At 66.4% G+C, this 54,547-nt stretch carries 59 protein-coding genes (2 of these 59 cut by a window edge); 30 read left to right on the top strand and 29 right to left on the bottom strand.

The features are described 5' to 3' along the window. Positions 1-47, bottom strand: partial view of a glycosyltransferase gene (locus M2282_RS01070; protein WP_280806957.1) — the start only. 673 nt of this gene lie to the left of the window's left edge; only the first 47 of its 720 coding nucleotides appear in the window; its start codon is at positions 45-47; its stop codon lies beyond the left edge, outside the window. Positions 48-89: 42 nt separating this feature from the next. Next, entirely contained in the window at positions 90-569 is a 480-nt protein-coding gene (locus M2282_RS01065; protein ID WP_280806956.1) for a YhbY family RNA-binding protein, read from the bottom strand. A 32-nt stretch (positions 570-601) separates the two neighbouring features. Here M2282_RS01065 and M2282_RS01060 point away from each other — a divergent pair, with 32 nt between their 5' ends. From M2282_RS01060 to M2282_RS01040, 5 genes are all read left to right on the top strand, one after another. Continuing rightward, the gene (locus M2282_RS01060; RefSeq protein WP_280806955.1) at positions 602-1,270 is read left to right on the top strand and encodes an RlmE family RNA methyltransferase; all 669 of its coding nucleotides are present in this window, start codon (positions 602-604) and stop codon (positions 1,268-1,270) included. Positions 1,271-1,437: 167 nt separating this feature from the next. Continuing rightward, positions 1,438-3,354, top strand: coding sequence for an ATP-dependent zinc metalloprotease FtsH (ftsH, locus tag M2282_RS01055; RefSeq protein ID WP_093433067.1), 1,917 nt, complete (start codon positions 1,438-1,440; stop codon positions 3,352-3,354). A gap of 115 nt (positions 3,355-3,469) precedes the next feature. Continuing rightward, entirely contained in the window at positions 3,470-4,291 is an 822-nt protein-coding gene (gene folP / locus M2282_RS01050) for a dihydropteroate synthase (protein ID WP_280807699.1), read from the top strand. Continuing rightward, the gene (gene glmM / locus M2282_RS01045) at positions 4,288-5,625 is read left to right on the top strand and encodes a phosphoglucosamine mutase (protein ID WP_280806954.1); all 1,338 of its coding nucleotides are present in this window, start codon (positions 4,288-4,290) and stop codon (positions 5,623-5,625) included. The genes folP and glmM overlap by 4 nt, the downstream gene beginning before the upstream one ends. Next, complete coding sequence (locus M2282_RS01040) at positions 5,622-6,104, top strand: GNAT family N-acetyltransferase (protein WP_280806953.1); 483 nt, start codon at positions 5,622-5,624, stop codon at positions 6,102-6,104. The genes glmM and M2282_RS01040 overlap by 4 nt, the downstream gene beginning before the upstream one ends. Positions 6,105-6,185: 81 nt before the next feature. Here M2282_RS01040 and M2282_RS01035 read toward each other — a convergent pair whose 3' ends face one another. From M2282_RS01035 to lexA, 9 genes are all read right to left on the bottom strand, one after another. Next, entirely contained in the window at positions 6,186-7,457 is a 1,272-nt protein-coding gene (locus M2282_RS01035) for an acyl-CoA dehydrogenase family protein (protein ID WP_280806952.1), read from the bottom strand. Between the two features lie 34 nt (positions 7,458-7,491). Further along, positions 7,492-8,598 (bottom strand): phosphotransferase, encoded by a 1,107-nt coding sequence (locus M2282_RS01030; protein WP_280806951.1) that lies wholly within the window; start codon positions 8,596-8,598, stop codon positions 7,492-7,494. 1 nt (position 8,599) lies between these two features. Then, a complete protein-coding gene (locus tag M2282_RS01025) occupies positions 8,600-9,319 on the bottom strand; it encodes a Crp/Fnr family transcriptional regulator (RefSeq protein ID WP_013541710.1) in 720 nt (239 codons plus the stop codon). Positions 9,320-9,380: 61 nt separating this feature from the next. Further along, complete coding sequence (locus M2282_RS01020; RefSeq protein ID WP_280806950.1) at positions 9,381-10,160, bottom strand: oxepin-CoA hydrolase, alternative type; 780 nt, start codon at positions 10,158-10,160, stop codon at positions 9,381-9,383. A 29-nt stretch (positions 10,161-10,189) separates the two neighbouring features. Beyond that, positions 10,190-11,710 (bottom strand): 3-hydroxyacyl-CoA dehydrogenase, encoded by a 1,521-nt coding sequence (locus M2282_RS01015; protein WP_280806949.1) that lies wholly within the window; start codon positions 11,708-11,710, stop codon positions 10,190-10,192. 144 nt (positions 11,711-11,854) lie between these two features. Further along, positions 11,855-13,012 carry an MFS transporter gene (locus M2282_RS01010; RefSeq protein ID WP_280806948.1) on the bottom strand — a complete coding sequence of 386 codons (1,158 nt, stop codon included), beginning with the start codon at positions 13,010-13,012 and terminating at the stop codon, positions 11,855-11,857. A 60-nt stretch (positions 13,013-13,072) separates the two neighbouring features. After that, positions 13,073-14,080, bottom strand: coding sequence for a D-2-hydroxyacid dehydrogenase family protein (locus M2282_RS01005; RefSeq protein WP_280806947.1), 1,008 nt, complete (start codon positions 14,078-14,080; stop codon positions 13,073-13,075). A gap of 100 nt (positions 14,081-14,180) precedes the next feature. Then, positions 14,181-14,549: a hypothetical protein gene (locus M2282_RS01000; protein WP_280806946.1), complete on the bottom strand. Its 369-nt coding sequence runs from the start codon at positions 14,547-14,549 to the stop codon at positions 14,181-14,183. Between the two features lie 138 nt (positions 14,550-14,687). Further along, a complete protein-coding gene (lexA, locus tag M2282_RS00995) occupies positions 14,688-15,371 on the bottom strand; it encodes a transcriptional repressor LexA (protein ID WP_013541704.1) in 684 nt (227 codons plus the stop codon). A gap of 73 nt (positions 15,372-15,444) precedes the next feature. Here lexA and M2282_RS00990 point away from each other — a divergent pair, with 73 nt between their 5' ends. After that, positions 15,445-16,407, top strand: coding sequence for an asparaginase (locus M2282_RS00990; protein WP_280806945.1), 963 nt, complete (start codon positions 15,445-15,447; stop codon positions 16,405-16,407). Positions 16,408-16,432: 25 nt separating this feature from the next. On the opposite strand, the gene adk is transcribed toward M2282_RS00990, so the two are convergent. The 6 genes from adk to M2282_RS00960 all read right to left on the bottom strand — a co-directional run bounded on the left by adk (position 16,433) and on the right by M2282_RS00960 (position 20,250). Continuing rightward, positions 16,433-17,089: an adenylate kinase gene (adk, locus tag M2282_RS00985; RefSeq protein WP_280806944.1), complete on the bottom strand. Its 657-nt coding sequence runs from the start codon at positions 17,087-17,089 to the stop codon at positions 16,433-16,435. A 124-nt stretch (positions 17,090-17,213) separates the two neighbouring features. Next, entirely contained in the window at positions 17,214-17,987 is a 774-nt protein-coding gene (gene kdsB, locus M2282_RS00980; protein ID WP_280807698.1) for a 3-deoxy-manno-octulosonate cytidylyltransferase, read from the bottom strand. A gap of 8 nt (positions 17,988-17,995) precedes the next feature. Next, complete coding sequence (locus tag M2282_RS00975; RefSeq protein ID WP_280806943.1) at positions 17,996-18,178, bottom strand: Trm112 family protein; 183 nt, start codon at positions 18,176-18,178, stop codon at positions 17,996-17,998. After that, positions 18,159-19,181 carry a tetraacyldisaccharide 4'-kinase gene (lpxK, locus tag M2282_RS00970; protein WP_280806942.1) on the bottom strand — a complete coding sequence of 341 codons (1,023 nt, stop codon included), beginning with the start codon at positions 19,179-19,181 and terminating at the stop codon, positions 18,159-18,161. Before lpxK ends, M2282_RS00975 begins: the two co-directional genes overlap by 20 nt. Then, entirely contained in the window at positions 19,181-19,606 is a 426-nt protein-coding gene (locus tag M2282_RS00965) for an ExbD/TolR family protein (RefSeq protein WP_432422855.1), read from the bottom strand. Before M2282_RS00965 ends, lpxK begins: the two co-directional genes overlap by 1 nt. A gap of 11 nt (positions 19,607-19,617) precedes the next feature. Then, on the bottom strand, positions 19,618-20,250 hold the full coding sequence (locus tag M2282_RS00960) for a MotA/TolQ/ExbB proton channel family protein (RefSeq protein WP_280806940.1): 633 nt from the start codon (positions 20,248-20,250) through the stop codon (positions 19,618-19,620). Positions 20,251-20,563: 313 nt separating this feature from the next. On the opposite strand from M2282_RS00960, the gene xseA reads away from it, so the two are divergent. Both xseA and M2282_RS00950 read left to right on the top strand, forming a co-directional pair. Continuing rightward, a complete protein-coding gene (gene xseA / locus M2282_RS00955; RefSeq protein ID WP_280807697.1) occupies positions 20,564-21,877 on the top strand; it encodes an exodeoxyribonuclease VII large subunit in 1,314 nt (437 codons plus the stop codon). Between the two features lie 51 nt (positions 21,878-21,928). Continuing rightward, positions 21,929-22,510, top strand: coding sequence for a superoxide dismutase (locus tag M2282_RS00950; protein WP_280806939.1), 582 nt, complete (start codon positions 21,929-21,931; stop codon positions 22,508-22,510). Positions 22,511-22,579: 69 nt separating this feature from the next. Here M2282_RS00950 and M2282_RS00945 read toward each other — a convergent pair whose 3' ends face one another. From M2282_RS00945 to M2282_RS00935, 3 genes are all read right to left on the bottom strand, one after another. After that, positions 22,580-23,041 (bottom strand): DUF192 domain-containing protein, encoded by a 462-nt coding sequence (locus tag M2282_RS00945; protein WP_280806938.1) that lies wholly within the window; start codon positions 23,039-23,041, stop codon positions 22,580-22,582. A 92-nt stretch (positions 23,042-23,133) separates the two neighbouring features. Continuing rightward, positions 23,134-23,322: a hypothetical protein gene (locus M2282_RS00940; RefSeq protein WP_280806937.1), complete on the bottom strand. Its 189-nt coding sequence runs from the start codon at positions 23,320-23,322 to the stop codon at positions 23,134-23,136. 148 nt (positions 23,323-23,470) lie between these two features. Beyond that, entirely contained in the window at positions 23,471-23,794 is a 324-nt protein-coding gene (locus tag M2282_RS00935) for a cell envelope biogenesis protein TolA (RefSeq protein WP_280806936.1), read from the bottom strand. Positions 23,795-24,013: 219 nt separating this feature from the next. On the opposite strand from M2282_RS00935, the gene icd reads away from it, so the two are divergent. Together icd and M2282_RS00925 are read left to right on the top strand one after the other, a co-directional pair. After that, positions 24,014-25,273, top strand: coding sequence for an NADP-dependent isocitrate dehydrogenase (gene icd / locus M2282_RS00930; RefSeq protein WP_280806935.1), 1,260 nt, complete (start codon positions 24,014-24,016; stop codon positions 25,271-25,273). 166 nt (positions 25,274-25,439) lie between these two features. Then, positions 25,440-26,798, top strand: coding sequence for an NAD(P)/FAD-dependent oxidoreductase (locus M2282_RS00925; RefSeq protein WP_280806934.1), 1,359 nt, complete (start codon positions 25,440-25,442; stop codon positions 26,796-26,798). A gap of 8 nt (positions 26,799-26,806) precedes the next feature. Here M2282_RS00925 and M2282_RS00920 read toward each other — a convergent pair whose 3' ends face one another. From M2282_RS00920 to solA, 3 genes are all read right to left on the bottom strand, one after another. Further along, positions 26,807-27,517 (bottom strand): aspartate/glutamate racemase family protein, encoded by a 711-nt coding sequence (locus M2282_RS00920; RefSeq protein WP_280806933.1) that lies wholly within the window; start codon positions 27,515-27,517, stop codon positions 26,807-26,809. Between the two features lie 5 nt (positions 27,518-27,522). Next, entirely contained in the window at positions 27,523-28,455 is a 933-nt protein-coding gene (panE, locus tag M2282_RS00915; protein ID WP_280806932.1) for a 2-dehydropantoate 2-reductase, read from the bottom strand. Between the two features lie 64 nt (positions 28,456-28,519). Next, the gene (gene solA / locus M2282_RS00910; RefSeq protein ID WP_280806931.1) at positions 28,520-29,749 is read right to left on the bottom strand and encodes an N-methyl-L-tryptophan oxidase; all 1,230 of its coding nucleotides are present in this window, start codon (positions 29,747-29,749) and stop codon (positions 28,520-28,522) included. A gap of 132 nt (positions 29,750-29,881) precedes the next feature. Here solA and M2282_RS00905 point away from each other — a divergent pair, with 132 nt between their 5' ends. After that, positions 29,882-30,439: an NADPH-dependent FMN reductase gene (locus M2282_RS00905; RefSeq protein ID WP_280806930.1), complete on the top strand. Its 558-nt coding sequence runs from the start codon at positions 29,882-29,884 to the stop codon at positions 30,437-30,439. 72 nt (positions 30,440-30,511) lie between these two features. Here the strand turns inward: M2282_RS00905 and M2282_RS00900 are convergent, their stop codons facing one another. Then, entirely contained in the window at positions 30,512-31,159 is a 648-nt protein-coding gene (locus tag M2282_RS00900) for an FMN-dependent NADH-azoreductase (RefSeq protein ID WP_280806929.1), read from the bottom strand. A 133-nt stretch (positions 31,160-31,292) separates the two neighbouring features. Here M2282_RS00900 and M2282_RS00895 point away from each other — a divergent pair, with 133 nt between their 5' ends. From M2282_RS00895 to M2282_RS00845, 11 genes are all read left to right on the top strand, one after another. Continuing rightward, entirely contained in the window at positions 31,293-32,207 is a 915-nt protein-coding gene (locus tag M2282_RS00895; RefSeq protein WP_280806928.1) for a LysR family transcriptional regulator, read from the top strand. A 125-nt stretch (positions 32,208-32,332) separates the two neighbouring features. Next, positions 32,333-32,974, top strand: a complete 642-nt coding sequence (locus M2282_RS00890) for a peroxiredoxin (RefSeq protein WP_280806927.1) — start codon at positions 32,333-32,335, stop codon at positions 32,972-32,974. Positions 32,975-33,105: 131 nt separating this feature from the next. Next, entirely contained in the window at positions 33,106-33,681 is a 576-nt protein-coding gene (locus tag M2282_RS00885) for an RBBP9/YdeN family alpha/beta hydrolase (RefSeq protein WP_280806926.1), read from the top strand. Next, positions 33,678-34,694 (top strand): sulfate ABC transporter substrate-binding protein, encoded by a 1,017-nt coding sequence (locus tag M2282_RS00880; RefSeq protein WP_280806925.1) that lies wholly within the window; start codon positions 33,678-33,680, stop codon positions 34,692-34,694. Before M2282_RS00885 ends, M2282_RS00880 begins: the two co-directional genes overlap by 4 nt. After that, positions 34,695-35,582, top strand: coding sequence for a sulfate ABC transporter permease subunit CysT (gene cysT / locus M2282_RS00875; RefSeq protein WP_280806924.1), 888 nt, complete (start codon positions 34,695-34,697; stop codon positions 35,580-35,582). Position 35,583: 1 nt separating this feature from the next. Then, positions 35,584-36,486, top strand: a complete 903-nt coding sequence (gene cysW, locus M2282_RS00870; protein ID WP_280806923.1) for a sulfate ABC transporter permease subunit CysW — start codon at positions 35,584-35,586, stop codon at positions 36,484-36,486. Between the two features lie 15 nt (positions 36,487-36,501). Continuing rightward, positions 36,502-37,599, top strand: coding sequence for a sulfate/molybdate ABC transporter ATP-binding protein (locus M2282_RS00865; protein ID WP_280806922.1), 1,098 nt, complete (start codon positions 36,502-36,504; stop codon positions 37,597-37,599). Continuing rightward, positions 37,596-38,099: a disulfide bond formation protein B gene (locus M2282_RS00860; RefSeq protein ID WP_280806921.1), complete on the top strand. Its 504-nt coding sequence runs from the start codon at positions 37,596-37,598 to the stop codon at positions 38,097-38,099. Before M2282_RS00865 ends, M2282_RS00860 begins: the two co-directional genes overlap by 4 nt. Before the next feature lie 203 nt (positions 38,100-38,302). Then, the gene (gene macA / locus M2282_RS00855; protein WP_280806920.1) at positions 38,303-39,469 is read left to right on the top strand and encodes a macrolide transporter subunit MacA; all 1,167 of its coding nucleotides are present in this window, start codon (positions 38,303-38,305) and stop codon (positions 39,467-39,469) included. Continuing rightward, positions 39,466-41,448 carry a macrolide ABC transporter ATP-binding protein/permease MacB gene (macB, locus tag M2282_RS00850; RefSeq protein ID WP_280806919.1) on the top strand — a complete coding sequence of 661 codons (1,983 nt, stop codon included), beginning with the start codon at positions 39,466-39,468 and terminating at the stop codon, positions 41,446-41,448. Before macA ends, macB begins: the two co-directional genes overlap by 4 nt. Continuing rightward, positions 41,405-42,826, top strand: coding sequence for an efflux transporter outer membrane subunit (locus tag M2282_RS00845; protein ID WP_432422854.1), 1,422 nt, complete (start codon positions 41,405-41,407; stop codon positions 42,824-42,826). The genes macB and M2282_RS00845 overlap by 44 nt, the downstream gene beginning before the upstream one ends. Positions 42,827-43,126: 300 nt before the next feature. Here the strand turns inward: M2282_RS00845 and M2282_RS00840 are convergent, their stop codons facing one another. From M2282_RS00840 to M2282_RS00825, 4 genes are all read right to left on the bottom strand, one after another. Further along, positions 43,127-43,903: a glycosyltransferase family 2 protein gene (locus M2282_RS00840; protein WP_280806917.1), complete on the bottom strand. Its 777-nt coding sequence runs from the start codon at positions 43,901-43,903 to the stop codon at positions 43,127-43,129. Then, the gene (locus M2282_RS00835; RefSeq protein ID WP_280806916.1) at positions 43,870-44,670 is read right to left on the bottom strand and encodes a lysophospholipid acyltransferase family protein; all 801 of its coding nucleotides are present in this window, start codon (positions 44,668-44,670) and stop codon (positions 43,870-43,872) included. Before M2282_RS00835 ends, M2282_RS00840 begins: the two co-directional genes overlap by 34 nt. 48 nt (positions 44,671-44,718) lie before the next feature. Further along, positions 44,719-45,753, bottom strand: coding sequence for a hypothetical protein (locus M2282_RS00830; RefSeq protein WP_280807696.1), 1,035 nt, complete (start codon positions 45,751-45,753; stop codon positions 44,719-44,721). Positions 45,754-45,917: 164 nt separating this feature from the next. Further along, positions 45,918-46,706 (bottom strand): class I SAM-dependent methyltransferase, encoded by a 789-nt coding sequence (locus tag M2282_RS00825; RefSeq protein WP_280806915.1) that lies wholly within the window; start codon positions 46,704-46,706, stop codon positions 45,918-45,920. Positions 46,707-46,823: 117 nt separating this feature from the next. Here M2282_RS00825 and M2282_RS00820 point away from each other — a divergent pair, with 117 nt between their 5' ends. The 8 genes from M2282_RS00820 (at position 46,824) to rng (ending at position 53,844) form a co-directional block, all read left to right on the top strand. Then, complete coding sequence (locus M2282_RS00820) at positions 46,824-47,549, top strand: YebC/PmpR family DNA-binding transcriptional regulator (RefSeq protein ID WP_280806914.1); 726 nt, start codon at positions 46,824-46,826, stop codon at positions 47,547-47,549. 46 nt (positions 47,550-47,595) lie between these two features. Beyond that, positions 47,596-48,894 (top strand): phosphoribosylamine--glycine ligase, encoded by a 1,299-nt coding sequence (purD, locus tag M2282_RS00815; RefSeq protein ID WP_280806913.1) that lies wholly within the window; start codon positions 47,596-47,598, stop codon positions 48,892-48,894. Further along, positions 48,894-49,811, top strand: a complete 918-nt coding sequence (hemF, locus tag M2282_RS00810; protein WP_280806912.1) for an oxygen-dependent coproporphyrinogen oxidase — start codon at positions 48,894-48,896, stop codon at positions 49,809-49,811. Before purD ends, hemF begins: the two co-directional genes overlap by 1 nt. Continuing rightward, the gene (gene nadD, locus M2282_RS00805; protein ID WP_280806911.1) at positions 49,808-50,437 is read left to right on the top strand and encodes a nicotinate (nicotinamide) nucleotide adenylyltransferase; all 630 of its coding nucleotides are present in this window, start codon (positions 49,808-49,810) and stop codon (positions 50,435-50,437) included. The genes hemF and nadD overlap by 4 nt, the downstream gene beginning before the upstream one ends. Next, positions 50,437-51,126, top strand: a complete 690-nt coding sequence (rsfS, locus tag M2282_RS00800) for a ribosome silencing factor (protein WP_280806910.1) — start codon at positions 50,437-50,439, stop codon at positions 51,124-51,126. The genes nadD and rsfS overlap by 1 nt, the downstream gene beginning before the upstream one ends. Further along, positions 51,123-51,590, top strand: a complete 468-nt coding sequence (rlmH, locus tag M2282_RS00795; RefSeq protein WP_187110507.1) for a 23S rRNA (pseudouridine(1915)-N(3))-methyltransferase RlmH — start codon at positions 51,123-51,125, stop codon at positions 51,588-51,590. The genes rsfS and rlmH overlap by 4 nt, the downstream gene beginning before the upstream one ends. A 117-nt stretch (positions 51,591-51,707) precedes the next feature. Beyond that, positions 51,708-52,310 (top strand): Maf family protein, encoded by a 603-nt coding sequence (locus M2282_RS00790; RefSeq protein WP_280806909.1) that lies wholly within the window; start codon positions 51,708-51,710, stop codon positions 52,308-52,310. 7 nt (positions 52,311-52,317) lie between these two features. Beyond that, a complete protein-coding gene (gene rng / locus M2282_RS00785) occupies positions 52,318-53,844 on the top strand; it encodes a ribonuclease G (protein WP_280806908.1) in 1,527 nt (508 codons plus the stop codon). A gap of 9 nt (positions 53,845-53,853) precedes the next feature. Here rng and msbA read toward each other — a convergent pair whose 3' ends face one another. Next, on the bottom strand, positions 53,854-54,547 hold the end of the coding sequence (msbA, locus tag M2282_RS00780) for a lipid A export permease/ATP-binding protein MsbA (RefSeq protein WP_280806907.1). Its footprint extends 1,091 nt past the window's final position; the window shows 694 of its 1,785 coding nt (coding positions 1,092-1,785); its start codon lies off the right edge, out of view — the gene reads right to left on this strand; it ends in the stop codon at positions 53,854-53,856.

Below are 54,547 nucleotides of genomic sequence, written 5' to 3'. Positions count from 1 at the left end.
TAGAGCCGGTTGACGTATTCGGGGCCGTATTTCGTGCCCCATTTCATGCAGAGGATGTGGCGCTCGGCGCCCTGAACTGTCACCCCGGATCAGTCCGACTGGTTGCGCTTCTTGGCCGACAGCGGACGCTTGGCCTTGGCGCGCTTGATGGTGCCGCCGGGGGTGAGGCGCTGGTTGCCGAGCACGCGCAGGGTCTTGATCTCGGGGCGCTGGCCGCCGCGCTTGCTGTACTTGACGATCTTCACGTCGCGCGGGCCGGGCATGCGGTCTTCGTCGATCACACGCTCCTTTTCGGGCTTCGGGCGCCACAGCACCAGGAGCTTGCCGATGTGCTGGATCGGGGCGGCATCGAGCTCGTCGGCGAGCTCGCGCAGCATGGCGTCACGGGCGAGGCGGTCGTCGGAGAAGACGCGGACCTTGATCAGGCCATGGGCCTTGAGCGCCGCGTCGGCCTCTTTTTTCACGGCAGGGGTGAGCCCGTCTCCACCGACCATGACGATCGGATCCAGGTGGTGAGCTTCGGCGCGGTGAGCCTTGCGCTCGGCAGGGGTAAGTTGAATGGCGGGCATCCCCGTATTATCGAGGGTAGATAAGCACCCCAATGAGCACCAAAGCAAAAAGCAAAAAAGTCAACAAAGCCTGGCTTCACGATCACATCAATGATCCGTACGTGAAATTGGCCACGCGAGAGGGCTACCGCGCCCGCGCCGCCTACAAGCTCAAGGAGATCGATGAGTCGCTGGGACTGGTCAAACCGGGCCAGCTGGTGGTCGACCTGGGCTCCACGCCCGGAGCCTGGAGCCAGTACCTGCGACGGCGCATGTCGCCCGAAGGCGCCGCGGTCGGCACGCTGAACGGCACGATCATCGCGCTCGACATGCTGGCCATGGAGCCCATCGAGGGCGTCACTTTCCTCCAGGGCGACTTCCGCGAGGCGGAGTTGCTGGAGCAGGTGCTGGGCGTGCTGGCGGGCCGCAAGGCCGACCTGGTGGTCTCGGACATGGCGCCCAACCTGTCGGGCATCCATTCGGCCGACGGTGCCCGCATTGCGCACCTGATCGAGCTGGCAGTCGACTTCGCCCAGCACCACCTGAAGCCCGAAGGGGCGCTGGTAGCCAAGCTGTTCCATGGGAGCGGCTACGACGAATCGGTCAAGCTGTTCAAGGCCAGTTTCCGCACCGTCAAGCCGTTCAAGCCCAAGGCGTCGCGCGATAAATCGGCCGAAACCTTCCTCGTCGGAATGGGATTGAAGGCCCTGGATACGCCTTGATACCTTGCCGCCACAGGCCGTCAGGGCGCGCAAACCCTTGTCAGGCTATGGCTGCTTTAGGGAAATGCCCGCTTTTCGCAGCTTGAAAAGCCTAAAATGGGGCGCAATTGCGTACCCATAGCGCGTTTTTTCACATCCTCGTCACGCGCTTTCGACTGGAGCTTCGTTTGAACAATCAGTGGTTTTCCAAAGTTGCCGTATGGCTCGTCATTGCCATGGTGTTGTTCACTGTGTTCAAGCAGTTCGACACCCGCGGCGGCGTCGGCTCTGGCGCAGTCAGCTACTCCGAGTTTCTCGACCAGGTTCGCGGCAACCAGATCAAGAGCGCCGTCATCCCTGAAGGCGCCGGCGGCGGCGAGATCGTTGCCGTCACCAACGACGATCGCAAGATCCGCACGACCGCCACGGTCCTGGACCGCGGCCTCGTGGGCGACCTGATCGACCACAACGTCAAGTTCGACGTCAAGCCGCGCGAAGAGGGCTCGCTCCTCATGACGCTCCTGGTCAGCTGGGGCCCGATGCTCCTGCTGATCGGCGTCTGGATCTATTTCATGCGACAGATGCAGGGCGGCGGCAAGGGCGGGGCGTTCAGCTTCGGCAAGAGCAAGGCCCGCATGATGGACGAGAACAACAACACGGTCACCTTCGCCGACGTCGCAGGCTGCGACGAGGCCAAGGAGGAAGTCCGTGAAGTCGTCGACTTCCTCAAGGACCCGCAGCGTTTCCAGAAACTCGGCGGCCGAATCCCGCGCGGTCTGCTGCTGGTCGGCCCTCCCGGTACCGGCAAGACCCTGCTGGCCAAGTCGATCGCCGGCGAAGCCAAGGTTCCTTTCTTCTCGATCTCCGGCTCCGACTTCGTTGAAATGTTCGTCGGCGTGGGCGCTGCCCGTGTCCGCGACATGTTCGAGAACGCCAAGAAGAACGCACCCTGCATCATCTTCATCGACGAAATCGATGCGGTGGGTCGCCAGCGCGGCGCCGGCCTCGGCGGCGGCAACGACGAGCGCGAACAAACGCTCAACCAGATGCTCGTCGAGATGGACGGTTTCGAAACCAACCTCGGCGTGATCGTGGTGGCTGCCACCAACCGCCCGGACATCCTGGACGCCGCTCTGCTGCGCCCCGGCCGTTTCGACCGCCAGGTCTATGTCACGCTGCCCGACATCCGCGGCCGCGAACAGATCCTCGGCGTGCACATGCGCAAGGTCCCGTTGGGCCAGGACGTGAATCCGAGCGTCATCGCCCGCGGCACGCCCGGCATGTCCGGTGCCGACCTGGCCAACCTTTGCAACGAAGCCGCCCTGATGGCCGCACGCCGCAATGCGCGCGTCGTCGAGATGCAGGACTTCGAAAAGGCCAAGGACAAGATCTTCATGGGCCCCGAGCGCAAGAGCATGGTCATGCCCGAGGAAGAGCGTCGCAACACGGCCTACCACGAGTCCGGCCACGCCCTCATCGGCAAGCTGCTGCCCAAGTGCGACCCGGTCCACAAGGTCACCATCATTCCACGTGGCCGCGCCCTCGGCGTGACCATGAGCCTGCCGGCACAGGACCGCTACAGCTACGACCGCGAATACATGCTCAACCAGATCAGCATGCTGTTCGGTGGCCGCATTGCCGAGGAAGTGTTCATGCACCAGATGACCACCGGCGCCAGCAACGACTTCGAGCGTGCGACCTCCATCGCCCGCGACATGGTCACGCGCTACGGCATGACCGATGCGCTGGGCCCGATGGTCTACGCCGAGAACGAGGGCGAAGTGTTCCTCGGCCGCTCGGTCACCAAGACCACGAACATGAGCGAGCAGACCATGGAAAAGGTCGACGGCGAAGTGCGCCGCATCATCGACGAGCAATACGCCCTGGCGCGCAACCTCATCGAAGCGAACAGCGACAAGATGCACGCGATGGCCAAGGCGCTGCTCGAATGGGAAACCATCGATTCCGAGCAGCTCGACGACATCATGGCCGGCCGCGCTCCGCGTCCGCCCAAGGACTGGACACCGCGCACGCCTCCCTCGGGTAGCGGGGGCAGTGGCGGCACGCCGGCCGTCAACACCGACCCGGCGCCGACCGCCGCTTGAGGTGGGCTTGAAATCAAGCGACAACGGGGCCTCTGGCCCCGTTTTCCATGGTGCGTTGCACGGTGCGGTCTGGCAGACCTCGCGTTTTCGCATCGACCTCGCGCAGCCGCGCGTGATGGGCATCGTCAACGTCACGCCCGATTCCTTCTCCGACGGCGGCGCACATGCCTCCACCGAAACCGCGCTGCGTCATTGCGAGCAGTTGCTGAAGGAGGGCGCCGACATCCTCGACATCGGCGGCGAATCGACCCGCCCGGGCAGTCCGGCTGTGCCGCTCGATGCCGAACTGGCGCGCGTGCTGCCGGTGGTGCGCGAGGCCGTGAAGCTGAACGTGCCGCTCTCCATCGATACCTACAAGCCCGAGGTCATGCGCGCCGTGCTCGACCTGGGCGCGGACATCGTCAACGACATCTGGGCGCTGCGCCAGCCGGGCGCGCGCGAGCTTGTGGCGGCGCATCCGTCGTGCGGCATTTGCCTGATGCACATGCATCGCGATCCGCAGACCATGCAGGCCGTGCCCATGCAGGGCGACGTGATTCCCGAGGTGCTGTCGTTCTGGGCCGCGCAGCTGACGCAGCTTCACGCGCTGCAGATCGACCCGTCGCGCATCACGCTCGACCCCGGCGTTGGCTTTGGCAAGACCGTAGCTCAGAATTTCGCCCTGCTGGGCCGGCAGCGCGAGCTGCTCGGTGCAGGCTATCCGCTGCTGCTCGGCTGGTCGCGCAAGTCGTCGATCGGTGCGGTCACCGGCATCGAGGCGGCGGGCGGGCGCATGGTGCCCAGCGTCGCGGCCGCCGTGCTGGCCGTGGACCGCGGCGCCGCCGTGGTACGCGTGCACGATGTGCGCGACACGGTGGCCGCCCTCGCGGTGTGGCGCGCGATGAAAGCCACAGCACCACAAGCACAAACAGAACAAACAAAAGAGGAATCCGCATGACCCGCAAATACTTCGGCACCGACGGCATCCGCGGCACGGTCGGCCAATCGCCCATCACGCCCGACTTCGTGCTGCGCCTCGCGCATGCCGTGGGCCGCGTGCTCAAGAAAACAGAGTCCCGGCCCCGCGTGCTGATCGGCAAGGACACCCGCATTTCCGGGTACATGCTCGAATCGGCGCTCGAATCGGGCTTCAATTCGGCCGGCGTCGATGTCGTGCTGCTGGGCCCGCTGCCCACGCCCGGCGTGGCGTACCTCACGCGTGCCCAGCGCGCGAGCCTCGGGGTGGTGATCAGCGCCAGCCACAACGCTTTTCCCGACAACGGCATCAAGTTCTTCAGCGCGCAGGGCACCAAGCTCGACGATGCATGGGAGCTTGCCGTCGAAGCCGCGCTGGAAGAGGCGCCGGTCTGGGTGGACTCCGTCAATCTCGGCAAGGCTCGCCGCCTCGACGATGCGTCCGGCCGCTACATCGAGTTCTGCAAGAGCACCTTCGCCAACGACCTCACGCTGCGCGGGATGAAGCTCGTGGTCGATGCAGCGCACGGCGCGGCCTACCAGGTGGCGCCCAACGTGTTCCACGAACTCGGCGCGGAGGTCACCAGCATCGGCTGTGCACCGGACGGGCTCAACATCAACAAGGGCTTCGGCGCGACCCATCCCGAGGCGCTGGTGGCCGCGGTGACGGCGCAAAAGGCCGACTACGGCATCGCGCTCGACGGCGACGCCGACCGCCTGCAGCTGGTCGATGCCGGCGGCCGCCTGTTCAATGGCGACGAACTGCTCTACCTGATGGTGGCCGAGCGCATCGCGCGCGGCGAAAAGCCGCAGGGCGTGGTCGGCACGCTCATGACCAACAAGGCGGTGGAAGTCGCCTTGCGCGGGCAGGGCATCGAGTTCGTGCGCGCCAAGGTCGGCGACCGCTATGTGCTCGAAGAACTCGACAAGCGCGGCTGGATCCTGGGCGGCGAAGGCTCGGGCCACCTGCTGGCGCTCGACCGTCACACCACGGGCGACGGCATCGTGAGCGCGCTGCAGGTGCTGCAGGCCTGCGTTCGCAGCGGCAACACGGTGGCGCAGCTGCTCGAAGGCGTCACGCTGTTCCCGCAGACGTTGATCAATGTGCGCCTCGCGCCCGGCCAGAACTGGAAGGACAACAAGGCGCTGGCCAGCGAAACGCAGCGCATCGAGGCCGAGCTGGGCGATGGCGGCCGCGTGCTGATCCGCGCGAGCGGCACCGAGCCGCTGGTTCGCGTGATGGTCGAGGCGCGCGATGCAAAACAGTCCAGGTCGTGCGCGGAACGCCTCGCAGCGACGCTGGAGCCGGCGCAGTGAGCATTGAAACCCTGATCGTGGATTACCGCGACACCGCGCAGGCGGCGGCGCTGGTCGACCTGCTCGATAGCTATGCCCGCGATCCGGCCGGCGGCGGCACGCCGCTCGACGCCGCCGTGCGCGAGGGCTTGCCCGCAGCGCTGGCGGCCCGTCCGCAGGCCTTCAGCGTGCTCGCATTCGATGGCGACACGCCGGTCGGCTTGGTCAATTGCATCGAGGGCTTCTCGACCTTCGCCTGCAAGCCGCTGGTCAATGTGCACGACGTGGTCGTGCTGCCCAGCCATCGCGGCCAGCGCGTGGCGCAGCAGATGTTCGCGCTGGTGGAGCAGGAGGCGCGCAAGCGGGGTGCCTGCAAGCTCACGCTCGAAGTGCTTTCGGGCAACGCGCCGGCGTTGCGTGCCTATGAGCGCGAAGGCTTCATCGGCTATCGGCTAGATCCGGCTTTCGGGCACGCGGTCTTTCTTCAGAAAAAGCTCTGAAAAGAAAAAGGGCCGGGGCGAATGGATCGCCGTCGGCCCTCACCCCAGCCCTCTCCCCGAGGGGAGAGGGGGTAAGACAGATCAGAAGCGCGTGACGGGTGCGTCGGCTTCGGTCTTGCTGGGCGCGTACTTGCCCAGCTCCCACTTCGCGATCGCATTGCGGTGCACTTCGTCCGGGCCGTCCGCAAAGCGCAGCGTGCGCGCGCCGGCGTAGGCGTAGGCGAGCGGGAAGTCGTCGCACATGCCGCCGCCGCCGTGCACTTGCATCGCCCAGTCGATCACCTGGCAGGCCATGCTCGGCGCAACAACCTTGATCATCGCGATCTCGTTCTTGGCGACCTTGTTGCCGGCCACGTCCATCAGCCAGGCGGCCTTGAGCGTGAGCAGGCGCGCCATGTCGATCTTGCAGCGCGCTTCGGCGATGCGTTCCTGCGTCACGGTCTGCGAGGCGACGGTCTTGCCGAAGGCGACGCGCGAGGAGGCGCGCTTGCACATCAGTTCGAGTGCGCGCTCGGCCAGGCCGATCAGGCGCATGCAGTGGTGGATGCGTCCCGGGCCAAGGCGGCCCTGGGCGATTTCGAAGCCACGGCCTTCGCCGAGCAGGATGTTGTCGACAGGCACGCGCACGTTCTCGAAATACATCTCGACGTGGCCGTGCGGGGCGTCGTCGTAGCCCATCACGTTGAGCGGGCGCACGATGCGGATGCCCTTGGCGTCGGCCGGCACGATCACCATGCTCTGCTGCGAATGACGCGGTGCATCGGGGTCGCTCTTGCCCATCGTGATGAACACGGCGCAGCGCGGATCGGCTGCACCCGAAATCCACCACTTGTGGCCGTTGATCACGTACTCGTCGCCCTGGCGTTCGATGCGGGTGGAGATGTTGGTGGCATCGCTGGAGGCGACATCGGGCTCGGTCATCGCGAAGGCCGAGCGGATCTGGCCTTCGAGCAACGGCTTGAGCCAGCGCGCCTTGATCTCTTCGGAGCCGTAGCGGGCGATGGTTTCCATGTTGCCGGTGTCGGGCGCCGAGCAGTTGAAGGCTTCGCTCGCCCAGGGCACCGCACCCATGATTTCGGCCAGCGGCGCGTATTCCTGGTTCGTGAGGCCCGCACCTGCGTAGCCAGAGGCCGAGGCGCTGTCGACTGGCAGGAAGAGGTTCCAGAGGCCTTGGGCCTTGGCCTTTTCCTTGACCTTCTCGACCGTCTTCAGTGCGGTCCAGCGCTTGCCGGCCGCTGTGTTCGCCGCCAGTTCGGCGCTGTACTCGGCCTCTGCCGGGTAGATGTTTTCATCCATGAACGCCTTGACGCGCTTCTGCAGTTCCTTGGTCTTGGCCGAATATTCGAAATCCATGTCGTCTCCTGGTGGGTTTATGGGGGAGGGTTGGCTACGCCTTTTGGGCGAACTGCCAAGCCATCTCGGCCATCGGTCTCGCGCCGCGGGCGGATGCCACGGCTTGCTCGCTCGATGCGGTACCGGCCTCGACCCGCTTCGCGATGCCCTGCAGGATTGCAGCCATGCGGAACAGGTTGTAGGCCTGATAGAAGTTCCAGTCGGGCGCCAGTGCCTCGGGGGTGCTGATGCGCGTGCGCTCGCAATAACGGCGGATGTATTCGCTCTCGGTGGGAATGCCCAGCGCCGCCACATCCACGCCGCCGATGCCGCGGCCGGTGGTGGGCGGCATGTGCCACGACATGCAGTGGTAGCTGAAGTCCGCCAGCGGATGGCCCAGCGTGGACAGTTCCCAGTCGAGCACCGCGATGATCCGCGGCTCGGTGGCATGGAACATCACGTTGTCCAGGCGGTAGTCGCCATGGACGATCGAGACCTTGCTCTCGTCGCGCGCGCTTGCCGGCATGTGGGCGGGGAACCAGTCGATCAGCCGCTCCATGGCCTCGATCGGCTGCGACAGTTCGCCCGCGCCATCGGTCGAGGCCTTGTACTGCTTGCTCCAGCGGCCGATCTGGCGCTCGAAGTAATTGCCGGGCTTGCCGTAGTCGGCGAGGCCCCGGGCGGCGAAATCGACCGTGTGCAGCGCGGCGATGACGCGGTTCATCTCGTCGTAGTAGGCCGCGCGCTCGGCGTTGCTGAACCCGGGCAGCGACTGGTCCCAGAGCACGCGGCCCTGCATGAACTCCATCACGTAGAAGGCGCGGCCGATGACGGATTCGTCTTCGCAGAGGCAATGCATGCGCGGCACGGGCACATCGGTGCCCTGCAGGCCGCTCATGACCTTGAACTCGCGCTCCACCGCGTGGGCCGAGGGCAGCAGCTTGGCGACCGGGCCGGGCTTGGCGCGCATCACGTAGCTCTGCGTTGGCGTGATGAGCTTGTAGGTCGGGTTCGACTGGCCGCCCTTGAACATCTCCACCGTCAGTGGGCCCTTGAAACCATCGAGGTTCTTCTCGAGCCAGGCGGCGAGCACCTCGACATCGAAGGCGTGCTGCTGCGACACCGCACGGGTGCCGACGAAGTTGGAGAAGTCCTGGCTCATGTCAGATATCCGCTTCCGAGATGCGCCTCAATGCCGCGCGGTCGAGAACCACGAGGCCGCCCGGCTCGATCCGGATGCTGCCCTCGCGTTCCATGGTCTTGAGTTCCTGGTTGACCCGCTGGCGCGATGCGCCCAGCAACTGCGCCAGTTCTTCCTGCGCCAGTTGCAGGCCGATGCGCATCTGGCTGCCGTCGTCCAGGTTGGGCACGCCGTAGCTGCGCACCAGGTGAATCAGCTGCTTGGCCAGGCGTGCGCGCAAGGGCAGGGTGTTGAGGTCTTCCACCAGCCCGAACAGCGTGCGGATGCGGCGCGCCTGCAGGCGCATCAACGCTTCGTACAGCTCCACGTGCGCGGCCAGGATCTTCTGGAAGTCGGCCCGCGCCACGCAAAGAATGGTGCTGTCCCCATGCGCATAGGCGTCGTGCGTGCGCCGGTCCCCGTCGAACATCGCCACGTCGCCGAACCAGATGCCCGGCTCCACGTACGTCAGCGTCACCTGCTTGCCCGAGACGGCCGTCGAGCTCACCCGCACCGCGCCCCTGGCGCAGGCAATCCAGTGTTCGGGTGGGTCGCCGCGTGCGGCGATCAGGTCGCCGTCCTTGTAGCGTTTGACGAAAGCGCATCGGAGGATGTCGTGCCGTAGCGATGGAGATAGGGAAGAAAACCAGCGACCACTGTTGATCGCTTCACGTTCTTCGATGGTAAGAATGGGGTCGTCCATTGGTCTGTCCTCTCGGCGACTGAAAAGCTGGGGGGTGTCACGGGAGCGACGCCGCGAGGCGTTACTCGTACTGCGGCGGCTTCTTCTCGAGGAACGCGGCGATGCCGATGCCCGCGTTCGCATGGTGCAGGTTGCGAACGAAATGATCGCGCTCCTGCGAGAGCTGCGCGGCCAGCGTGGCGCTGCGCGCCTCGCTCAGCAGTTCCTTGATGCTGGCCAGCGAGTTGGGCGCCCGGGCATTGAGTTTCTTCGCCAGCGACAGGGCGCCCGCGAGCGCCTGGCCGCTCTCGGTGAGTTCGTTCACGAGCCCGGCCGCATGCAGGCGCGGTGCGCCGATGCGCTCGCCGTTCATGAGCCATTCGCTGGCTAACTGGCGTGGCAGCTGCTGTCCCAGGTGCCAGCTCAGGCCACCGTCGGGCGACAGCGCCACGTTGCTGTATGAGGCCGCGAACACCGCATCGCGCGCGGCCACCACGAAGTCGCAGGCCAGCGCGAGCGAGAAGCCCGCGCCGGCCGCAGCGCCTTCGACGGCCGCGATGATCGGCTTGGGGAAGGTGCGGATCGAATCGATCCAGTTGTGCAGCCCCTCGATGCTCTCGGCCTGCACAGAGCGGTCGAGCTCGCGGTTGGCCATCAGGCGCTGCAGGGAGCCGCCGGCGCAGAACCACGCGCCTTCGCCCACGATGACCACGCTGCGGATCTCGCTGCTGCTCTCGGCGCCGTTGAGCGCCTCGATGCCCGCGGCGTAGATCTCGGGGCCCAGGGCGTTGCGCTGGGTGGGGTTGGCGATCGTCAGCACCATGGTGCTGCCTTCGCTGGTGCTCTTGAGTTCGGCGGTCATCGCTGTGGCGTTTCCGGTTTGTTGGTTTCTTATTCTTCTTCGTGCAGCAGGCTCAGGCCCAGCGCGCCCCGGCGGCGCAGCCACGGGCTCGGGCGATAACGCGGATCGCCGTAGACGGTCTGCAGGTTGAACAGCACCTCGAGCATGTTGGTCGGGCCGTAGAGGTTGCCCATGGCCAAGGGGCCGCGCGGGTAGCCCAGGCCCAGCTGCACGGCCGTTTCCAGGTCGGCCGGCGAGCAGACGCGCTGCTGGCACATGTCGGTGGCGATGTTGACGATGGTGCCGATCACGCGCTGCGTGACGAAGCCGCCGCTGTCGCGGATCACGCTCACCGCCTTGCCGTCGCGCGCGAAGAGGGCGTGCGCGGCATCGCGGATGTCGCGGCGCGTGGCCGGGTTGGTGGCGAGCACGCGGCGCTTGGTGGCGGCGTCGTCGATCAGCATGTCGATGCCGACGGTGCGCGTGGCGTCCAGGCGCTCCACGGCTGCGACGGTGGTCACGTCGAAGCCCAGCGGGGCCACGAGGATCAGCGAATGCGGTGCGGCGGTGGCGCCGCTGTCGATCTGCGCGCCCAGCGTGTTGATCAGGCGCAGCAGCTCGGCACGGCGCGCGGCGCGGGGTGAGACCCAGACCGCAGGCGTACCTTCGATCACCGGTGCCGGGGCCTCGGGCGTTTGTTGCATCACGCCGTCGGTGTAGCGGTAGAAGCCTTCGCCCGTCTTGCGGCCCAGGGCGCCGGCAGCCAGGCGCTGCGCCGTGATCACGCTCGGGCGGAAACGCGGTTCTTCAAAGTACTGGTGGTAGATCGACTCCATCACCGGATGCGATACGTCGAGCGCCGTCAGGTCCAGCAGCTCGAAGGGGCCGAGGCGAAAGCCCGCCTGGTCCTTCAGGATGCGGTCGACGGTCGCGAAATCGGTCACGCCTTCGCCGACGATGCGCAGCGCCTCGGTGCCGTAGCCGCGGCCCGCGTGGTTGACGATGAAGCCGGGCGTGTCCTGTGCCTGCACCGCGCTGTGGCCCATCTGCACCGCGTAGCCGGCGAGCTGCTTGCAGACCTCGGGTGCGGTCTTGAAGCCCGCGACCACCTCGACCACCTTCATCAATGGCACGGGGTTGAAGAAGTGAAAGCCCGCGAAGCGCTCCGGATGCGCGAGCCCGGCCGCAATGGCCGTCACCGAAAGGGAAGAGGTGTTGGTGACGAGCGTGGCCGTCGCGGCCACCACGGTCTCGATCTCGCGGAACAGCTTGCGCTTGACCTCGAGGTCTTCGATCACGGCCTCGATGACGAGGTCGCAGCCGGCCAGCGCCTGGATCGAATCGACGGCGTGCACGCGTGCAATTTGCGCATCGCGCGCCGCGGCGTCGAGCTTGCCCTTTTCATGCAGCTTGTTCCACTGGGCGACGAGGGCTTCGCGGCCGCGTTCGGCGGCACCTGCAAAGCTGTCCAGAAGCAGCACTTCGCTGCCGGCCTGTGCGGCGATCTGCGCGATCCCGCGACCCATGGCGCCGGCGCCGATGAGCCCGATCCTTTTGTAGTTCACTGTCATTTGATGAAGATTTTCGCTGGTTGAGTGGTGTGAGGGCCTGACGCGCAGGTGCTGGCCGGAGAGGGGCTGCAGGGCGTCAGCAGGCTCCGATTTTGCAATCCCGCGTGGGCAATGCGTCCCGGGTCTTACGCGGGGCCGCGTTTTTCAGGCCGGACGACGGCTGCGCTCGATGGCCACGCTCAGGCCGATGGCCAGCAACAGCAGCGCAAGGCCGACCCGGCTCATCCAGGGCGCGGCGTCGTTCGCGAGCAGCCAGCCGCCGAGGCCCGCGCCGACAGCCTGGCCGATGTAGATGCCCGAACTGTTGAGCGCCACGGAGCCGGGCGCGAGCGCGGGCGCCAGGCCAACCAGCCGCGCTTGCTGGGCCGAGTTGGTGGCGAAGCAGCCGATGCCCCAGGGCACGATCACCACCGCGAGCCAGGCGAGCGTGCTCGCGAATGGCCACAACAGCAGGCTCAGCGCAATCAGCGAACTCGTCAGCAGCACCATGCGGCCGGCGCCCAGGCGATCGATGTAGCGGCTGACCACCATGTTGCCGATCAGGCCGAAGGCACCGAACAGCGCCCACATCAGGCTCAGCGTGTTGGCGTCTGCGCCGAAACTCTGCTTGAGGATGGGCCCGAAATAGCTGAACAGCACGAACTGCCCAGCGCCCTGCAGCGCCGTGACCGACACGATGCCCATCAGCACCGGGCTGCGCAGCACGCGCGACCATGCGGCGGCCGTGAGCGCGGCAGGGCGTATGCCGGTGGGCAGCGTGAGCCAGATCGAGGCGGCGCTCACGATGCTGAGCATCGCGATGGCCATGAAGGCCATGCGCCAGCCCAGGTGGCCGCCGATCAGCGCGCCGATGGGCAGGCCCAGCACCGAGGCCATCGACCAGCCGAGGAAGACAAAGGTGACGGCCCGCCCGCGGTGTTCCGGTGGCACCAGCATGCCGGCGCAGGCCGCGGCCTGGGGCGTGAAGATCGCCGGTGCGATCACCGTGAGCATGCGCACAGGCAGCAGGGCACCGAAGCTGGGCATCAGGGATGCGAGGGCGTGTCCGGCGGCGTACCAGAGGAGGGTGAGGGCGAGCAGCTGGCGGCGATCCCATCCTGCGACCACGGCGGCGAGCAGTGGGGCGCCGAGACACATCACGATGGCGGCGGCTGTGATCAGCTGGCCTGCTGTCGCGACAGTGACAGCGAGCGAGGTGCTGATCTCGTTGAGCGTGCCGGGCACCACCATCACGCCGGTGCCGATCACGAAATTGCCGGCCAGCAGTGCCCAGAGCGCGCCCCGGGGCGCAGGCCGGTTCATCGAATGACCTGCGCCTTCGGCTGCGGTATTCGCCTTGGGGCGGCCCGGCGGCTCATGAAATCACCGGCGAACCTGCAAGGCGCCGGGATTCACGATGTTGGTGGGATTGCCCTTGATGAAGCTCACGACGTTGTCGAAGGCCTGGCCGAAATAGCTCTCGTAGCTGTCCTGCTCCACGTAGCCGATGTGCGGCGTGCAGATGCAGTTTTCCAGGCGCAGCAGTGCATGGCCCTGTAGCGGCGGTTCGCTCTCGAACACATCGATGGCCGCGAGGCCCGGACGCCCGCGGTTGAGCGCGGCGAGCAGGGCATCGGCCTCGACCAGTTCGGCACGGGAGGTGTTCACGAAAAGCGCCGTGGGCTTCATGCGCGAAAGATCTTCGAGCGTGACGAGGCCGTTGGTCTCCTCGTTGAGCCGCAGGTGCACCGACAGCACGTCGGCCGCGGCAAAAAATTCGTGGCGGTTCTGCGCGACCTGGAAGCCGTCGGACCGCGCCTTGGCACAGCTTGCCTCGCGCCCCCAGATCACCACCTGCATGCCGAAGGCCTGTCCGTAGCGGGCCACCAGTTGGCCGATGCGGCCGTAGCCCCAGATGCAGAGCGTCTTGCCCTTGAGCACCGAGCCGAGGCCGAAATTGGGCGGCATCGAGGCCGACTTGAGCCCCGACTGCTGCCACGCACCGTGCTTGAGATTGCTGATGTACTGCGGCAGCCGGCGCATGGCCGCCATGATCAGCGCCCAAGTGAGTTCGGCCGGCGCCTGCGGCGAGCCCGTGCCCTCGGCCACCGCCACGCCGCGCTCGGTGCAGGCAGTGACGTCGATGTGGCCGCCGACGCGCCCGGTCTGCGAAATGAGCTTGAGCTTGGGCAGCTTTTCGATCAGCTGGCGCGAGATCTGGCTGCGCTCGCGAATCAGCACGATCACATCGGCGTCCTTCAGGCGAACCGACAGTTGCCCGATGCCCTTGACCGTGTTGGTGTAGACCTTGGCCGCGTACGCGTCCAGCTTGGCGGCGCAGCGCAGCTTGCGCACGGCGTCCTGGTAATCGTCGAGGATCACAATGTTCATGGCGTGCCATTGTGCCTCGCAGCATTGGGATGTCGCACCAGTGAACGTTTGGATACCCACCCCGGAGTGCGGGCGGAGCCCTTCTCCGGGGAGAAGTGCTTCAGTGCAGGTGTGCAGAGCGGGGGGGCGAGCCCACGGTTTCCGCCGCCTCGAGCGCAGCCAGCCGATCGAGTTCCGCGCAGACGTCGGCCATGCGGCCCGAGATCACCATGCGGCTGTTGCTGCGGTGCTGGCCTTTTCCATCGACGACGCGAACCACACGCAGCGGGCGTGCCGGCGCAACGGCGGCTGTTGGTGCAGGCGCGCCTGAGGCTCGCGCCGTGCAGGCGGGGCGCACGGCCACATAGCGCAGGCCGGCGGCGGTGTCTGCGCTGTCCCGGTGACGGGCGCGGCGCGCAGGCATCAGCCGGCTTGCAAGCGATTGCAGCGGCATCCAGAAATCAGCGATGGCGAGGAGGGCGATTCCCATGTGAACTCCAAAAAAGTCTGAGGTTGAACACAGGCAGGATTTCTTGAATCGGCCGCGACAGGGTGATGGCGACTTTGCGCCATACGCCCGCCACCTGTTGCGGCCGGATGGGGTGCTGCTGCAAGCAGGCCGCGAGGCCTACATCAGCATGGTGTTGCGGATGAGGCCGACCGCGAGGCCTTCGATCTCGAAAGGCTCGCCGGGCTGGACGATGATGGTCGGATAGTCGGGGTTCTCAGCGTGCAGCTCGATCACCTGCTTGTTCCGCTTCAGGCGCTTGACGGTGACCTCGTCACCCAGGCGCGCGACCACGATCTGGCCGTTGCGCGCTTCCTTGGTGGCCTGTACAGCGAGCAGGTCGCCGTCCATGATGCCGGCGTCGCGCATCGACATGCCGCGCACCTTGAGCAGGTAGTCGGGCTGGCGCTGGAAGAGCGTGTTCTCGACGTAGTAGGTCTGGTCGACATGCTCCTGCGCCAGGATGGGCGAGCCCGCCGCGACACGACCGATGAGCGGCAGCGCCAACTGCGCCATGCCGGGCAGCGAAAGCGAGAACTGCCCGCCTTCGCGATGCCGCGTTTCATTGAGCGAACGCAGCGCATCGCCCTTGAGGCGAATGCCGCGCGAGGTGCCGCTGACGAGTTCGATCACGCCCTTGCGTGCCAGCGCCTGCAGGTGCTCTTCGGCGGCGTTGGCCGACTTGAACCCCAGTTCGTTGGCGATTTCGGCGCGCGTTGGCGGCGCTCCAGTGCGCGCGATGGCGCTCTGGATCAAGTCGAGGATCTGCTGCTGGCGGGCGGTAAGCTTCACGGCGAACTGCATAAGTGGTTCCTTGCGGCACTGGCTAGATATCCAGTACCTGTATTTTTAACCAGTTTTTGGAAGTTGACAAGTCATGGCCAATTCCCCGTTGCCTGAAATGCGTCGCGTGGTGGTTCTGGGCACCGGCGGGACCATCGCCGGAAAGGCCTCCAGCAGCGGAGACAACATCGGCTACACCGCCGGGCAGGTGGGCGTGGCGGACTTGCTGGGCAGCATCGAGGCGCCCAAGGGCATCGCGTTGCTGGCAGAGCAGGTGGCGCAGGTCGACAGCAAGGATATGGCCTTCGACATCTGGCAGAAGCTCGCCCAGCGCTGCATGCATTGGCTCGCGCAGCCCGATGTGGCCGGCGTGGTGATCACCCATGGCACCGACACGCTCGAGGAGACCGCGTTCTTCCTTCACTCTGTCCTGGCGCCGGCAAAACCGGTGGTGCTGACCTGCGCGATGCGCCCGGCGACGGCGCTTTCGCCGGACGGTCCACAGAACGTGCGGGACGCCATCGCGGTCGCCGCAACGGCAGGCGCGCAGGGCGTGACGGCGGTATGTGCGGGCACGGTCCACAGCGGCGTGGACGTGCAGAAAGTGCATACCTATCGGCTCGACGCCTTTGCATCGGGCGATGCGGGGCCGCTCGGCTATGTGGAAGAGGGCGAGGTGCGGCGCGTGAGGGAATGGCCGGCTGCGCTGCCTTCCGGGAACGCGAAGGCGCTGAATGCCTCTGGACCCTGGCCCAGGGTCGAGATCGTCATGAGCCACGCCGGGGCGAGCGGTGCAATCATCGATGCGCTCCTTCGCGAGGGCGCGCCGGAGCCTGTTCGCGGGCTGGTTCTTGCCGCCACCGGCAATGGCACCGTGCACCATGAACTGGAAGCCGCGGCGCTCAAGGCGCAGAACGCCGGCGTTGCGGTATTGCGCGCCACCCGTTGCGCCAATGGCCGCATCCTGCCGAAGGCCGACGATCAACTGCGGGATGCGGGCGCGCTCACGCCTGTGAAGGCGCGCATCGCGCTGATGCTGGAATTGCTGGGGAAATAGCCGCCCTGCGGAAGGGCGGCGGGAATCAGCTGCTCAGTGCCGCCAAGGCACGTTGCGTGATTTCGTCGACCGTGCCGACGCCCTTGATGGCGCGGTACTTTGGCGCGGCGGCCGGATCGGTCCTGGCCCAGGCCGAGTAGTAATCGACCAGCGGACGCGTCTGCTGGCTGTACACGTCGAGACGCTTGCCGACGGTTTCTTCCTTGTCGTCTTCGCGCTGGATCAGGTCTTCACCGGTCACGTCGTCCTTGCCTTCGACCTTGGGCGGATTGAACTTGACGTGGTAGGTGCGGCCCGATGCCGGATGCGAGCGGCGGCCGCTCATGCGTTCGATGATGTCGCTGAAGGGCACGTCGATCTCGAGCACGTAGTCGAGCTTGACGCCCGCGGCCTTCATGGCGTCGGCCTGCGGAATGGTGCGCGGGAAACCGTCGAACAGAAAACCTTCGGCGCAATCGGGCTGGGCGATGCGCTCTTTCACGAGGTTGATGATCAGGTCGTCGCTCACCAGGGCGCCCGCATCCATGACGGCCTTGGCCTGCAGTCCGAGAGGCGTGCCGGCCTTGACGGCGGCGCGCAGCATGTCGCCGGTCGAGATTTGGGGGATGCCGTATTTCTGGCAGATGAAGGCCGCTTGCGTGCCTTTGCCCGCCCCGGGCGCGCCCAGCAAAATTAGTCTCATGGTGTCCTCGGACGGTTCTTAGATTTTGTGTCACGCCAGGCATCGGCCCGTGGGCTGGGCAAGGCGGATTTCACGTCGAGGATAGCATGCGCCCCCGTAGGGAATTCCCTCCGTGGCGCACGTCTTAAGGGGCCGGCCGGGCAGCGAAGACCGCGCGCACGCGCGCCAGATCCTCGGGGGTGTCGATGCCCGGCCCGGGTGCGACGTGGCTCACGTGCACCGCGATGCGATGCCCATGCCACAGCGCGCGCAATTGCTCGAGTGCCTCAGTGGCTTCGACCGGCGCCGGCGGCAGGGACGGAAATTTCCGCACGAAGCCCGCGCGGTAGCCGTAGATGCCGATGTGTCGCAGCGGCGCAGGCGTCGGCAGCACGGTCGGCGCCGCGCCGTTGGCCGAGCCGTCGCGCCACCAGGGGATCGGCGCGCGGCTGAAGTAGAGCGCGTTGCCCTGGGCGTCGAGCACCGCCTTTACCACGTTCGGGTTCATGAAATCGGCCAGCGAGTCGATCTCGTGAGCCGCGGTGCTCATCGCTGCCTCGGGATGAAGGGCCAGCGCCGCAGCCACGGCGTCGATCAGTTCGGGATCGATGAGCGGCTCGTCGCCTTGCACATTGACGACGATCTCGTCGCCGTCGAGGCCCAGTTGCTCGCAGGCTTCGGCCAGGCGGTCAGTGCCGCTCGGATGGTCCTGGCGGGTCAGGATGGCCTCGACACCGTGCGCCTTGCAGGCGGCAACGATGGAAGCATCGTCCCCGGCCACGACCACGCGCGCCGCCCCCGATTCGCTGGCACGTTGCGCCACGCGCACGACCATTGGAAGGCCCGCGATGTCGGCCAGGGGTTTGTCGGGCAGCCGGGTGGAGGCCAGGCGTGCCGGCACCAGCACGGTGAAGCGCACGACCCCGGTCACAGACCCAGCTCTTCGTCGGACAGCGTGCGCGCCTCGTTCTCGAGCAGCACGGGGATGCCGTCGCGCACCGGGTAGGCGAGGCGCGCGCTGCGGGAGCACAGCTCCTGCTTCTCGGGGTGCCAGGTGAGCGGGCCCTTGGTCACAGGGCAGACGAGCAGTTCAAGCAGCTTGGTATCCATCGGGCGATGATAGCTTTGCGTCGAGTGCGGCGAAGAATTCCGGGGCGGGTTCGAAATGCAGCGGCACGGCCAGTGCGTCGGGTGCCTTGCGCCACAGCTTGACTGCATCTTTTTCGGTGCAAAGCAGGGTGTACTCGCTGCCGGACGGGCGCTGCCATGCGTCGAAATCATGGTGGTCGGGCAGTGCGATGGTTTCCGCGAGCGCGAGGCCGCGCGCGCGCAGCATGTCGAAAAATCCTTCGGGTCGCGCGATGGCTGCCAGTGCGATCAGCGGCTTGCCCGCGAGCGTGTCGAGCGGCACGCGCCGTCCATCGCTCGTGACCGCATCCTGTGCAAGGCTGCGATTGGCGGTGTAGCCACCTGCAAAGGCGGGCCGCTCGCCGCTGTGGAGCACCAGGTCGCAACGACGCGGCCAGGGCTCGCGCAACAGGCCCGCGGGCAGCAGCCAGCCGTTGCCGACGCCGCGGTCGTCGAACACGCAGATCTCGATGTCGCGGGCCAGTGCCAGATGCTGCAGGCCATCATCGCTCACGATCATCTGTGTGGCCGGATGCCGTTCCAGCAGGGCGCGTGCGGCCTCGATGCGCCGCCGCGCGACGAAAACGGGCGCACCCGTGGCGTGGTGAATCAGCGCCGGCTCGTCACCGACATCATGAGGATCGCTGCCTTCGAGCACCTCGCGGCAATCGTCGGTGCGTCGGCCGTAGCCGCGCGACACCACGCCGACCTGGAGTCCCTGGGCCTGCAGATGCCGTACGACGGCCATCACGACCGGCGTCTTGCCCGCACCGCCCGCAATCACATTGCCGACCACGATCACGGGAACGGCCACGCGTTCGGTCCGGAGCCACCCGAGGCGATAGAGCCAGCCGCGCAGCGCGAAGAGCGCCCCGTAGAGCAGCGACAGCGGCCACAGCAGCCAGGCGAGCAGGCCGCGGTGCAGCCAGGCGTCCTGCAGCCGCGAGGCGGATGCGCCTGTGCTGCTGCGGCCCTGCAATGGCACTAGTGCCCGGCTTGCGCCGTCGACTGGGCGGCGAAGGTGATCTGCATCAGGCCGGCGCGGCGCGCGGCCTCCATCACCGTGACCACCGCCTGGTGCGGACTGCTCGCATCGGCGCTGATGATCACCACGCTGTCCTTGCCGCCGGTGGCCGCAGCGCCGAGTGCGGCGGCCACGGTGTTCACGTTGCGGTCTGCCACTGCCGCCTTGTTGACCGTGTAGCGGCCGTCGGCCGAGACCGTCACGACCACTTCCTTCGGATAGTCGCGCTGCGCGTCGACGTCCGCCGTGGGCAGCCGCAACTGCATTTCGGTGAACTTGCTGTAGGTGGTCGACAGCATCAGGAAGATCAGGATGACCAGCAGCACGTCGATGAACGGGATCAGGTTGATCTCCGGCTCGTCGCGCGCGCCGTGGCGAAACTGCATGCGGGCTCGGCTCATTTGCGCAGCGCGTTCAGGTGGCGGGCGAAGCGTTCACCTGAGAGTTCGAGGTTCAGCAAATACTCGTCGACGCGGCTGCGGAAATAGCGCCAGAAGATCAGCGTGGGAATCGCCACGATCAGCCCGAACGCCGTGTTGTAGAGCGCGATCGAGATGCCGTGCGCCAGCTGCGCCGGGTTGCCCGAGCCGACGGCACCGTTGACAGGCGACTGCGAGCCGAAGATCTCGATCATGCCTATCACCGTGCCCAGTAGGCCCAGGAGCGGCGCCGCCGAGGCGATGGTGGCCAGTGCCGGCAGGTAGCGCTCCAGCTTGTGCGCGATCGTGCGGCCCGAGGCTTCCATCGCGGCGCGAAGGTCGTCTTCGGTGCAGCGCGGGTTGGCGTTGAGCGCCCGCAGGCCCGCAGCCAGCACCTGGCCGAGCATCGAGTTGCGTTCGAGTTTGGTCACGATGTCAGGCCCGGGAATGGACCCGCGTGAGACGGTGATGGTTTCGTCGAGCAATTTCGGCGGCAATACCTTCACGGTCTTGAGACTCGTGAAACGTTCTATAACCAGCGCGAGCGCAATGACCGAACAAGCGAGCAACGGCCAAATAGGCCAACCCGCGGCAACAATGATGGAAAACAAGAAAATCCTCCGGCCCGTAGACTGCAAATGCGCGGCGATTATCCACCGAGCCCACCATCGGTATGTGGCTTGTTTGCGTGTCGGCAAGGACGCACAGATTCTGTGGATAACTTTGTGACTAACCTGCTGCGCAACTTGTCTGAACCCGCATGGCGTGGGCTTTTCGCTAGATCGACTGAATTTTGAGCAGTACTTTTTTGAATGAAATCAACCACTTGCACGAGAAACCGTGCGCCTTCCCCGTGTGGGGTGTCCGGGGCAGTGGCAGTCGTGGCTGTTGTGGAAGAGTGGTTTGCGGCCACTCTTGTATTTCGTGAACCCGCGTGAGCCGAATTCCGCGCCGGGGCCGCGGATCTGGCCCGTGGGCGCGTTGTGCCGGGCGGTGGCCGATGCGCTCGATGCGCGCTTCAATCCGGTCGCCGTGCGCGGCGAGATCTCTGGTTTTTCGCGCGCCTCGAGTGGACATTGTTACTTCTCGCTCAAGGACGAGTCGGGTCAGCTGCGCTGCGCCATGTTCCGGCGGGCCGCCGGGTTGCTCGATTTTTCGCCCCGCGACGGCGATCAGGTGGAGGTGCGCGGACGCCTCGCGGTGTACGAGCCGCGCGGCGATCTGCAGCTCGTTGTCGAGAGCTTGAAACGCGCGGGGCAGGGCGCGCTGTTCGAACAATTCCTGCAGCGCAAGGCGCGCCTCGAAGCCGAAGGGCTCTTCGAGCCGGGGCGAAAGCGCGCGCTGCCGACCATGCCGCGCGCAGTCGGTGTCGTCACTTCGCTGGGAGCGGCGGCGCTGCACGACGTCGTCACCGCGCTGCGCCGGCGCGTGCCGCACATTCCCGTGGTGCTGGCGCCGGCCGCGGTGCAGGGCGCGAACGCACCGGCCGAACTGGTGCGTGCATTGCAATCGCTCTACGCGTTGGAGCCTGCCGTCGACGTGATCCTGCTGGTGCGCGGCGGTGGCTCGATCGAAGACCTCTGGGCCTTCAACGACGAGACCCTGGCGCGGACCATCGTGCAGAGCCCCGTGCCTGTGGTGAGCGGTGTGGGCCATGAAACAGACTTCACCATTGCCGACTTCTGCGCCGACCTGCGCGCCCCGACGCCAACGGCGGCGACCGAACTCGTCAGCGCGCCGCGCGACCTGTGGCTTGGGGCGCTCGACCTGCTCGACGAGCGGCTCGGGGATGCATTGGGGGCTCGCCTCGACGCACTCGGGCAGCGGCTCGATCAGGCGGCAGGTCGCCTTGGCCGCCCCTCGAATCTGGTCGCCCGCCAGCAGCTTCGTCTTGCGCACCATGCGCAGCGCCTGCAATTCGCGGTGTTGTCGAGGCGGGAGCGCCTGGCACAGGTGCCGCGGTCGATTGCCGCAGACTTTCCGTTGAAGTTCGACCGGGCGTTGGTGCAGCGACGTGAACGTCTGGAACGCGTGGCACTGCGCCTGCGGCTGCTGGACCCGGCCCTCGTCCTGCAGCGAGGCTATGCCTGGCTGACCGATGCGGACGGCCGCGCCGTCGTGAGTGCGAAGCGCTTGCATGCAGGTGACGCGGTCGTCGCGCGGCTCGCGGACGGCGAGGTCGACCTGACCGTGACGCCCGGCCATGCAACGGGAATACGTCCGACGCCACCTCAATAATTACTTTCTAGAATCCTTCATTCCCCACAACCAACCCCACGAGAAAAAACCATGGAACATGTGCTCCCACCCCTGCCGTACGCCCTTGATGCGCTGGCACCCGAGTATTCGAAGGAAACCCTCGAGTACCACTACGGCAAGCACCACAACGCTTACGTGGTGAACCTGAACAACCTGCAGAAGGGCACCGAGTTCGAAGCCCTCATGCTGGAAGAAATCATCAAGAAGGCCAGCGGCGGCATCTACAACAACGCCGCGCAGATCTGGAACCACACCTTCTTCTGGAACTGCATGAAGCCCCAAGGCGGCGGCGCACCGACCGGCGCGCTGGCCAAGGCCATCGATGCCAAGTGGGGCAGCTACGACGCCTTCAAGGAAGCCTTCGTGAAGTCGGCCGTGGGCAACTTCGGTTCGGGCTGGACGTGGCTCGTGAAGAAGGCCGACGGTTCGGTGGACATCGTGAACACCGGCGCCGCCGGCACGCCGCTGACGACCGCAGACACCGCGCTGCTGACCGTGGACGTCTGGGAACACGCCTACTACATCGACTACCGCAACCTGCGCCCGAAGTTTGTCGAGACCTTCCTGGCCAAGCTGGTCAACTGGGACTTCGCCGCCAAGAACTTCGGCTGAAGCCTGAGTCGCCCATGCAAAAGGCCGACCCTCGGGTCGGCCTTTTTGTGGGCCATAGGCAGCAGAAGCTCAGCGCTTGGCGGCCGAGAACAACTCGCCGCCGAGCTTGGCGCCTTTCTTGATGTTCTTCTTGGCGAACCAGCCCTGGTTCATCTCGAGCACGTAGCGCACCGGCTCTTCAGAGCAATGCGAGTTTTCGGTCATCGGCTGCATGTCGACCAGGTTGACGATGCGGCCGTCGTCGGCCACGAAGGCCGCGGTCAGGGGCAGCAAGGTGTTGCGCATCCAGAAGCACTGGGTGGCCGGCTGCTCGAACACGAAGATCATGCCCTCGGCCTGCGGCATGTTCTTGCGGAACATCAGGCCGATTTCCCTCTGCTGGGGGGTCTGGGCGATCTGCACATCGATCTTGTACAGGCCGACCGACAACTGCGTGCGCGCAAGATCGGTCTGGGGTTGCTGCTGTTGGGCATGCGTCGGCATCACGAATGAGGCGGACAGCAGGAGCAGGGCGGCTAAACGCTGGAACATCGGACAACTCTTTCAAGGCAGGGCGCGGAGCCTCGGCCCGTAACCAATAAAAATGCCCGCTGATGCGGGCATTGCCGGGTGAGCTTGAAAGCTTACACCTTCTTGGCGGCAGCGGCGTGGGCCTTGGCCACGTGGCGAACCTTGTGCTTCTTGGCCGTGTGCTTGGCCTTAGCCTTGTGAGCGGCAGGTGCGGCCGGCGCAGCAGCTGCGGGTGCGGGCGTTTGAGCAAATGCACCGGCAGCGAAGAGACCGGCGACCAGGGCTGCGAGCAGCTTGTTCATGAGAAATCCTTTGAGATTGTTGATTTGGACCACCTCCGTGTGGAAGGTCCACATTCAACGGGGCCCCGTGCACGCGGTTGACAGCACTCTGGCGATGACGAACGAAAAAAAAGCGCTCCGGGGAGCGCTTTTTTCAGGGGACGCCGAATCAGTTGGGCGTGCCGCCTTGGGTCGACTTGCGCTTCACGCTGCCGTCCTTGTTGCGACGACGCTGGTCGCGCGTTTGAGCGCGCTTTTCGCCGGAAGCTGCAGCCTTGTCGGTACCGACGGCGCCGCCTTCGGGCGTCTTGGCGATGTCGCCAGCAGGAGCAGCCACTTGGCCGGCGGGCTTGGCAGCCTTCTTGGCTTCAGCGCGCGTTTGGGACTTGCTGCTGGTTGCGTTCCCTTGTTCGGGCGTGGTGCCGGCCGGGTTTTGGGCATAGGCGCCAGCTGCGAACAGACCAGCGATCATGACTGCGAGAATTTTGCTCATTGAAGATTCCTCTATCGAGAATTGGTTGGAAACGCCTCCCGGCGAGCAGAAGGTCAGCCACTAACGAGCCCAATGGCCCCATGGTTGACAAACGCCAGCTGATGGGCTGCGTCTAAAATGTACAGCGATTTGTTCACGGGCTGTACAGCGGATCTCCCTCGCTGTCTGAATTCGCTGACAGTCGTCGAAATTACGTCACTCCCGGAGCCATTCCCCCTCATGTCCAGCTACCAGCACATCAAAGTCCCGACCGAAGGCCAGAAGATCACGGTCAATGCAGACAACTCGCTGAATGTGCCCGATCAACCGATCATCCCCTTCATCGAAGGCGACGGTACGGGGCTGGACATCACGCCGGTGATGCTCAAGGTGGTGGATGCCGCCGTGGCCAAGGCCTACGGCGGCAAGAAAAAGATCCACTGGATGGAGGTCTACGCCGGCGAGAAATCGACCAAGGTGTACGGCCCTGATGTCTGGCTTCCCGAGGAAACCCTGCACGCGGTGCGCGACTATGTGGTCTCGATCAAGGGCCCGCTCACCACGCCCGTCGGCGGCGGCATCCGCTCTTTGAACGTCGCATTGCGCCAGGAGCTCGACCTGTACGTGTGCCTGCGCCCCATCCAGTATTTCAAAGGCGTGCCCAGCCCGGTGCGCGAGCCGCACAAGACCAACATGGTGATCTTTCGCGAGAACTCGGAGGACATCTACGCCGGTATCGAGTTCGAAGCCGAGAGCGACAAGGCCAGGAAGCTCATCAAGTTCCTGCAGGAGGAGCTCGGCGTCAAGAAGATCCGCTTCCCCAACACCTCCGGCATCGGTGTGAAGCCCGTGTCGATCGAAGGCACCGAGCGCCTGGTGCGCAAGGCCTTCCAGTACGCCATCGACAACGACAAGCCCAGCGTGACCATCGTGCACAAGGGCAACATCATGAAGTTCACCGAAGGTGGCTTCCGTGACTGGGCCTACGCCTTGGCCGCCAAGGAGTTCGGCGCCGAGCTGATCGACGGCGGCCCGTGGATGAAGTTCAAGAACCCGAAGTCTGGCAAGGACATCACCGTCAAGGACAGCATCGCCGATGCGTTCCTGCAGCAGATCCTGCTGCGCCCCGCCGAGTACAGCGTGATTGCCACGCTGAACCTCAACGGCGACTATGTGTCCGACGCGCTGGCTGCACAGGTCGGCGGCATCGGCATCGCCCCGGGCGCGAACCTGAGCGACACCGTCGCCATGTTCGAAGCCACGCACGGCACGGCACCCAAGTACGCCGGCAAGGACTACGTGAACCCCGGCTCCGAAATTCTCTCGGCCGAAATGATGCTGCGCCACATGGGCTGGACCGAGGCGGCTGACCTGATCATCAGCTCGATGGAGAAGTCGATTGCCAGCAAGAAGGTCACCTATGACTTCGCGCGGCTGATGGAAGGCGCAACGCAGGTGAGCTGCTCGGGCTTCGGTCAGGTGATGATCGACCACATGTAATTGCGCGATGTCCAGCAAAAGCCCCCGGCGCCCGGTTGGATGCCGGGGGCTTTTTCTTTGCACGCCCGCCGCGTACTGCACCAGGGCGACCGCGCGGCCCGTCCGAGCAGCGCCCGAAGAGGGCGTTATGCTGCGCGGCACTGTCATCAACTGTTGTATAGCCTGAATGCCTCCCTCGACTGAAGCCATTGAAGCCAATCCGGCCGCGGACCCATCCTGCGACGTGATCGTGATCGGCGGCGGTCCCGCCGGTTCGACCGTTGCGGCGCTGCTGGCGCAGCAGGGCCGTAGCGTGGTGTTGCTCGAGAAGGCGCACCACCCGCGCTTTCACATCGGCGAATCGCTGCTGCCGGCGAACGTCGAGCTGTTCGACAAACTCGGCGTGCGCGACCAGGTCGAGAAGATCGGCATGCCCAAGTTCGGCATCGAGTTCGTCTCGCCCGATCATGAGCACCGCAGCTATGTGGACTTCGCCGAGGGCTGGGACAAGTCGCTCGACTCCGCCTGGCAGGTGCGCCGCTCGGAGCTCGACGAACTGCTGTTCCGCAATGCCGCCACGCGCGGCGCACAGACGCTCGAAGGCTGCAAGGTGCGCGACGTGGCCTTCGACGCCGACGGCGCGACCGTGAAAGCCGAGATGGACGATGGCGCCAGGCGCAGCTGGCGCGCCCGCTTCGTCGTCGATGCCACCGGGCGCGACACGCTGCTGGCCAACAAATTCCGCTGCAAGGAAAAGAACCCCGACCACAACAGCACCGCCGTCTTCGGTCACTTCACCAGCGCCGAGCGGCTGGAGGGCAAGAAGGAAGGCAACATCAGCATCTGCTGGTTCCCGCACGGCTGGTTCTGGTTCATTCCGCTGGCCGACGGCACCACCAGCGTGGGCGCGGTCTGCTGGCCGTACTACCTGAAGACGCGCGACAAGCCGCTGAAGGATTTCTTCTACGACACCATCGCGCTGTGCCCCGTGCTGGTGGACCGCTTGAAGAACGCCACGCTGGTCGACGACGCGGTGCATGCCACCGGCAATTTTTCGTACTCGAGCACGCACGCCACGGGCGATCGCTACCTGCTGCTGGGCGATGCCTTCACCTTCATCGACCCGATGTTCTCGTCGGGCGTGTACCTGGCGATGCACAGCGCCTTCGATGGCGCCGAACTTGTGGCCACCGCGCTCGACCAACCGGCCGAGCTGGCCGCCGCACGCAAGGGCTTCGAGGCCATGATGCGAAAGGGTCCGCGCGAGTATTCGTGGTTCATCTACCGCGTGACCAACCCGACGATCCGCGACATGTTCATGCACCCGGGCAATCCGCTCCGGGTGAAGGAGGCGCTGATGTCGCTCCTGGCCGGCGACATCTACAAGGGCACGCCGATGTGGGGCGCGCTGCGGATGTTCAAGGTGCTGTACTACGGCATCTCGCTCGCGAACTTCCGCCGCACCTGGGCAGGGTGGAAGCGGCATCGCTTCAACACGCGGGACATGGGGACGCTGAAGGGGGAGACGATCCTCAAGTCGGAGTAGCTGCCGGCTCAGCCCTGCGGCCGCGACAGCATGTTCATGCTGCCTGCAGTCCACGCATTGCCTGACGCCCGCAGCGTCGCTACCGCATGCGCAACGCCCAGCCCCGGGCTGCTGAGCACATCGATCCCAAGGTCGGCAAGCAGCGGCGTCACCGGTGCCATCGAGGCTTGCGCGAGCACGACCACATCGGCCTTGCCGACCGCGCCGCGGATCGCTGCAGCCAGCGTTTCCACATAGCGTCCGGTGTCACCGGCCTGGAAATGCACCCATGCCTCTTCGACGAGCAGCGTGCTCGGCCGCGTGCCGACGCCGGCCTGCGTTGCCGCCGAGACGATCAGCGCCGTCGTCGGCTCCAGCGTGCTTTCGACGGCTGCGACGATCAGCACGCGCGGGCCGGTGCGCACCGCGCGGTCGGCCATGGCGCGGTCGATGCGCAGGGCCGAGAAGGCGCCACCGGTGGCGGTTTTCTCGGCGATGCCGCCGATGGTCGAACAGGTGCACACGACCACCGCGGCACCGTCCGATGCCGCCTCGCGCATGGCCTCCTGCACGCGCCTGACCAGCGCCGCGTTGTCGATGCCCACGACGCGCGCGTCGGCCAGCAGCTCTTCCATCACCAGGTGGCGGATTTCGAGATCGGGCGCAAGGTCGCGCACCAGGCGCCCGAAGGTCTGCACATGCGGCTGTGCCGTGTGGAGGAAGGCGAGAGCGTCGGCCATGGAGCTCAGCCGGCCTCGCGGGCGCGCCGGGCCTCGTAGGCCTTGAGGTGGACGTACGCGGTGCGCAGCACCGTGGGCAAGGGCGAATCGCTTTTGGGCGCGCGGCCGAGGAGATCTCCCACGATGTGATCGGCCTCGACCGCCGCGCCGCGCACCATGTCCTTGTACATCGATGCCGTCATCGGCGAGCCGGCCGTCGTCACCACCGTGCGGCCGCGCTGGATGGCAGCAGGGCGCGGTGCGAAGCCGTTGTGCGCGGCGATGGCGCAGCATTCGTCGAAGATCGAGAGCGCCACGTCCTGCCCGCCGGCCGCGACGATGTCGCCGATGGAGGCGCGCATCAGGCTGGTGAGGCCCGCCGCCGAGGCGATGAAGACCCACTTCTCCCACATGTCCTGCGCGATGGTCTCGCTCGCGGTGGCGTCGAACTTCGCGCCGGCGAACTGGGCCGCGATGGCGTCCACGCGCGCCGAGCGGCCGCCGGCGCGCTCGCCGTAGCTCAGGCCGTGCATGTCGTTCAGGTGCAGCACGCGGCCGTCGTCGTCGAGCGTGGCCGAGATCATGCAGAGGCCGCCGAGCACGCGTTCGTCGCCGAAGCGTTCGGCCAGCTGGTCGATGTGCTTCATGCCATTGAGGAGCGGGAGGATCACTGTGTCCGGGCCGACCGCGGGCGCGAACGAATCCATGGTCGATTCAAGGTCGTAGGCCTTGCTGCCGACGACGACCACGTCATAGGGGCCGTCGATGTCCTCGGCAAGCACATGCCTTGGCGTCGGCAATTCGAGGTTGCCGAAAGGGCTCTGCACCACGAGCCCGGTTTTCGCGAGCTGCGCAACGCGGCGCGGACGAAGAAGAAAGGTGACATCGCGCCCCGCCTCCAGCAAGCGGCCGCCGAAATAACCACCGAGTGCACCGGCACCCACCACCAGGAATCTCATCGCGCATCGCTCCAGAAATCAAAAAGATCGGGAACGATGATGCCCGCGTTCGCGCCGGGCCGCTCTAGGCAGTTTCCTTCTCCAGCAGCCGTTGGCGGGCAAAGGGGCGCAGGTCCAGGCCGTGAGACATGGTGCGGCCCAGAACACGGTCGGCGATGGCTTCGCCCAGGCCGGCCGAATGCTTGAAGCCGTGGCCCGAGCACGCCGAGGCGATCAGCACGTTGGGCAGGCCGTCGAGCGCATCGATCACGAAGCGGCGGTCGGGCGTCACCGTGTACATGCAGGCGCGCGCCTTGAGCGCGCGGCCGCCGATCTGCGGGAAGCGGCCGGAGACACGATCGCGGTACATCGCGGCGGTTTCCTCGGGGCTCACGGTGCGGTCGATGGTGTCGGGCGTGGTGGTGGCCACGTACTGCTCGGTCGCGACCTTGAGCGCGGGCTGCGCGGGGTCGGAGGACGGAAAACCGTACATGTAGTCCTCCTGCCCGTCTCCGAACATCCAGATGAAGATGGGAAAGCGGCCGGGCGAGAAGTCGGCCGTGGCGCTGCCGGTGTCGAACCAGTGCATCACCTGCCGATGCACCGAAAAGTTCGCCTGCCAGTCGGCGCGGGCCTGCCGGCCCAGGAATTCGGGCAGCCACGCGCCCGCTGCAATCACCACCCGGTCGGCAGTGAAACTCGCCGTGTCGGTGCTCACGCGGACCGTGTCGCCGTTGCCCACCGGCTCGACCGACTGCACGCGCTCGCCGGTGCGCGTCTGCGCACCCGAGGCGCGGGCCACCGCGAGCTGCGCGCCGATGGCGTCTTCGGGCCGTACGAAACCGGCGTCGCGCTCGTGGTAGCCGATCTCGTCGCCCTGCAGGTGGAACTGGGGAAAGCGCGCGTGGATGCCGGCCGCGTCGAGCACTTCGTGCGCGATGCCGAAACGCTCGGCACAGGCGATGGTGCGGCGCACGAAGTCGGACTTGCCGTGGTGCTCGGCCACGCGGTCGCGCGGCGCGAGGATGAGGCCACCCGTGGTGGTCATCAGCGGCTTGCCGGTGCGCGCCTCCAACTCGCGCCAGATGGCATGCGAGCGCTGCACGAAGGGCACGTATTCATCGCCTTCGCCGACCGCCAGCCGCGTGATGCGCGAGTCGCCGTGCGAGGAGCCCTGGTCGTGCGGCGGCGCGAACTGGTCGATGCCGAGCACGCGGGCGCCGCGCTGCGAAAGTTGATAGAGCGTGGCCGCGCCGAGGGCGCCGAGGCCGACGACGATGACGTCGAAATGAGAGGAGGGCGAGGACGGGGTCATGCCCTCCAGCATCTGGCAGGGCGCTCGACCGCGCAAGAACTTTTCCAGAAAAGGTCATGGGCGATTCGCATAATCGAATTCGTCCCTCGGACCTTCCTCCAGATCTTTCATTCACACCAAGGAGTTTCACCCATGGCCCAGACCCGGATCGCCGTCGTTGTCGGCAGCCTTCGCAAGGATTCGTTCAACCAGAAGCTCGCGCTCGCGCTGGCCCACTTCGCGCCCTCGGACTTCACCTTCGAACACGTGCGCATCGACGACCTGCCGCTCTACAACCAGGACGACGACGGCAACCAGGCGCCCGCGGTGAAGCGCCTGAAGAGCGAAATCGCGGCCGCGCAGGGCCTGCTGTTCGTCACGCCCGAATACAACCGCTCGATTCCCGGCGTGCTGAAGAACGCCATCGACCACGCCTCGCGTCCGTATGGCCAGAGCGTCTGGGGCGGCAAGCCGGCTGGCGTGCTCGGCATCTCGGTGGGCGCCATCGGCACCGCGCTGGCGCAGCAGCACCTGCGCAACATCCTGGCTTATCTGGACGTGCCCACGCTGGGCTCGCCCGAAGTGTTCCTGCAGACCAAAGACGACCTGTTCGACGACAAGGGCCACATCGGCAACGAAGGCTCGAAGAAGTTCCTGCAGGGATGGATGGACAAGTACGTGGCCTGGGTCAAGAGCCATTCGGCCGTCTGACAACCGCGGCGATCGACGCCCATGAAAAAGCCGCCTCGAAAGGCGGCTTTGTTTTTTGGCGCGAGACGTAGCTCAGGCGACCTGAGCTACGTTCTTCTGGTTCGCGGCTTCAGCCGTTGCCACCAGGATGTCCGAGCGCGCTGCAGCCAGCGCGGCAGCCTTGGGCTCGTCGCCCATCGCCACGCCTTCGGCGCGCACGATGCGCACGTCGGTGATGCCGAAGAAGCCGAAGATCACCTTGAGATAGCTCTCCTGGTGCTCGGCGCCCTGGCCCCAGTCGCTGGTCGAGTAGACGCCGCCGCGGCTCGAAGCCACGATCACGGTCTTGCCGCCGGCCAGGCCCACGGGGCCGGTCTCGGTGTACTTGAAGGTGCGGCCGACCTGCCCGAGGCGGTCGATCCAGGCCTTGAGCTGGGTCGGGATCGAGAAGTTGTAGAGCGGGGCGCCGATGACGACCACGTCCGCGGCCAGGAACTGGCTCACCAGCTTTTCCGACAGCGCGTTCTCGCGTTGCTGGGCTTCGGTGGGTTCGGCCTGCGGACCGGTCTTGATGGCCAGGGCGTCGGCGGTGAAGTGACCCGGGGCATCGACGGCGAGGTCGAGGTATTCGACGGTGGTGTCGGGGTGCGCGGCCTTCCAGGCGGCCACGGTCTCGGCCGTCAGCAGGCGGGAAGTGGAATAGGCACCGAGGATGCTGGAGTCGACGTGGAGCAGCTTCATATCAATCACTTTCGTGTGGATGGTGTCGGCGCTCAAAAGTGGCCGGCGTTGGGAGAATTCTATTTTTGAGTCGAGTGCTTGATAAGTAGCCAAAATTTGCCTAGATCGTCCTGTTTGCAGGACAATCGAGTCCATGCAAGACCTCAACGACATGGTTTTCTTCGCTGAAGTGGCCGAGCGCGGCGGATTCGCCGCGGCCAGCCGGGCGCTCGGTATTCCCAAGTCACGGCTCTCCCGCCGCGTGGCGGAGCTGGAGGAGCGGCTGGGCGTGCAGCTGATGCAGCGCAGCACCCGGCGCCTGTCGCTCACGCCGGCGGGCGAGATCTACCTGCGCCATTCGGCTGCCATGCGCGATGCCGCGCAGGCCGCGGCCGAGGCGGTGGCGCAGGTGCAGAACGAGCCCAGCGGCCTGGTGCGCATCAGCTGCCCGGTGACCATCGTGCACAGCGGGCTGGCACAGCTGATGCCGGTCTTCATGGCGCGCTACCCGGCGGTGCGCATCGACCTGCGGGCGATCAACCGGCCGGTCGACCTGATCGAGGAGGGCATCGACATCGCCCTGCGCGTGCGGCCCGTCATCGAGGACAGCGCGGTGCTGGTGGCCAAGACCTTCGGCTACAGCCGCGGCGTGCTGGTCGCGAGCCCGGCGCTGCTGGCGCAATACGGGCCGGTCGAAACGCTGGCCGATCTCGACAAGCTGCCCACGGCGGCAATGTCGGCCAATGGGGAAGGGCGCAGCGACTGGCGGCTGGACGGACCTGACGGCGAGCGCCATGTGCACTCCCATGCGCCGCGCTATGTGGCGGACGACCTCGAGACGCTGCGGTCGGGCGCGCTGCTCGGTGTCGGGGCGACGCTGCTGCCGGACTACATGTGCCATGCCGACATCGATGCCGGCCGGCTGGTTCGGCTGCTGCCGGGCTGGGGGCCGCCGCCTGTGGTGGGGCACATGGTGTTTCCGGCGCGGCGGGCGCTGGTGCCGGCGGTGCGGCGGCTGATCGATTTCCTGATGGAGCACCTGCAAAGCAACGACATGCGGATGTTCTGAGGCGCTCCGACGGCCATTTTTGGATTCGTTATGCGAAAAACGTCATATCCAAACAAGCAGATATTCGTTTGGCATTGAAGCAAGGGTTCGCACAATCCGAAGCTCCCATCCATCCAGGAGCGACCATGGCTACTCTGCGACTCGGCGATACCGCCCCCAATTTCACCCAGGACTCCAGCGAAGGCCCCCTCGACTTCTACCAGTGGGCTGGCGATTCGTGGGTCGTGTTCTTCTCGCATCCGGCCGACTTCACGCCCGTGTGCACCACCGAACTGGGCAAGACTGCGGCGCTGTCGGGCGAATTCGCCAAGCGCGGCGTCAAGCCCATCGCGCTGAGCGTCGATCCGGCCACCAAGCACAAGGAGTGGATCGGCGACATCAACGAAACGCAGAACACCACGATCAACTTCCCGATCATTGCGGACGCCGACCGCAAGGTGGCCGACCTGTACGACCTGATCCATCCGAACGCCTCGGCCACGGCCACCGTTCGCAGCGTGTTCATCATCGATCCGAAGAAGGTGATCCGCGCCACCATCACCTACCCGGCATCGACCGGCCGCAACTTCGACGAAATCATCCGCGTGATCGACTCGCTGCAGCTCACCGACAGCCACAAGGTCGCCACCCCCGTGAACTGGAAGGACGGCGACGACGTGGTCATCGTCCCCAGCATCCAGGACCCGGCCGAGCTGGCCGAGCGCTTCCCCAAGGGCTTCAAGGCCGTCAAGCCTTACCTGCGCATCACGCCGCAGCCCAACAAGTAAGAGCCGCCCGTGAAAGCTTTGGCGCTCCTTCCAGGAACACCGCGGAACCGGCTTTGCCGGGCCGCCGGTGTTGCCCCCGGCGAGGGGGTTGGCGAAGCGACACGAAGTGCGCGAAGACTGGGGGAGAGCCAATGATGACGCGCGTCGTCATCGTGCCCGGTTGGAGGGATTCCGGTCCGGGCCATTGGCAGAGCCTGTGGGAAGAGCGCATTCCGGGCGCCGCGCGTGTGGTGCAGGACGACTGGGCCTCGCCCAAGCGCGACGCCTGGGTGCCGGCGCTCGCCAAGCTGGTCATGGAGACGCCCGGCCCGGTGGTGATTGCCGCGCACAGCCTGGGCTGCATCGCCACGGCGCACCTGCCGCCCGAGGCTGCCGCCCGCATCCAGGGGGCGCTGCTGGTGGCCCCGGCCGACCCCGAGCGCCGCGCGGTGCTGTCCGACTTTGCGCCCGTCCCCTACGCAGCGCTGCCGTACCGCAGCATCGTGGTGGCCAGCAGCAACGACCCCTACTGTCCCATCCGGCTGGCGGGTGCATATTCGCGGGCCTGGGGCAGCGAGTTCGTGCGCATGCAGAATGCGGGCCACATCAACATCGATTCGGGGCACGGAGACTGGCCGCTCGGCCTGGCCTTGCTCCAATCCCTGACCGACGAGCCCGCCGCCTGGTCGGCGGGCCGTGATTTTTCAGAAACCTTGGCAACCACATGACTTCCAGAATCAAGACCTTCGTCGCCGTGCTCGCGCTGGCGTCCTCCGCACTCGCCGGCAGCAGCGCCTTCGCCCAGGGAACGGGGCTGCTGAACGCCTCGTACGACGTGGCCCGCGAGTTCTACAAGGACTACAACGCAGCGTTCGTGGCGCACTACAAGAAGGCCACCGGCAAGGACGTCAAGATCGACCAGTCGCACGGCGGCTCCAGCGCGCAGGCCCGCGCCGTGGCCGACGGCCTCGATGCCGACGTGGTGACGATGAACACTTCCACCGACATCGACTTCCTCGCCGGTACCGGCGTGGTCGCGAAGGACTGGAACAAGAAATTCCCCGAGAACGCATCGCCGACCACCTCGACCATGCTGTTCCTCGTGCGCAATGGCAACCCCAAGGGCATCAAGGACTGGGACGACCTCATCAAGCCGGGCGTGCAGGTCGTGATCGTCAACCCCAAGACCGGCGGCAACGGGCGCTACGCCTACCTCGCTGCCTGGGGCTACATCAAGAAGAAGGGCGGTACCGACGCGCAGGCCGCCGAGTTCGTGGGCAAGCTCTTCAAGAACACGCCGGTGCTGGCGCGCGGCGGCCGCGACGCCACCACCGCCTTCCTGCAACGCAACATCGGCGATGCGCTGATCACCTTCGAATCGGAAGTGGTCTCCATCGACCGCGAATTCGGCACCGGCAAGGTCGACTCGGTGTACCCCTCGATCAGCATCGTGGCCGAGAATCCGGTCGCCGTGGTCGAGCGCACGGTTGCCAAGAAGGGCACCGGCGAACTCGCCAAGGCCTACCTCGATTGGCTCTACTCCGAAGAAGCGCAGGAAATCGCCGCCAAGCATGCGCTGCGTCCGCGCTCGCAGACCGTGCTCAAGAAGTACGCCGCGACCTTCAAGCCGCTGCAGCTCTTCACGGTGCAGGAGTTGTTCGGCAGCCTGGGCGAAGCGCAGAAGGTGCACTTCAACGACGGCGGCCAGTTCGACAAGCTCTACACGCCCGGCGCGAAGTAAATGAGCGGCGCAGTCTCATCGGCGCTCCCGTCCGCGGGAGCGCCTTTTTCGCGTGCGAACCGGGCAGGGGGCGCCAAGCGCGTGCTGCCGGGTTTCCACATCACGCTCGGCTTCTCCGTTCTTTACCTCAGCCTGATCGTGCTGATCCCGCTGTCGGCGCTGGTCTTCAAGACCTTCACGCTGACCTGGGACCAGTTCTGGGTGGCCGTGACCGCGCCGCGCGTGATGGCCTCCTACCGCCTGACCTTCGGCGCCTCGCTGCTTGCGGCCATCGTGAATGCGGTGTTCGGCCTGTTGGTGGCGTGGGTGCTGGTGCGCTACAAGTTTCCGGGCAAGCGCATCGTCGATGCGCTGGTCGACCTGCCGTTCGCGCTGCCCACGGCCGTGGCCGGCATCTCGCTCACGGCGCTGCTCGCGGGCAACGGCTGGATCGGGCAATTGCTGGAGCCGCACGGCATCAAGCTGGCCTTCACGCCGGCGGGCATCGTGATCGCGCTGATCTTCATCGGGTTGCCGTTCGTGGTGCGCACGGTGCAGCCGGTGCTCGAAGATGCCGAGAAGGAACTCGAAGAAGCCGCTACCTCGCTCGGTGCGACGCGGCTGCAGACCTTCACCAAGGTGATCCTGCCCTCCATCGGTCCTGCGCTGCTCACCGGCTTTGCGATGGCCTTCGCACGCGCCATCGGCGAGTACGGCTCGGTGATCTTCATTGCCGGCAACATGCCGATGATCTCGGAGATCACGCCGCTCATCATCATCGGCAAGCTGGAGCAGTACGACTATGCGGGTGCCACCGCGGTCGCGCTGGTGATGCTGGTCATTTCGTTCCTGCTGCTGCTGGTCATCAACGGCCTGCAAGCCTGGCAGCGCAAGCGCGCGGGGGCCTGACATGAGCGCACCTTCCAAGATCATTCGCCGCGCGCAGGCCGGTACCACCGAAGCAGCGTGGGTCCGCTGGACGCTGATCGGCATTGCGCTCGCGTTCATGTTCCTGTTCCTCGTGCTGCCGCTGGCTGCCGTGGCGACCGAGGCGCTGCGCAAGGGCGTCTCGGCATACCTCGAGGCGCTGAAGGAACCCGATGCCTGGAGCGCGATCCGCCTCACGCTGATCACGGCCGCCATCACGGTGCCGCTGAACCTCGTGTTCGGCGTGGCGGCGGCCTGGGCCATCGCCAAGTTCGAATTCCGCGGCAAGGCCTTCCTCACCACGCTGATCGACCTGCCGTTCGCGGTGTCGCCGGTGGTGGCGGGCCTGATCTATGTGCTTGTGTTCGGTGCGCAGGGCTGGCTCGGCCCATGGCTCGCCGAGCACGACATCAAGATCATCTTCGCCGTGCCCGGCATCGTGCTGGCGACCGTGTTCGTGACCTTCCCGTTCATCGCGCGCGAACTGATCCCGCTGATGCAGGCGCAGGGCACCGACGAGGAGCAAGCCGCGATCGTGCTCGGCGCGACCGGCTGGCAGACCTTCTGGCGCGTGACGCTGCCCAACATCAAGTGGGGCCTGCTGTACGGCGTGATCCTGTGCAACGCGCGCGCCATGGGCGAGTTCGGCGCGGTGTCGGTGGTATCGGGCCACATCCGCGGCCAGACCAACACCATGCCGCTGCATGTGGAAGTGCTCTACAACGAATACCAGTCGGTGGCCGCCTTCGCGGTGGCTTCGCTGTTGGCGATCCTGGCGCTGGTCACGCTGGTGATCAAGTCGGTGATCGAGTGGCGCCACGAGCGCGAGATGAAAGCCATTGCCGAGTTGCCCCCCGAGCGCCCGCCCGAAACGACGGCGGCCTGAGAGAGAGAAGAAATCATGAGCATCGAAATCCGCAACATCAGCAAGCAGTTCGGCGACTTCCGCGCACTGCGCAACGTGAACCTCGACGTGGAATCGGGCGAGCTCGTCGCGCTGCTCGGCCCCTCGGGCTGCGGCAAGACCACGCTGCTGCGCATCATCGCGGGGCTGGAGACGGCCGACACCGGCAGCATCCTGTTCTCGGGCGAAGACACCACCGACGTGCATGTGCGTGAGCGCCAGGTGGGCTTCGTGTTCCAGCACTACGCGCTGTTCCGCCACATGACCGTGTTCGAGAACGTCGCCTTCGGCCTGCGCGTGAAGCCACGCAAGGAGCGCCCGAGCGACGCGCAGATCAAGGCCAAGGTGACCGACCTGCTCAAGCTGGTGCAGCTCGACTGGCTGGCCGACCGCTATCCCTCGCAGCTCTCGGGCGGCCAGCGCCAGCGCATCGCGCTCGCCCGCGCGCTCGCGGTGGAGCCCAAGGTGCTGCTGCTCGACGAACCCTTCGGCGCACTCGACGCCAAGGTGCGCAAGGAACTGCGCCGCTGGCTGCGCCGGCTGCACGACGAGCTGCACGTCACCTCGATCTTCGTCACGCACGACCAGGAAGAGGCGCTCGAGGTGGCCGACCGCGTGGTCGTCATCAACAAGGGCCAGATCGAGCAGGTCGGCTCGCCGCAGGATGTGTGGGACAAGCCTGCGAGTCCTTTCGTCTACGGGTTCCTCGGCGACGTGAACCTGTTCCATGGCCGCGCCGACAACGGCCAGGTGCAGCTCGACGGCATGCGCCTCGACTCGCCCGAGCACAGCGGCGCGCGCGACGCCAAGGCCATGGCCTATGTGCGGCCGCATGACCTGGATGTGACGCGCTACCTGCCGGGCGCCCCCGGCATCGTCGCCACGCTGTCGCGCGCCATCGTGGTCGGACCGATCGCGCGGCTGGAACTTGAGCCCACCGAATCGAATCCTGATAATCCGGGCTCCGGAACCATTATCGAGGCGCAACTCCCTGCGCAACAGTTCCGTGACCTGGGCTTGAAGGAGGGCGACACCGTCGTCGCCAATCCGCGCAAGGCCAGGGTGTTCGTAGAAGAAGATTGGGTGTCTCCTTGATCGATTGGTACTTCGGCGCGCCGCGCCGCGCGCTCGGGCTGGTCTGCCTGGCCTGCGTTCTCATGCTGGCCTTCGGGCTCTACCTGCAGCATGTGGTGGGGCTCGAGCCTTGCCCGATGTGCATCGTGCAGCGGTATGCGCTGGTGCTGGTGGCCCTCTTCACGGGGCTGGCCGCCATCTTCCGCAGCCGCCCGTTGCAGGTGACGGGTGGGGTGCTGGCGTTGGTGTCGGCCGTTGGTGGTGCCTATACGGCCGCCTCGCAGAGCTGGCTGCAGTGGTATCCGCCCGAAGTCGTGTCCTGCGGGCGCGATCTCTACGGGATGATCGAGACCTTCCCGCTCAAGCGGGCGCTGCCGCTGATCTTCCGCGGCGGCGGCGACTGCTCCAAGGTCGACTGGACGCTGTTCGGCCTGACGCTGGCGAACTGGGCGTTCGTTGCATTCGTGGTTCTTTCTCTGCTGCTCATTACCTTGCTGGTTCGCTCGCGCCGCGCGCGCTGAGTCTTTTTTTCTGCCGCATCCGCCACGGCGCGGTCCGCTGTCCCTGTACGGGGTGGCGGACCGCGCCGTTTTCAATGGAGCTTTGCAGAGAGAGAGGCACGGAATGGCCTTTCGTGGGAACTCTCCCTTTAGCGGATCTTCAGAATGCAAGGCTAGGATCAAGCCCGCTCGAACAGCAGCACCTTTCACTTTCACCTCACTGCATGCCCAACACCCCTCCGCGGCGATCGCGCAAGCTCCTTCTCGGTATTGCAGCGCTCGTCGTCCTGGCCGTCATCGCCTTCTTCTGGCTGAGTCCGGCCAAGAAAACCGAATACCTCACCGCCACCGTGCAACGCACCGACCTCGAGAACGCGGTGCTCGCGACCGGCGTGCTGCAGGCGCTCAGGCAGGTGGAGGTGGGCGCACAGGTCAGCGGCCAGCTCAAGTCGCTCAATGTGGTGCTGGGCCAGAACGTGAAGAAGGGCGATTGGCTCGCCGAGATCGATCCGGTCATCTCGCAGAACACGCTGGCGCAGGAACAGGCCAAGCTGGAGAACCTGCAGGCCCAGAAGCTCGCCAAGGAAGTCCGAGTGAAGCAGGCCGAGCTCACCTGGGCCCGGCAGCGCGAGATGCTGGCGCAGGATGCCGCCCCGCGCCAGGACATGGAAAGCGCCGATGCCGAGCTTCGCGCGCTGCGTGCCGACGGTGTCTCGCTGGACGCGCAGATCCGCCAGCAGAGGCTGGCTCTGGCCTCCGCGCAGACCAACCTCTCGTACACCCGCATCGTCGCGCCCATCGACGGCGACGTGGTCTCCATCAGCACGCTCGAAGGCCAGACCGTGGTGGCCGCCTTCCAGGTGCCCACGCTGATGAAGCTGGCCGACCTCTCGACCATGACGGTGAAGGCACAGGTGTCCGAGGCCGACGTGGTGCGCGTGAAGCCGGGGCAGCCGGTGTACTTCACCATCCTCGGCGACCCCGACAAGCGCTACCACGGCACGTTGCGCGCGGTGCAGCCCTCCCCCGAGAAGATCAACAACGCGGTGTTCTTCAATGCGCTGTTCGATGTGCCGAACCCCGACCGCACGCTGCGCGTCGACATGACGGCGCAAGTGACCATCCTGCTCGGCGAAGCGAAACAGGCGCTCACGGTGCCGCTCACCGCGCTCGGTGCGCGCGACAAGGACGGCCGCCAGGAAGTGCGCGTGCTCAAGCCCGATCAGACCGTGGAGAAGCGGCATGTGCGCGTGGGCATCAGCAACAACTTCCAGGCGCAGGTGCTCGAGGGGCTGAAGGAGGGTGACACCGTCATCACCGGCGATGCCTCGGCGCTCGATCCGGCGAGCAGCGGCGAAGGCGGTGGTGGCAACAGAGGAAAGCGCCAGTGAGCGAGCCGCTGCTGAAGCTGCGAGGCATCGGCCGCAGCTTTCCCTCGGGTGAGCAGGAAGTGCAGGTGCTCAAAGACGTCGACCTGGACATCGGCAACGGCGAAATGCTGGCCATCGTCGGCGCCTCGGGCTCGGGCAAGTCGACGCTGATGAACATCCTCGGCTGCCTCGACCGGCCGAGCGGCGGCACCTACACCGTCTCGGGCCAGGACGTGGGCACGCTCGACAGCGATGCGCTCGCCCAGTTGCGGCGCGAGCACTTCGGCTTCATCTTCCAGCGCTACCACCTGATGCAGCACCTGACGGCCGCCGGCAACGTCGAGGTGCCCGCCGTCTATGCCGGCACCGAAGGCGCTGCCCGCGATGCGCGGGCGCGGCAACTGCTCGCGCGCCTGGGCCTCGCAGACCGCACCGAACACCGGCCGAGCCAGCTCTCGGGCGGCCAGCAGCAGCGCGTGAGCATCGCGCGCGCGCTGATGAACGGCGGCCAGGTCATCCTGGCCGACGAGCCGACCGGCGCGCTCGACAGCAAGAGCGGCCAGGAGGTCATCGGCATCCTGCGCGAGCTGCATGCGCAAGGCCACACGATCATCATCGTGACGCACGACATGCAGGTGGCCAGCTGCACCGAACGCATCATCGAGATCGCCGACGGCGTGATCGTCGGCGACCGGCCGAATGTGCCGACCGTCGCGGCGCCTGCGCAGGCGGTCGGCGCTGATGCGTCGGCTCCCCCCGCGATGACGAAGCCCAAGCTCGGCATCGCGCGCTTCAGCACCGGCTGGGCCCGCTTCGCCGAGGCCTTCCGCATGGCCTGGCGCTCGATGATGGCGCACCGCATGCGCACGGCGCTCACCATGCTGGGCATCGTCATCGGCATCACCTCGGTGGTGTCGATCGTGGCCATCGGGGAGGGCGCCAAGCGCTTCGTGCTCTCGGACATCCGCGCCATCGGCACCAACACGCTCGACGTCTACCCGGGCCGCGACTTCGGCGACGACAAGGCCGCGAGCATCCGCACGCTGACGCCGCCCGACCTGCAGGCCATCGCGGCACAGCCCTACGTGCACAGCGTGACGCCCGCCACCATGCGCAGCCTGCGCCTGCGCTACCGCAGCGCCGACATCAACGGCAACGTGAACGGCGTGAGCGACGCCTTCTTTCGCGTGCGCGACATGCACATGGCCAGCGGTACGGCTTTCACCGCCGAGGACGTGCGCCACCAGTCGCAGGTGGTGGTGATCGACCAGAACACGCGGCGCAAGCTCTTTCCCGATGGCACCGAGCCGGTCGGCAAGGTCATCCTGGTGGGCAACCTCCCGTGCACCGTGATCGGCGTGGCGCAGGAAAAGAAGAGCATGTTCGGCGAGAACAAGTCGCTCAACATCTGGCTGCCCTACAGCACCGGTGCGAGCCGCATCTTCGGGCAGCAGCACTTCGACGGCATCACCGTGCGCATCCGCGACGACCAGCCGACCAAGGCGGCAGAAGACAGCATCGTGCGGCTGCTCACGATGCGCCATGGCGCCAAGGATTTCTTCACCTTCAACATGGACAGCATCGTGAAGACGGCAGAGCGCACCAGCCAATCGCTCACGCTGCTGCTCTCGCTGATCGCGGTGATCTCGCTGGTGGTGGGCGGCATCGGCGTGATGAACATCATGCTGGTGTCGGTGACCGAGCGCACCCGCGAGATCGGCATCCGCATGGCGGTGGGCGCGCGGCAGAGCGACGTGCTGCAGCAGTTCCTGACCGAGGCGGTGCTGGTGTGCCTGGTGGGCGGGTTCATCGGCGTGCTGCTGTCGTATGGCATCAGCTTTCTGTTTTCGTTGTTCGTGACGCAATGGCAAATGATCTTTTCGATGGGGGCCGTGGTGTCGGCATTTCTTTGCGCGTCGCTGATCGGCGTGCTGTTCGGCTACCTGCCGGCGCGCAATGCGGCGCGGCTCGACCCGATCGAGGCATTGGCTCGTGAGTAGCGCGCGCCTTGCCCTTGGAGCGCTCGCCGCGGCGCTGGCGCTGGGCGGCTGCACGCTGTTCCAGCCGGAGCGGCGCGAGCAGCGGCCGCTGGAGATGCCGCAGGCATGGCAGCAACCGCAGACGGGCACACCGGGCGCAGCCGCGGTGTTCCCGGCCCGCTGGTGGAACGCGTTCAACGACCCGCAACTCGACGCGTTGATCGACGATGCGTTGCGCACCAACAACAACCTCGCCGCGGCCGGCGTCCGCGTGCAGCGCGCGCAACTGCAGGCAGGCTTGGCAAACACCAACCTCACGCCGGGCGTGGTGGCACAGGCCAGCACGGGTCGAAGCTACGACCTGAAGCGCGGCGGCGTGGCCGGGTCGAACTCGGCGTCGCTGGTGACGCTGAGCTATGAACTCGACCTGTGGGGCCGCTTGTCGGCGCAGCGCAATGCCGCAGAGTGGGAACTGAAAGCCACCGAGTCCGACCGGCAAGCCACGGCGCTCTCGCTGGTGGGCACGACGGCGGGCCTTTACTGGCAAGTGGGCTATCTGAACCAACGGATCGTGCTGAGCGAAGCGGGCATGGAAGACGCACGCCGCATCCTTGCGCTGGTGCGCGCCAAGTACGCGGCGGGGGCGGTGTCGGGCCTCGATGTCGCGCAGGCCGGCCAGAACCTCGCGGGCCAGGAGGCGGCGCACACACAGCTGCTGCAACAGCGCGTCGAGGCGCGCAATGCCTTGGCGATCCTCTTCGACCGGCCGCCCGAAACCGCGGCGCAAGAGCCTTCGCAACTGCCGAACATCGACCTGCCCACGATCGACGCCGGCCTGCCCGCGAGCCTGCTGGGCCGCCGTCCCGACCTGCGCGCCGCCGAGCAGCGCCTGCGCGGATCGCTGGCAAACGTCGATGCGACGCGGACCAGCTTCTACCCGACGCTGAGCCTGACCGGTTCACTCGGCACGTCGAGCACGGCGCTGGGCGAGCTGTTGAAGAACCCGATCGCTACGCTGGGCGCCGGGCTGGCGTTGCCGTTCCTGCAATGGAACACCGCGCGACTGACGGTGGCCGTCTCGCAAACGCAGTACGAAGAGGCGGTGCTCGGGTTCCGCCAATCGCTTTTTACGGCGTTGTCCGAAGTAGAGAACGCCTTGTCGTCGCGCACCCAGTTGCGTGACGAGAGCGAGAAGCTGGTCGTGGCGCTGCAGCAGGCACAGCGCGCGGAGAAACTGTCCGAGGTGCGCTACCGCGCTGGTGCGACGGCGTTGCAACCCGTGCTCGATGCCAAGGACCGACGCCGTTCGGCGGAAGTGTCGCTGGCCCTCAACAGGTTGAACCAGCTCAACGCCACGATGACGCTCTACAAGGCGTTGGGCGGCGCGGCCGTCGAATAAATAGAGACAGCAGACCCGAACCCGGGCGTCTTGCTCCCTCTCCCTCAGGAAAGAGGGCAGGGGTGAGGGCGACGGCCTCAAATCCACGACCAGCGCTCGGTAGGCGGTGCGGCGCAGTTGGCCCCTCTGTGCCGCCGAGGAGCACAGCGTTTCGCGGATCAGGGCTCGCAGCTGTTTGAGCCGCAGGCGAGTTCTGCGAGACCCCGCGAAACGCGAGCGCCGCAGGGAAGCCCGAAGGGCCGGCACAGTGGGGCCAACTGCGCCGCACCGCCTACCGGGCGCGCCCCACCAAAAGAAGCGCTACCTCTGAAAAGGCGGCACCCCTCGCAGCTTGCGAATCAAAAGCCCGGGCAGCCGCAAGACGAACTCGACCATCAACCGGGCATGCATCCACGTCAGCAACACGTTGTCCCGCCCATACCGGAAGTGCGAAACCCCGCCTTCCTCGGCGGTCAAGTACTTCACCGGCGCATCGATGTTCACCGGCTTGACGCCGCGCCAGGCCAGCCGCACCACGGCTTCGGTATCGAAGTCGAATCGCCGCATCCACGGCTGCCGCGCCATCACGGCAATCAGATCAACAATGGGATAGACCCGAAACCCGTAGAGCGAATCCCCGATCCCCGCGAACAGCGTCTCCAGCTGCGTCCATCCATTCGACACGCGACGCCCGCGCACCCGCAACAGCGGTGCACTGGCGTCGAACACGGGCCGCCCCAGCACCATCGTCTCGGGCCGGGCCAGCGAGGCTTGCATGAAGGAGGGGATGAGATCCGCAGGATGCTGCCCGTCGGAATCCATCGTCAGCGCATGCGTGAACCCGGCGTCCTTTGCCATGCGCAACCCGTGGAGCACGGCCGCGCCCTTGCCCTGGTTCTGCGGCAGCACCCACACGCGCAGCCCCGGATCGGTGGCCGCCATCTGCTGCAGCCGCTCGCCCGTGCCGTCGTCGCTGCCGTCGACCACCACCCACACCGGGTTCCATTGCGCACGCGCGCCCTCGACCGTCGAGAACAGGCGTTCGCCCGCGTTGTAGCTGGGGATCAGGACAAGGTGGGTGCGCGAGGCGTCTGGCATTCGGGGGACGCGTCGGTTGCGCGCTGTTCCATATTATGGCGAAAGTATTGTTCGAGGTCGGCCTGCAGGATGTTGCTGTCGGGCGTCGGCGAAAAGCGCTGGCCCAGCCGCAGGGTGAACACGACCGGCAGCGGCGGCACGCGCCACAGCGGCCAGCCCTTGCTGAGATACGGCGAATCGGTGTCGATGAACACAGTCTGGATCGGCGCCTGCGCCAGCTTGGCGATCAGCGTCACGCCGGGCCGAAACGGGTTGAGCGGCGGCGTCACGGTGCGCGTGCCCTCGGGAAAGATCACCAACTGGCCGCCGTTGCGCAGGTCGTTCACTGCCAGCCGCACCATCATCCGCGCCGATTCGTTGCTGATGTAGCGGGCCAGCCGGGCTCCCGCGCCGAGGAAGATGTTGCGCAGCAGGTCCGCCTTCATGATGCAGGCGCTGCGCGGCAGGCGCGCCACCAGCAGCAGCGCATCGAGCATCGTCGGATGGTTGGCCACGAAGATCACGCCGGGCTCGTTGCGCATCGGGTCCAGGCAGGCGGCGTCGATGCGCATCATGCCGGTCACGGAGGCGAGCCACCAGAACATGCGGTAGGCAAAGGCGATCGTCATGCGCCCCAGTGTGCGCGCGGGCGCCACCGGCATCACCGGATAAAGCAGCATCGCGACGAAATTCCAGCCCAGCGAAATCAGGCCGAGGAACAGCAGCAGTGCGTAGAGCATCAGCGCGAGCGGGATCGCCCAGAGAATGCGCAGCACGCGGGTCATCATTGATGAGTGAATGGTCGGCCCCGGTCGATCAAGCGAGCGAGTCGCGGCTCAGGCCTGCAGCCGTCCGGCAGCGACCGTGTGGGCCTCGATCTCGACCAGCAGATCGCTGCGGCAGATGTCGGCTTCCAGGTACACCGCATGGCGAACCATCGGAGCGTCGGCGCCTAGCGCGCTTTCGATTTCACTGCGCACCGCCTCGGTGTCCGACGGGTGGCGCACGTACACCACGCAATCGAGCTCCGCGAGCGAGAAGCTTGCGGTGACACGCTCGTTGGCGGCGGCGATCACGGCTTGCAGGTTGCGCAGCGTTTCGCGCGTCTGTTCGTGCACGTCGCCGTGATGCTGCGTTTCGTGCCCGACGATGCTCGCGGTGCCGGAAATGAAAAGCGCGATGTTGCCATCGCCGATGTCCGACAGTGCGGCACGCGAGAAGGTCGGCGAACGCGGCCCGTAGGTTTCGGGATAGCGGTAGGCCGAGACCTGCCGCGGGTTTTCGACAGGCAGCGGTGCCGCCTGGCCCGCAAGAAAGCGGATCGACAGCATGCCCTGGTGAATGCCCAGCGCGCACGCCGCGGGCGCACCCTCGAACGCGGCGCGGCCGGCTTCGAAGAAGGCCTCCTGCCGGCCGAGGTTGAACTGGCGGTAGCGCTCCAGGCCGCCGCCATCCGCGTTGATCTGCGGCAGGTAGTTCCAGATGCGCTGCAGGTGCGGCGTGCCGGCCTGCTCGAGCGTCTTGAAGAGATCGCGGTAGGCGCGGTGCGCGAGTTCGGCGAGGCCCTGCTTCTCGGTGGTTTCGTCGAGATCGATGGCGCCAAGCAGCCATTGCCCGTCGGTGCGCCAGCGCGCGATGCCGGTCGTGCCCGACTCGATGTGCGTGCCTGTCACATGCCACACATCGGCCATGGCGCCGTGCGACGACAGCACGCGCGCATTGACGGTCGGCATCCATGCCACGCTGTGCGGCGTGCCGTAGCCGAGGGCTGCGAAGGGCGCTTTGCCGTCGGTGGCCAGTGCCAGGCTGTCCGCCAGCGAAAGGCGCTCGACGCGCAGATGGGAAGAAGAGATGTCGTCCTGAACTCGCACTGTCAAGCGGCCTTAGAAGGTGGGAATGAATTCGGCGTGTCCGAGCAGCCCGCCCAGGCGCGCCCGATCAAGGCGCAAAGCGCAGCCATAGCTCGGGCTATGGCGAGCATTTGCAACGCCGAGCGGGTGTGCTTGGGCGGGATGAGCGGGCATGGCGGATTCGTTCACACCTTCTCAGCGATCTGTTCTGGTTTGCGGGCGGTGTAGGAAGAAAAGACGCCCAGGCTCGGGTGGCGGCGCACCTCGGTGAAGCCCGCATCGCCCAGTGCCTGCATCACCCGTTCGGGCGGAATGCAGGCCTCGATGGTGTCCCAGTAGTAGCGCCACAGTTCGGATGTGTTGCGCTGGCGGCCGACCACGCGCGCGATCAGCGGCACCACGGCGCGCATGTAGCCCTTGAGCAGCGCCGTCGCGATGCGGCCCTCGGGCTTGGTGATTTCGAGCACGATCACGCGCCCGCCCGTTCGCAGCACGCGATGGAATTCGTTGAAGGCGGCTGCCACGTCGCTGATGTGGCGCATGGCATAGCCCATGCTCACGAAGTCGCAGCTGGCGTCGGGGCGGGGCAGGGCCTCGGCCACGCCTTGCAGCAACTCGACGCCGGGCAGCTTGACCTGGTCCATCATGCCGACGCTGGGGTCGACGCCGGTGAGTTTCCCCGTGGGGCCGATGATCTTGAGCGCCTCGCGCGCCACGAGGCCGGTGCCGATGCCCACGTCGAGCACCTGCGCGCCGGCGGCCAGCCCGGCTTGCTGCAGTGCAGCGCGGCGGTACGAGGGGCCGGTGCCGAAAGCGAGCACGGCCTCGATGCGGTCGTAGTCCGCCGCGGTGCTGTCGAAGATGCGGCGAAGAAATGCCTGGTGCTCTACCTCATTGTTGTAATACAGCGGAAGGGGCGCGTGGGGCGCGAGGGTGTCGGGATTCCCTTTGCCGACGGTAGGCGATGGCGTCATCGGCGGATTATCGCCAAAAGCCCAGGCCCGAAATCGGGCCGCCCTGCGGGCGTTGCGCGCGCCGGACAGTAAACTCGCAGCTTGCTTTGAAAACACAAGACAGCGAGATAGAAAGCCATGGCCGGACACAGCAAATGGGCAAACATCCAGCACCGCAAGGGCCGCCAGGACGAAAAGCGCGGCAAGCTCTGGACCCGCGCCATCCGTGAAATCACCGTGGCCGCCCGTGCCGGCGGCGGCGACCTCAGCGCCAACCCCCGCCTGCGGCTGGCGGTCGAGAAGGCCAAGGCGGTCAATCTGCCGATCGACACGGTCAAGCGCAACATCGACAAGGCCACCGGCAACCTCGAAGGCGTCAACTACGAAGAAATTCGTTACGAGGGGTACGGCATCGGCGGCGCGGCGATCATCGTCGACACCATGACCGACAACCGCGTGCGCACCGTGGCCGAAGTGCGCCACGCCTTCTCCAAGCACGGCGGCAACATGGGCACCGAAGGCTCGGTGGCCTTCCAGTTCAAGCACTGCGGCCAGATCATCTTTGCGCCCGGCACCGATGAAGACAAGGTGATGGAAGTGGCACTCGAAGCGGGTGCCGAAGACGTCGTGACCGACGACGACGGCGCCATCGAGGTGATCACCGCCGCCCTCGAATTCGAAGCCGTCAAGAACGCGCTCGAAGCCGCCGGCCTCAAGCCGGAGGTGGCCGAAGTCACCATGCGCGCCGAGAACACCGTGGATGTGGCCGGCGAGGATGCCGCGAAGATGCAGAAACTGCTCGACGTGCTGGAAGACTTGGACGACGTGCAGGCCGTCTATCACAACGCCTCGCTCTCCGAATGAGCGAATGAATGAACATTGATCCACAGCGAATGAAGAAGGCCCACGAATGAAGGTACTGGTTATTGGGGGAGGGGGCCGTGAACACGCCTTGGCTTGGCGACTGGCGCAGGCCAGCCGCGTGAGCCGCGTGTACGTGGCGCCGGGCAACGGCGGCACCGTGAGCGACGAGCGCTACGACTGCATCGACCTCACCGAGCCCGCTGCACTGCGCGAGTGGGCCATCAAGGAAAAGATCTCGCTGACCGTGGTCGGCCCCGAGGCGCCGCTCGCAGCGGGCGTGGTCGATGAATTCCGCGCGCACGGCCTGCGCATCTTCGGCCCGACGCAGGCGGCTGCGCAGCTGGAGAGCTCCAAGGCGTTCTCCAAGGCGTTCATGAAGCGCCACAAGATACCGACCGCCGAATACGAGGCCTTCACCGATGCCGCGGCAGCGCATGCCTACATCGACGCCAAGGGCGCGCCGATTGTGGTCAAGGCCGACGGCCTGGCCGCGGGCAAGGGCGTGGTCGTGGCGATGACCGCCGAAGAAGCGCACGAGGCCGTCGACTTCATGCTGGTCGACAACAAGTTCGGCGTGTCGCACAACGACGGCGGCGCGCGCGTGGTGATCGAGGAATTCCTGCAGGGCGAAGAAGCCAGCTTCATCGTGCTGTGCGATGGCAAGAACGTCACCGCGCTGGCCACCAGCCAGGACCACAAGCGCCTGCTCGACGGCGACGAAGGCCCCAACACCGGCGGCATGGGCGCGTATTCGCCAGCGCCTGTGGTCACGGCCGAGGTGCATGCCCGCGCGATGCGCGAGATCATCCTGCCGACCATCCGCGGCATGGAAAAGGACGGCATTCCGTACACCGGCTTCCTCTACGCCGGCTTGATGATCGATGCGGCCGGCCATCCGAAGACGCTCGAATTCAACTGCCGAATGGGCGACCCCGAGACGCAGCCGATCATGATGCGGCTGAAGTCCGACCTGTTCGAAGTGTTCTGGCACGCCACCGACGGCACGCTCGACCAGGTCGAGCTGCAGTGGGACCGCCGTGTCGCGCTCGGCGTGGTGATGGCGGCGCACGGCTATCCGCTCTCGCCGCGCAAAGGCGACCGCATCACCGGCATTCCGCCCGAAGCGCCCGACGCCGTGGTGTTCCATGCCGGAACGACCATGCAGGACGGCGAACTCAAGACCAGCGGCGGCCGCGTGCTCTGCGTGACCGTGCTGGCAGACAGCGTGAAGCTCGCGCAGCAGCGGGCCTACGAGGTCGCGGCACGCGTGCGTTTCGATGGCGCGCAATACCGCAAGGACATCGGATTCCGCGCAGTTCATGCGCGCAACGCTCCCCAGGCCTGATGCAGCAAACCAACCCCGCGGCAGTCGGCAGCTACCTGCGCGGACTGCAGCAGTCGATCATCGCGGCGGTGGAGAAGGCCGACGGCGGCACCGGCCTGCACGATGCCTGGCACAAGGCGCCGGGCGAACAGCTGCAGGGCAATGGCCTGACCTGCATCCTCGAAGGCGGGGCGTTGTTCGAGCGCGCAGGCTGCGGCTTCTCGCAGGTGCGCGGCCCCAAGCTGCCGCCTTCGGCCACGCAGAACCGGCCTGAGCTCGCCGGCGCGCCCTTCGAGGCGATGGGCGTGTCGCTGGTTTTCCATCCGCGCAATCCGTACGTGCCGATCGTCCACATGAACGTGCGCATGCTGGCCGCATTGCCCGAGGGCGGTGAGCCGGTCTGCTGGTTCGGCGGCGGCATGGACCTGACGCCGTGCTACGGCTTCGAGGAAGACGCGGTGCATTTCCACACTGTGTGCCGCGATGCGCTCGCTCCATTCGGGAATGACAAGTACCCGCGCTTCAAGACCTGGTGCGACGAGTATTTCTTCCTGAAGCACCGCAACGAGCAGCGCGGCATCGGCGGCATCTTCTTCGACGATTTCGCCGAGGGCGGTTTCGAGAATGGCTTCTCGCTGATCCGCTCGGTCGGCGATGCCTTCCTGCCTGCGTACCTGCCGCTGGTCGAACGTCGCCGCCACACGCACTACGACGAACGCGAGCGCGAGTTCCAGTTGTACCGGCGCGGCCGCTACGTCGAGTTCAATCTCGTGTGGGACCGCGGCACGCACTTCGGGCTGCAGTCGGGCGGACGCACCGAATCGATCCTGCTGTCGATGCCGCCGCTCGCAAGCTGGGCCTATCGCCAGCAGCCCGAGCCGGGCAGCCCCGAAGCCGCGCTGTACAGCGACTTCATCGTGCGGCGCGACTGGTTGTGAGTTCTTCCGGCAAGGCCCCGCGCATCGGCGTCTTCGGCGGCGCGTTCGATCCGCCGCACAACGCGCACGTTGCGCTGGCCGAAGCCGCATTGGCGCAACTTGATCTGGCCGAGCTTCATGTCATTCCGACAGGGCAGGCATGGCACAAGAGCCGCCCGCTCACCTCGAAGGAAGACCGCCTCGCGATGACGCGGCTGGCCTTCGGCGACTTGCAGGGCAAGGTCGTCATCGACAGCCGCGAAGTGTTGCGCGATGGCCCGACCTACACGCTGGACACGCTGCACGAACTGCAGAAAGAACAGCCCGGTGCACAGCTTGTCCTGATCATGGGCGCGGACCAGGCGAGCGCGTTGCCGACCTGGCACGGCTGGCAGGCTATACTCGGCATTGCTATCGTTTCTGTAGCGTATCGCGCACTATCGACGGGCGGCATTGCCCGTTTTGATCCGAAAATGCTGCCCAGCCTCCCGGCTGGCGCGCGTTTCGAGGCGCTAGAACTGCCTGCCATGGACACCAGCGCCACCGAGATTCGGCGGCGCGCTGCACTGGGCGTGGACATTTCCTCGCTGGTTCCGCCCACGGTTGCACGCTATATTGACCAACACCACCTCTACCGCTCTGCCTGATGACCACTGAAGCCGCCGCCAAGAAAGACACCCAGAAACTCCAGCGAGCCATCATCGATGGACTCGAAGACGTCAAGGCGCAGGACATCCAGGTATTCGATACAGAGCATCTGTCGCCGCTGTTCGAACGCGTGATCGTCGCCTCGGGCACCTCCAACCGCCAGACCAAGGCGCTCGCTGCCAGCGTGCGCGACGCGGTGCGCGAAGCCGGCTTCGGCAAGCCGCGCATCGAGGGCGAGGACAACGGCGAGTGGATCATCGTGGACTGCGGCGCGGCCGTGGCCCACATCATGCAGCCCGCCATCCGCCAGTACTACCACCTTGAGGAGATCTGGGGCGACAAGCCGGTGCGCGCCAAGCTCGGCGGCGCCAAGCCTGCCGCCAGCACCTCTTCGAGCACCGAAGACACGGGCGAGAAGAAGAAAAAGCCTGCCGTCAAGGAGCCTTCGCTGCGCCGTTCGAGCGCTGCCAAGACCGCAGTCAAGGCCGCCGAACAGGAAGCCAGGGACGAGAAGGCTCGCCGCTCGCCCGCAAGAAAAACGGCTGCGAAGAAGGCGCCCGCCAGGAAGACCTCGCCGACCTCGCGTGCGCCGGTCAAGGTCATCGGCAAGCCCGCTGCCAAGAAGACAGCAGCCAAGCCCGCGGCAAAGAAGGCGCCTGCCAAGAAGGCGCCAGCCCGCCGCGCATGAAGCTGCTGGTGGTCGCCGTCGGGCAGCGCATGCCCGACTGGGCGCAGACTGCCTGGGACGACTACGCCAAGCGCTTCCCGCCCGAGCTCAAGCTCGAGTTGCGCGCCGTCAAGACCGAACCCCGCGGCTCCAAGTCCCTGGAGACGCTCTACGCCGCCGAACGCGAACGCATCGAGGGGGCCATCGCCCGCGGCATGCGCATCGTGGCGCTCGATGAGCGCGGCACCGCACTCACCACCAAGGCGCTCGCGGCGCGCCTGCAGGCCTGGCAGGGCGAGGGCGACGACGTGGCCCTGGTCATCGGCGGACCCGACGGCCTCGACCCCACCTTCAAGGCCGCAGCGCACGAGCGCATCCGCCTCTCGGACCTGACCCTGCCGCATGCCATGGCGCGGGTGCTGCTGGTCGAGCAGCTGTACCGGGCGTGGTCGGTCAACGCAGGCCATCCGTACCACCGGGAATGACCGGGCCGGTCGCCTTGCTCGCGCCAAGGCGCCCGCCCGCCGGCGCATCCTTCACTTTCTGTTCGGACCCGCGCGCTTGCCGCACGGACCGGTCTGGAACCTCACGGAGCCTTGAACTTGCCCGACTTCATCTACCTCGCGTCGCAAAGCCCGCGCCGCGCCCAATTGCTCGGCCAACTCGGCGTTCGGCATGAACTCCTGGTGGCCACGGCCGACGAAGACGCCGAGTCGCTCGAAGCCGTGCTGCCCAACGAGTCGCCGACGGCGTATGTGCAACGCGTCACCGGCCTCAAGCTCGATGCAGCGGTCGCACGCCGCAAGCGCCTCGGCCTGCCCGACGCACCCGTGCTCTGTGCCGACACCACGGTCGCGCTGGGCCGCACCATCCTCGGCAAACCCGAGGACGCGCGCGATGCCCAGCGCATGCTGGCGCTCCTGTCCGGCAGCACCCACCGCGTGCTGACCGCCGTCGCGCTGCAGCACGGCCGCCGCCGTCATGCGGCGCTCAGCGTGTCGCGCGTGCGCTTCGCCGCGATCACGAAGAAGCAGATCGCCGGCTATGCCGCCAGCGACGAGCCGCTCGGCAAGGCCGGCGCCTATGCGATCCAGGGCGCCGCGGCCGCCTTCATCGAGCACATCAGCGGGTCCTATTCGGGCATCATGGGACTCCCGATGTTCGAGACCGCGCAGCTGCTTCGCAGCGCCGGTTTCAATACTTAAGAATTCCATGCAAGACATCCTGATCAACTGGTCCCCGCAAGAGACCCGTGTGGCACTGGTCGAGCACGGCGCCGTGCAGGAACTGCACGTCGAACGCACGCTGGAGCGTGGGCTGGTCGGCAACATCTACCTGGGTAAGGTCTCGCGCGTGCTGCCGGGCATGCAGTCTGCGTTCATCGACATCGGCCTGGAACGCACGGCCTTCCTGCACGTGGCCGACATCGTCGCGCCGTTCACCCCGGGCTCGCGGCCGAGCGCGCCGGCACCCGAGCGCGATCACCGCAACGGCGGCCCGATGGTGCCGATCGAGAAGCAGGTGTTCGAAGGACAGTCGCTGCTGGTGCAGGTGATCAAGGACCCGATCGGCACCAAGGGTGCGCGGCTGTCGACGCAGATCAGCATTGCCGGCCGGCTGCTGGTGTTCCTGCCGCAGGACAACCACATCGGCGTTTCGCAGAAGATTCCTTCGGAGCAGCGCGAGTCGCTGCGCACGCGCATGCTGACGCTGATCGAGGCCGCAGCGGCGGCCGACAGCGGCGGCGTGGTGCCGGCCAACACCGGCGGCTTCATCCTGCGCACCAACGGCGAGGATTCGTCCGACGCCGAGCTGGCCGAAGACATCGGCTACCTGCGCAAGACCTGGTCGCGCATCCGCGATGCATCAAGCAAGCTGCCCGCGATGTCGCTGCTGCACCAGGACCTGAGCCTGCTGCAGCGCGTGCTGCGCGACATGACCAGCGAAGACACGCAGACCATCCGCATCGACTCGCGCGAACAGTTCGAGGTGCTGCTGAAGTTCGGCCTCGAATTCATGCCGCAGGCGGCGGGCAAGCTGCAGCACTACAAGGGCGAGCGGCCGATCTTCGACCTGTACTCGGTGGACGAGGAAATCGCCAAGGCGCTGGGCCGGCGCGTCGAGCTCAAGTCGGGTGGCTACCTCGTGGTCGACCAGACCGAGGCGCTGACCACGGTGGACGTGAACACCGGCGGCTTCGTCGGCGCGCGCAATTTCGACGACACGATCTTCAAGACCAACCTCGAGGCGGCGCAGGCGATTGCGCGGCAACTGCGGCTGCGCAACCTGGGCGGAATCATCATCGTCGACTTCATCGACATGGGGCGCGACGACCACCGCGAGCAGGTGCTGGCGGAATTCCGCAAGCAGCTGGCGCGGGACCGGGTCAAGACGACGGCGGGCGGTTTCTCGCAGCTCGGGCTGGTGGAGATGACGCGCAAGCGCACGCGCGAATCGTTGGCCCACATGCTGTGCGAACCGTGCGCGGCCTGCGGCGGGCAGGGCATCGTGAAGACCGCGCGCAGCGTGGCCTACGACGTGATGCGCGAGATCCTGCGCGAGGCCCGGCAGTTCACGCCGCGCGAGTTCCGCATCGTGTCGTCGCCGCAGGTGATCGAACTGTTCCTCGACGAGGAAAGCCAGCACCTCGCGGGGTTGAGCGACTTCATCGGCAAGCCGATTTCGCTGCAGTCCGAGCCCGCCATCGGGCAGGGGCAGTACGACATCGTGCTGCTCTGAACGAGCGGCTCAGAGCGTCGGGTCTTGCCCCGGCGTCGCGCTGCGCACCGCCAGCGTCTGCAGGCGCGCATAGAGCCCGTCCAGCGCCATCAGCTGCGCGTGGCTGCCTTGCTCGGCGATGCGGCCTTGCTCCATCACGATGATGCGGTCGGCATGCTGGATGGTCGAGAGCCGGTGGGCCACGATCAGCGTGGTGCGGTTCTGCATCAGGCGCTGCAGGGCGTCCTGCACCAGCCGTTCGGATTCGGTGTCGAGCGCCGAGGTCGCTTCGTCGAGCAGCAGCACGGGCGCGTTCTTGTAGAGCGCGCGCGCAATCGCGAGGCGCTGGCGCTGGCCACCCGAGAGCTGCGTGGCGTTGTGGCCCAGCACCGTGTCCATGCCCTGCGGCAGATTGTCGACATGGGCGCTCAGGTTGGCGGCGACCAGGCATTCGTTGACGCGCTCGCGGTCGATCTCCGAGCCCAGCGCCACGTTGGCAGCCAGCGTGTCGTTGAGCATGACCACGTCCTGGCTCACCATCGCGAACTGCGCGCGCAGGCTCTTCAATCGCCACTCGCTGGTGTCGTGCCCATCGAGCAGCACCTGCCCACCGCTGGGCTGCACGAAACGCGGCAGCAGGTTCACCAGCGTGGTCTTGCCTGACCCCGAAGGCCCGACGAAAGCCACCACCTGGCCGGGTTCGATGGTCAGGCTCACGCCGTCG

Source organism: Variovorax boronicumulans (genome assembly GCF_029892485.1).
In the GTDB taxonomy this organism is placed as follows: domain Bacteria; phylum Pseudomonadota; class Gammaproteobacteria; order Burkholderiales; family Burkholderiaceae_C; genus Variovorax; species Variovorax boronicumulans_B.
This window is presented reverse-complemented; position numbering and strand designations above follow the sequence as displayed.

Coding starts and splice junctions, on each gene's coding strand:
- M2282_RS01010 (WP_280806948.1), bottom strand. CDS start 13,012: ATGAACCGGCCTGCGCCCCGGGGCGCGCTCTGGGCACTGCTGGCCGGC.
- M2282_RS00825 (WP_280806915.1), bottom strand. CDS start 46,706: ATGACGCCATCGCCTACCGTCGGCAAAGGGAATCCCGACACCCTCGCG.
- M2282_RS00940 (WP_280806937.1), bottom strand. CDS start 23,322: ATGAACAAGCTGCTCGCAGCCCTGGTCGCCGGTCTCTTCGCTGCCGGT.
- M2282_RS01035 (WP_280806952.1), bottom strand. CDS start 7,457: ATGGATTTCGAATATTCGGCCAAGACCAAGGAACTGCAGAAGCGCGTC.
- M2282_RS00890 (WP_280806927.1), top strand. CDS start 32,333: ATGGCTACTCTGCGACTCGGCGATACCGCCCCCAATTTCACCCAGGAC.
- M2282_RS00895 (WP_280806928.1), top strand. CDS start 31,293: ATGCAAGACCTCAACGACATGGTTTTCTTCGCTGAAGTGGCCGAGCGC.
- hemF (WP_280806912.1), top strand. CDS start 48,894: ATGCAGCAAACCAACCCCGCGGCAGTCGGCAGCTACCTGCGCGGACTG.
- M2282_RS00945 (WP_280806938.1), bottom strand. CDS start 23,041: ATGTTCCAGCGTTTAGCCGCCCTGCTCCTGCTGTCCGCCTCATTCGTG.
- M2282_RS00975 (WP_280806943.1), bottom strand. CDS start 18,178: ATGGATACCAAGCTGCTTGAACTGCTCGTCTGCCCTGTGACCAAGGGC.
- M2282_RS01015 (WP_280806949.1), bottom strand. CDS start 11,710: ATGACAGTGAACTACAAAAGGATCGGGCTCATCGGCGCCGGCGCCATG.
- M2282_RS00865 (WP_280806922.1), top strand. CDS start 36,502: ATGAGCATCGAAATCCGCAACATCAGCAAGCAGTTCGGCGACTTCCGC.
- panE (WP_280806932.1), bottom strand. CDS start 28,455: ATGAGATTCCTGGTGGTGGGTGCCGGTGCACTCGGTGGTTATTTCGGC.
- lexA (WP_013541704.1), bottom strand. CDS start 15,371: ATGCAGTTCGCCGTGAAGCTTACCGCCCGCCAGCAGCAGATCCTCGAC.
- M2282_RS00840 (WP_280806917.1), bottom strand. CDS start 43,903: ATGCCAGACGCCTCGCGCACCCACCTTGTCCTGATCCCCAGCTACAAC.
- M2282_RS00845 (WP_432422854.1), top strand. CDS start 41,405: ATGCGGCGCGGCTCGACCCGATCGAGGCATTGGCTCGTGAGTAGCGCG.
- folP (WP_280807699.1), top strand. CDS start 3,470: ATGGGCATCGTCAACGTCACGCCCGATTCCTTCTCCGACGGCGGCGCA.
- M2282_RS01020 (WP_280806950.1), bottom strand. CDS start 10,160: ATGACCGCCGAACTCAAGAGCACCAGCGAAGGCAGCACCATGGTGCTG.
- M2282_RS00885 (WP_280806926.1), top strand. CDS start 33,106: ATGATGACGCGCGTCGTCATCGTGCCCGGTTGGAGGGATTCCGGTCCG.
- rsfS (WP_280806910.1), top strand. CDS start 50,437: ATGACCACTGAAGCCGCCGCCAAGAAAGACACCCAGAAACTCCAGCGA.
- rng (WP_280806908.1), top strand. CDS start 52,318: ATGCAAGACATCCTGATCAACTGGTCCCCGCAAGAGACCCGTGTGGCA.
- M2282_RS00880 (WP_280806925.1), top strand. CDS start 33,678: ATGACTTCCAGAATCAAGACCTTCGTCGCCGTGCTCGCGCTGGCGTCC.
- M2282_RS01025 (WP_013541710.1), bottom strand. CDS start 9,319: ATGGACGACCCCATTCTTACCATCGAAGAACGTGAAGCGATCAACAGT.
- M2282_RS00920 (WP_280806933.1), bottom strand. CDS start 27,517: ATGGCCGACGCTCTCGCCTTCCTCCACACGGCACAGCCGCATGTGCAG.
- M2282_RS00905 (WP_280806930.1), top strand. CDS start 29,882: ATGGCCCAGACCCGGATCGCCGTCGTTGTCGGCAGCCTTCGCAAGGAT.
- M2282_RS01000 (WP_280806946.1), bottom strand. CDS start 14,549: ATGGGAATCGCCCTCCTCGCCATCGCTGATTTCTGGATGCCGCTGCAA.
- macA (WP_280806920.1), top strand. CDS start 38,303: ATGCCCAACACCCCTCCGCGGCGATCGCGCAAGCTCCTTCTCGGTATT.
- M2282_RS01060 (WP_280806955.1), top strand. CDS start 602: ATGAGCACCAAAGCAAAAAGCAAAAAAGTCAACAAAGCCTGGCTTCAC.
- icd (WP_280806935.1), top strand. CDS start 24,014: ATGTCCAGCTACCAGCACATCAAAGTCCCGACCGAAGGCCAGAAGATC.
- cysW (WP_280806923.1), top strand. CDS start 35,584: ATGAGCGCACCTTCCAAGATCATTCGCCGCGCGCAGGCCGGTACCACC.
- M2282_RS00950 (WP_280806939.1), top strand. CDS start 21,929: ATGGAACATGTGCTCCCACCCCTGCCGTACGCCCTTGATGCGCTGGCA.
- M2282_RS00990 (WP_280806945.1), top strand. CDS start 15,445: ATGGCCAATTCCCCGTTGCCTGAAATGCGTCGCGTGGTGGTTCTGGGC.
- M2282_RS00835 (WP_280806916.1), bottom strand. CDS start 44,670: ATGATGACCCGCGTGCTGCGCATTCTCTGGGCGATCCCGCTCGCGCTG.
- M2282_RS01065 (WP_280806956.1), bottom strand. CDS start 569: ATGCCCGCCATTCAACTTACCCCTGCCGAGCGCAAGGCTCACCGCGCC.
- adk (WP_280806944.1), bottom strand. CDS start 17,089: ATGAGACTAATTTTGCTGGGCGCGCCCGGGGCGGGCAAAGGCACGCAA.
- solA (WP_280806931.1), bottom strand. CDS start 29,749: ATGACCCCGTCCTCGCCCTCCTCTCATTTCGACGTCATCGTCGTCGGC.
- M2282_RS00935 (WP_280806936.1), bottom strand. CDS start 23,794: ATGAGCAAAATTCTCGCAGTCATGATCGCTGGTCTGTTCGCAGCTGGC.
- M2282_RS00820 (WP_280806914.1), top strand. CDS start 46,824: ATGGCCGGACACAGCAAATGGGCAAACATCCAGCACCGCAAGGGCCGC.
- cysT (WP_280806924.1), top strand. CDS start 34,695: ATGAGCGGCGCAGTCTCATCGGCGCTCCCGTCCGCGGGAGCGCCTTTT.
- M2282_RS00900 (WP_280806929.1), bottom strand. CDS start 31,159: ATGAAGCTGCTCCACGTCGACTCCAGCATCCTCGGTGCCTATTCCACT.
- M2282_RS00925 (WP_280806934.1), top strand. CDS start 25,440: ATGCCTCCCTCGACTGAAGCCATTGAAGCCAATCCGGCCGCGGACCCA.
- M2282_RS01030 (WP_280806951.1), bottom strand. CDS start 8,598: ATGAGCCAGGACTTCTCCAACTTCGTCGGCACCCGTGCGGTGTCGCAG.
- purD (WP_280806913.1), top strand. CDS start 47,596: ATGAAGGTACTGGTTATTGGGGGAGGGGGCCGTGAACACGCCTTGGCT.
- M2282_RS00965 (WP_432422855.1), bottom strand. CDS start 19,606: ATGCAGTTTCGCCACGGCGCGCGCGACGAGCCGGAGATCAACCTGATC.
- M2282_RS01005 (WP_280806947.1), bottom strand. CDS start 14,080: ATGAACATTGTGATCCTCGACGATTACCAGGACGCCGTGCGCAAGCTG.
- rlmH (WP_187110507.1), top strand. CDS start 51,123: ATGAAGCTGCTGGTGGTCGCCGTCGGGCAGCGCATGCCCGACTGGGCG.
- glmM (WP_280806954.1), top strand. CDS start 4,288: ATGACCCGCAAATACTTCGGCACCGACGGCATCCGCGGCACGGTCGGC.